At 62.0% G+C, this 55364-nt stretch carries 61 protein-coding genes (2 of these 61 cut by a window edge); 22 read left to right on the top strand and 39 right to left on the bottom strand.

Annotated features, from left to right (window positions below; genetic code table 11):
- Positions 1–413, top strand: the 3' portion of a protein-coding gene (locus tag IC757_RS02850) for a hypothetical protein (protein ID WP_190975893.1). It extends 70 nt beyond the left edge of the window; the window shows 413 of its 483 coding nt (coding positions 71–483); its start codon lies off the left edge, out of view; the stop codon is at positions 411–413.
- 82 nt (positions 414–495) lie between these two features.
- Here IC757_RS02850 and IC757_RS02845 read toward each other — a convergent pair whose 3' ends face one another.
- The 6 genes from IC757_RS02845 to IC757_RS02820 form a co-directional block, all read right to left on the bottom strand.
- Complete coding sequence (locus IC757_RS02845; RefSeq protein WP_190975892.1) at positions 496–1368, bottom strand: universal stress protein; 873 nt, start codon at positions 1366–1368, stop codon at positions 496–498.
- Positions 1369–1370: 2 nt separating this feature from the next.
- The gene (locus IC757_RS02840; RefSeq protein WP_190975891.1) at positions 1371–3791 is read right to left on the bottom strand and encodes a Lon protease family protein; all 2421 of its coding nucleotides are present in this window, start codon (positions 3789–3791) and stop codon (positions 1371–1373) included.
- A 36-nt stretch (positions 3792–3827) separates the two neighbouring features.
- The gene (locus tag IC757_RS02835; protein WP_190975890.1) at positions 3828–5288 is read right to left on the bottom strand and encodes a 1-acyl-sn-glycerol-3-phosphate acyltransferase; all 1461 of its coding nucleotides are present in this window, start codon (positions 5286–5288) and stop codon (positions 3828–3830) included.
- Between the two features lie 293 nt (positions 5289–5581).
- The gene (locus IC757_RS02830) at positions 5582–5989 is read right to left on the bottom strand and encodes a hypothetical protein (RefSeq protein WP_190975889.1); all 408 of its coding nucleotides are present in this window, start codon (positions 5987–5989) and stop codon (positions 5582–5584) included.
- Positions 5990–5992: 3 nt separating this feature from the next.
- Complete coding sequence (locus IC757_RS02825) at positions 5993–6619, bottom strand: DUF2306 domain-containing protein (protein WP_190975888.1); 627 nt, start codon at positions 6617–6619, stop codon at positions 5993–5995.
- A gap of 637 nt (positions 6620–7256) precedes the next feature.
- A complete protein-coding gene (locus tag IC757_RS02820) occupies positions 7257–8108 on the bottom strand; it encodes a hypothetical protein (RefSeq protein ID WP_190975887.1) in 852 nt (283 codons plus the stop codon).
- Between the two features lie 71 nt (positions 8109–8179).
- Here IC757_RS02820 and parE point away from each other — a divergent pair, with 71 nt between their 5' ends.
- The 3 genes from parE to IC757_RS02805 all read left to right on the top strand — a co-directional run bounded on the left by parE (position 8180) and on the right by IC757_RS02805 (position 11931).
- A complete protein-coding gene (gene parE / locus IC757_RS02815) occupies positions 8180–10069 on the top strand; it encodes a DNA topoisomerase IV subunit B (RefSeq protein ID WP_190975886.1) in 1890 nt (629 codons plus the stop codon).
- 234 nt (positions 10070–10303) lie between these two features.
- The gene (locus IC757_RS02810) at positions 10304–11413 is read left to right on the top strand and encodes a helix-turn-helix domain-containing protein (RefSeq protein ID WP_190975885.1); all 1110 of its coding nucleotides are present in this window, start codon (positions 10304–10306) and stop codon (positions 11411–11413) included.
- A gap of 8 nt (positions 11414–11421) precedes the next feature.
- Positions 11422–11931, top strand: coding sequence for a hypothetical protein (locus tag IC757_RS02805; RefSeq protein WP_190975884.1), 510 nt, complete (start codon positions 11422–11424; stop codon positions 11929–11931).
- A gap of 51 nt (positions 11932–11982) precedes the next feature.
- Here the strand turns inward: IC757_RS02805 and IC757_RS16660 are convergent, their stop codons facing one another.
- Positions 11983–12255, bottom strand: coding sequence for a hypothetical protein (locus tag IC757_RS16660; RefSeq protein ID WP_223846228.1), 273 nt, complete (start codon positions 12253–12255; stop codon positions 11983–11985).
- 274 nt (positions 12256–12529) lie between these two features.
- Between IC757_RS16660 and IC757_RS02795 the strand changes: the two genes are divergently transcribed.
- The 7 genes from IC757_RS02795 (at position 12530) to IC757_RS16960 (ending at position 16001) form a co-directional block, all read left to right on the top strand.
- Positions 12530–13837, top strand: coding sequence for an ATP-binding protein (locus IC757_RS02795; RefSeq protein ID WP_190975883.1), 1308 nt, complete (start codon positions 12530–12532; stop codon positions 13835–13837).
- A gap of 58 nt (positions 13838–13895) precedes the next feature.
- The gene (locus tag IC757_RS16830) at positions 13896–14021 is read left to right on the top strand and encodes a hypothetical protein (RefSeq protein WP_263405579.1); all 126 of its coding nucleotides are present in this window, start codon (positions 13896–13898) and stop codon (positions 14019–14021) included.
- Positions 14022–14311: 290 nt separating this feature from the next.
- The gene (locus tag IC757_RS02790; protein WP_223846227.1) at positions 14312–14611 is read left to right on the top strand and encodes a hypothetical protein; all 300 of its coding nucleotides are present in this window, start codon (positions 14312–14314) and stop codon (positions 14609–14611) included.
- A 118-nt stretch (positions 14612–14729) separates the two neighbouring features.
- A complete protein-coding gene (locus IC757_RS02785; protein ID WP_190975882.1) occupies positions 14730–14990 on the top strand; it encodes an AbrB/MazE/SpoVT family DNA-binding domain-containing protein in 261 nt (86 codons plus the stop codon).
- A 9-nt stretch (positions 14991–14999) separates the two neighbouring features.
- Entirely contained in the window at positions 15000–15425 is a 426-nt protein-coding gene (locus tag IC757_RS02780; RefSeq protein ID WP_190975881.1) for a PIN domain-containing protein, read from the top strand.
- Between the two features lie 115 nt (positions 15426–15540).
- Entirely contained in the window at positions 15541–15780 is a 240-nt protein-coding gene (locus IC757_RS02775) for a YgiT-type zinc finger protein (protein WP_190975880.1), read from the top strand.
- A gap of 44 nt (positions 15781–15824) precedes the next feature.
- Positions 15825–16001 carry a hypothetical protein gene (locus tag IC757_RS16960; protein WP_223846226.1) on the top strand — a complete coding sequence of 59 codons (177 nt, stop codon included), beginning with the start codon at positions 15825–15827 and terminating at the stop codon, positions 15999–16001.
- Positions 16002–16555: 554 nt separating this feature from the next.
- Here the strand turns inward: IC757_RS16960 and IC757_RS02765 are convergent.
- Both IC757_RS02765 and IC757_RS02760 read right to left on the bottom strand, forming a co-directional pair.
- Positions 16556–16744, bottom strand: coding sequence for a hypothetical protein (locus tag IC757_RS02765; protein WP_190975878.1), 189 nt, complete (start codon positions 16742–16744; stop codon positions 16556–16558).
- Between the two features lie 14 nt (positions 16745–16758).
- Positions 16759–17736 carry an IS30 family transposase gene (locus IC757_RS02760; protein ID WP_190975877.1) on the bottom strand — a complete coding sequence of 326 codons (978 nt, stop codon included), beginning with the start codon at positions 17734–17736 and terminating at the stop codon, positions 16759–16761.
- Between the two features lie 114 nt (positions 17737–17850).
- Between IC757_RS02760 and IC757_RS02755 the strand changes: the two genes are divergently transcribed.
- Complete coding sequence (locus IC757_RS02755; RefSeq protein ID WP_190975876.1) at positions 17851–18267, top strand: hypothetical protein; 417 nt, start codon at positions 17851–17853, stop codon at positions 18265–18267.
- Between the two features lie 56 nt (positions 18268–18323).
- On the opposite strand, the gene IC757_RS02750 is transcribed toward IC757_RS02755, so the two are convergent.
- Entirely contained in the window at positions 18324–18941 is a 618-nt protein-coding gene (locus IC757_RS02750) for a hypothetical protein (RefSeq protein WP_190975875.1), read from the bottom strand.
- Between the two features lie 384 nt (positions 18942–19325).
- Positions 19326–19739: a PGPGW domain-containing protein gene (locus IC757_RS02745; protein WP_190975874.1), complete on the bottom strand. Its 414-nt coding sequence runs from the start codon at positions 19737–19739 to the stop codon at positions 19326–19328.
- Positions 19740–19860: 121 nt separating this feature from the next.
- Between IC757_RS02745 and IC757_RS02740 the strand changes: the two genes are divergently transcribed.
- Positions 19861–20208, top strand: a complete 348-nt coding sequence (locus tag IC757_RS02740; protein WP_190975873.1) for a hypothetical protein — start codon at positions 19861–19863, stop codon at positions 20206–20208.
- A gap of 18 nt (positions 20209–20226) precedes the next feature.
- On the opposite strand, the gene IC757_RS02735 is transcribed toward IC757_RS02740, so the two are convergent.
- From IC757_RS02735 to IC757_RS02705, 7 genes are all read right to left on the bottom strand, one after another.
- A protein-coding gene (locus IC757_RS02735) for an IS3 family transposase (protein ID WP_411913475.1) occupies positions 20227–21779 on the bottom strand; the annotation gives its coding sequence in 2 pieces (ribosomal slippage) (positions 20227–21305 and positions 21305–21779; 1554 coding nt in all).
- Positions 21780–22043: 264 nt separating this feature from the next.
- Positions 22044–23180 carry a fatty acid desaturase gene (locus tag IC757_RS02730; protein WP_190975872.1) on the bottom strand — a complete coding sequence of 379 codons (1137 nt, stop codon included), beginning with the start codon at positions 23178–23180 and terminating at the stop codon, positions 22044–22046.
- 108 nt (positions 23181–23288) lie between these two features.
- Complete coding sequence (locus IC757_RS02725; RefSeq protein ID WP_190975871.1) at positions 23289–23711, bottom strand: PRC-barrel domain-containing protein; 423 nt, start codon at positions 23709–23711, stop codon at positions 23289–23291.
- Between the two features lie 242 nt (positions 23712–23953).
- Positions 23954–25351 (bottom strand): diguanylate cyclase domain-containing protein, encoded by a 1398-nt coding sequence (locus IC757_RS02720; RefSeq protein ID WP_190975870.1) that lies wholly within the window; start codon positions 25349–25351, stop codon positions 23954–23956.
- A 325-nt stretch (positions 25352–25676) separates the two neighbouring features.
- Entirely contained in the window at positions 25677–25877 is a 201-nt protein-coding gene (locus IC757_RS02715) for a dodecin family protein (protein ID WP_190975869.1), read from the bottom strand.
- Between the two features lie 66 nt (positions 25878–25943).
- A complete protein-coding gene (locus tag IC757_RS02710; RefSeq protein ID WP_190975868.1) occupies positions 25944–26609 on the bottom strand; it encodes a hypothetical protein in 666 nt (221 codons plus the stop codon).
- Positions 26606–27253: a class D sortase gene (locus IC757_RS02705; RefSeq protein ID WP_190975867.1), complete on the bottom strand. Its 648-nt coding sequence runs from the start codon at positions 27251–27253 to the stop codon at positions 26606–26608. The genes IC757_RS02710 and IC757_RS02705 overlap by 4 nt, the downstream gene beginning before the upstream one ends.
- A gap of 394 nt (positions 27254–27647) precedes the next feature.
- Here IC757_RS02705 and IC757_RS02700 point away from each other — a divergent pair, with 394 nt between their 5' ends.
- The 5 genes from IC757_RS02700 to IC757_RS02680 all read left to right on the top strand — a co-directional run bounded on the left by IC757_RS02700 (position 27648) and on the right by IC757_RS02680 (position 33180).
- Positions 27648–28520, top strand: coding sequence for a hypothetical protein (locus IC757_RS02700; RefSeq protein WP_190975866.1), 873 nt, complete (start codon positions 27648–27650; stop codon positions 28518–28520).
- 70 nt (positions 28521–28590) lie between these two features.
- A complete protein-coding gene (gene msrB, locus IC757_RS02695) occupies positions 28591–29166 on the top strand; it encodes a peptide-methionine (R)-S-oxide reductase MsrB (protein WP_190975865.1) in 576 nt (191 codons plus the stop codon).
- 50 nt (positions 29167–29216) lie between these two features.
- A complete protein-coding gene (gene msrA / locus IC757_RS02690) occupies positions 29217–29807 on the top strand; it encodes a peptide-methionine (S)-S-oxide reductase MsrA (RefSeq protein ID WP_223846225.1) in 591 nt (196 codons plus the stop codon).
- Positions 29808–29936: 129 nt separating this feature from the next.
- Complete coding sequence (locus IC757_RS02685) at positions 29937–32675, top strand: M16 family metallopeptidase (protein WP_190975863.1); 2739 nt, start codon at positions 29937–29939, stop codon at positions 32673–32675.
- Between the two features lie 187 nt (positions 32676–32862).
- The gene (locus IC757_RS02680; RefSeq protein WP_190975862.1) at positions 32863–33180 is read left to right on the top strand and encodes a hypothetical protein; all 318 of its coding nucleotides are present in this window, start codon (positions 32863–32865) and stop codon (positions 33178–33180) included.
- A 70-nt stretch (positions 33181–33250) separates the two neighbouring features.
- Here IC757_RS02680 and cysQ read toward each other — a convergent pair whose 3' ends face one another.
- From cysQ to IC757_RS02610, 14 genes are all read right to left on the bottom strand, one after another.
- Positions 33251–34048, bottom strand: coding sequence for a 3'(2'),5'-bisphosphate nucleotidase CysQ (gene cysQ / locus IC757_RS02675; protein WP_190975861.1), 798 nt, complete (start codon positions 34046–34048; stop codon positions 33251–33253).
- Between the two features lie 143 nt (positions 34049–34191).
- Complete coding sequence (gene galU, locus IC757_RS02670) at positions 34192–35064, bottom strand: UTP--glucose-1-phosphate uridylyltransferase GalU (protein ID WP_190975860.1); 873 nt, start codon at positions 35062–35064, stop codon at positions 34192–34194.
- Between the two features lie 179 nt (positions 35065–35243).
- Entirely contained in the window at positions 35244–35891 is a 648-nt protein-coding gene (gene queE / locus IC757_RS02665; protein WP_190975859.1) for a 7-carboxy-7-deazaguanine synthase QueE, read from the bottom strand.
- A gap of 158 nt (positions 35892–36049) precedes the next feature.
- On the bottom strand, positions 36050–36877 hold the full coding sequence (ybgF, locus tag IC757_RS02660; RefSeq protein WP_190975858.1) for a tol-pal system protein YbgF: 828 nt from the start codon (positions 36875–36877) through the stop codon (positions 36050–36052).
- A gap of 8 nt (positions 36878–36885) precedes the next feature.
- A complete protein-coding gene (gene pal / locus IC757_RS02655; protein ID WP_190975857.1) occupies positions 36886–37413 on the bottom strand; it encodes a peptidoglycan-associated lipoprotein Pal in 528 nt (175 codons plus the stop codon).
- A 64-nt stretch (positions 37414–37477) separates the two neighbouring features.
- Complete coding sequence (gene tolB / locus IC757_RS02650) at positions 37478–38788, bottom strand: Tol-Pal system beta propeller repeat protein TolB (RefSeq protein ID WP_190975856.1); 1311 nt, start codon at positions 38786–38788, stop codon at positions 37478–37480.
- Complete coding sequence (gene tolA, locus IC757_RS02645) at positions 38778–39752, bottom strand: cell envelope integrity protein TolA (protein ID WP_190975855.1); 975 nt, start codon at positions 39750–39752, stop codon at positions 38778–38780. The genes tolB and tolA overlap by 11 nt, the downstream gene beginning before the upstream one ends.
- A 26-nt stretch (positions 39753–39778) precedes the next feature.
- Positions 39779–40207, bottom strand: a complete 429-nt coding sequence (tolR, locus tag IC757_RS02640; RefSeq protein ID WP_190975854.1) for a protein TolR — start codon at positions 40205–40207, stop codon at positions 39779–39781.
- The gene (tolQ, locus tag IC757_RS02635) at positions 40204–40899 is read right to left on the bottom strand and encodes a protein TolQ (protein ID WP_190975853.1); all 696 of its coding nucleotides are present in this window, start codon (positions 40897–40899) and stop codon (positions 40204–40206) included. The genes tolR and tolQ overlap by 4 nt, the downstream gene beginning before the upstream one ends.
- 4 nt (positions 40900–40903) lie before the next feature.
- Positions 40904–41314: a tol-pal system-associated acyl-CoA thioesterase gene (gene ybgC, locus IC757_RS02630; protein ID WP_190975852.1), complete on the bottom strand. Its 411-nt coding sequence runs from the start codon at positions 41312–41314 to the stop codon at positions 40904–40906.
- Complete coding sequence (gene ruvB / locus IC757_RS02625) at positions 41311–42354, bottom strand: Holliday junction branch migration DNA helicase RuvB (RefSeq protein WP_190975851.1); 1044 nt, start codon at positions 42352–42354, stop codon at positions 41311–41313. The genes ybgC and ruvB overlap by 4 nt, the downstream gene beginning before the upstream one ends.
- The gene (ruvA, locus tag IC757_RS02620; protein ID WP_190975850.1) at positions 42354–42938 is read right to left on the bottom strand and encodes a Holliday junction branch migration protein RuvA; all 585 of its coding nucleotides are present in this window, start codon (positions 42936–42938) and stop codon (positions 42354–42356) included. Before ruvA ends, ruvB begins: the two co-directional genes overlap by 1 nt.
- A complete protein-coding gene (gene ruvC, locus IC757_RS02615; protein WP_190975849.1) occupies positions 42935–43423 on the bottom strand; it encodes a crossover junction endodeoxyribonuclease RuvC in 489 nt (162 codons plus the stop codon). Before ruvC ends, ruvA begins: the two co-directional genes overlap by 4 nt.
- 69 nt (positions 43424–43492) lie before the next feature.
- Positions 43493–44233: a YebC/PmpR family DNA-binding transcriptional regulator gene (locus IC757_RS02610; protein WP_190975848.1), complete on the bottom strand. Its 741-nt coding sequence runs from the start codon at positions 44231–44233 to the stop codon at positions 43493–43495.
- Positions 44234–44633: 400 nt separating this feature from the next.
- Between IC757_RS02610 and IC757_RS02605 the strand changes: the two genes are divergently transcribed.
- The gene (locus IC757_RS02605) at positions 44634–45683 is read left to right on the top strand and encodes a hypothetical protein (RefSeq protein WP_190975847.1); all 1050 of its coding nucleotides are present in this window, start codon (positions 44634–44636) and stop codon (positions 45681–45683) included.
- 312 nt (positions 45684–45995) lie between these two features.
- Here IC757_RS02605 and IC757_RS02600 read toward each other — a convergent pair whose 3' ends face one another.
- From IC757_RS02600 to IC757_RS02590, 3 genes are read right to left on the bottom strand one after another with little or no spacing between them, the layout of a single operon-like run.
- A complete protein-coding gene (locus IC757_RS02600; RefSeq protein WP_190975846.1) occupies positions 45996–46625 on the bottom strand; it encodes an esterase/lipase family protein in 630 nt (209 codons plus the stop codon).
- 17 nt (positions 46626–46642) lie between these two features.
- Entirely contained in the window at positions 46643–48409 is a 1767-nt protein-coding gene (gene aspS, locus IC757_RS02595) for an aspartate--tRNA ligase (protein ID WP_190975845.1), read from the bottom strand.
- Complete coding sequence (locus IC757_RS02590) at positions 48409–48729, bottom strand: FmdB family zinc ribbon protein (RefSeq protein WP_190975844.1); 321 nt, start codon at positions 48727–48729, stop codon at positions 48409–48411. Before IC757_RS02590 ends, aspS begins: the two co-directional genes overlap by 1 nt.
- A gap of 138 nt (positions 48730–48867) precedes the next feature.
- Between IC757_RS02590 and IC757_RS02585 the strand changes: the two genes are divergently transcribed.
- Both IC757_RS02585 and IC757_RS02580 read left to right on the top strand, forming a co-directional pair.
- Positions 48868–49515 carry a protein kinase family protein gene (locus IC757_RS02585; RefSeq protein WP_190975843.1) on the top strand — a complete coding sequence of 216 codons (648 nt, stop codon included), beginning with the start codon at positions 48868–48870 and terminating at the stop codon, positions 49513–49515.
- Complete coding sequence (locus tag IC757_RS02580; protein ID WP_190975842.1) at positions 49515–50102, top strand: TMEM165/GDT1 family protein; 588 nt, start codon at positions 49515–49517, stop codon at positions 50100–50102. The genes IC757_RS02585 and IC757_RS02580 overlap by 1 nt, the downstream gene beginning before the upstream one ends.
- Here the strand turns inward: IC757_RS02580 and IC757_RS02575 are convergent.
- Complete coding sequence (locus IC757_RS02575; RefSeq protein ID WP_190975841.1) at positions 50084–51091, bottom strand: NAD-dependent epimerase/dehydratase family protein; 1008 nt, start codon at positions 51089–51091, stop codon at positions 50084–50086. The genes IC757_RS02580 and IC757_RS02575 overlap by 19 nt on opposite strands.
- Positions 51092–51482: 391 nt before the next feature.
- On the opposite strand from IC757_RS02575, the gene ettA reads away from it, so the two are divergent.
- Positions 51483–53153, top strand: coding sequence for an energy-dependent translational throttle protein EttA (gene ettA / locus IC757_RS02570; RefSeq protein ID WP_190975840.1), 1671 nt, complete (start codon positions 51483–51485; stop codon positions 53151–53153).
- A 151-nt stretch (positions 53154–53304) separates the two neighbouring features.
- Here the strand turns inward: ettA and IC757_RS02565 are convergent, their stop codons facing one another.
- The 3 genes in view from IC757_RS02565 to IC757_RS02555 are tightly spaced (at most 2 nt apart) and all read right to left on the bottom strand, a layout consistent with a single transcriptional unit that may run on beyond the window.
- On the bottom strand, positions 53305–54219 hold the full coding sequence (locus IC757_RS02565) for an aldo/keto reductase (protein WP_223846328.1): 915 nt from the start codon (positions 54217–54219) through the stop codon (positions 53305–53307).
- A gap of 2 nt (positions 54220–54221) precedes the next feature.
- A complete protein-coding gene (locus IC757_RS02560) occupies positions 54222–55049 on the bottom strand; it encodes an NAD-dependent epimerase/dehydratase family protein (RefSeq protein ID WP_190975838.1) in 828 nt (275 codons plus the stop codon).
- Positions 55046–55364, bottom strand: partial view of a glycosyltransferase family 2 protein gene (locus tag IC757_RS02555; RefSeq protein ID WP_190975837.1) — the final stretch only. The gene runs 545 nt beyond the window's last position; the window shows 319 of its 864 coding nt (coding positions 546–864); its start codon lies off the right edge, out of view; it ends in the stop codon at positions 55046–55048. Before IC757_RS02555 ends, IC757_RS02560 begins: the two co-directional genes overlap by 4 nt.

Here is a 55364-nt window from a genome sequence, read left to right as displayed (position 1 = left end):
GAGTGGCTGCCGTCATTCACGGTGCGCCGACGACCACCTTTGACCTCGACACTCTCGTTCGCCTGGAAAAAACCAACGCCGAGCGCTTGATCCGGGCCTTGTCGAATCTTGAAGCTCGATTTCGCGAACACCACAAGCCCATTTATCCCACCGTTGAACACATCCTCGCTGGCGGTCATCTGCTGCTGATCACGCGGGCCGGACCGCTGGACATCTTGGGGTTTATCGGCGAGAACCAGTGCTACGAGGATCTGGTCGACACCTCCACGGAATTGCAAATGAGCGTGGGCTCGCTAAGAGTGCTGGACCTGGACGAACTGATCGCCGAAAAGAAGCGCATGGGGCGATCCCGGGATCATGCTGCCGTCGAGCTGCTCGAAGCCGTTCGACGCCATCGATCGTCGCAGGGCTAAACTGGCAGGAATCGCCGCCTCAAGACTGAATTCCGCCAGCATCATTCTCGAGAATTGAAGCGTCTGAGAACGTCAACCCATGCTATGGCGCTACGCACACCGGCAGGCGAATGCGTTCGAGCAAGCGGGCAGCTTCCGGGTCGTTCAGCAGCTGGCCACGCCGGCTCAGGATGAGTTCGATGGCACGGGCCTGGCCCAGTGCGTGAATCAGACTGGCGGGATTGGCGGCAGTCAGGACCCGGATGTCATGCGGCACTTCAGCGGGATCAAGCGCGGTATTCGCCTGATGCCTGACACTCTCGATCTGTTTCGGTGCCAGACCCGGCGGCAGCAGCACGCTGATGCCGCATTGATGAAGCGTTGCCCGCTCGTGGGCCACGGCCAATACGGGTTCCAGCGTCGATCCGTTCTCGGCCAGCACGGCAATACGCCCACCCGGCACCGGTCGACTCGCCGTCCAGATCAATACCGCACCGGGCGCGGAGCGCGCCAGCGCCAGCGGCACGGAGCCAAACGTTCGACCCAGCCGTTGGGACCAACCGACACGACCCACGATCAAGAGATCGTCGGGGGCGCTGAACGACAGGATTTCCTCGACGACGCGCCCGCGACGCACAACGAGCTCATGCTCGATACCGCGGGCCCGGGCGATGCGCTCCAGGGCCTGTCGCAGCAGGCGCACACGTCGCCTGATTTCACCCCTCACGCCTTCGGCCGGACGCTGGCGCAGCCCGCCGGATGTCGCACCGATCTCGCCGGCAAAGGCAAACCCGGCGCTGCGAACAAGGTCCCGCTCCTCGACAAACAGCCCCAGCAAAGCGCCCCGGTGATGCCGGGCCAGGCCAGCCGCTGTTTCCAGTGCCCTCATGGACTCGGGTGAATCATCGAGCAGGACAATGATCCGCTGGCCGACGGGCAACGGCCCATCCCGGCGATCGGATGGCCCGGCCGCCATGGTCAGTCGTCCTCGCTGCCGTCGCTGGCTTTTCCATTGGCGTCCCCGTTGCCATCCTTGTTCCGTCTACCGCGCCGCGCCGATTTTGCAAAAGTCTCCAGGCGCTCGCTGACCCGACGATTGAAACTGCCCTCCGGATACTGCCCCCCTGCATCAAGCTCACCGGCCTCCAGCCCAGTCATCAAAACGATGCTGTCATCGACGCTGGCGATCGGATAGACGAAGAACCGCTCCTCGGCAATGGCTTCGCGCACGTCCGCGCGCAGCATCAGGTGCTCGACATTGCTGACCGGGATCAGCACCCCCTGGCCATCGATCCCGCCGGTTTCCAGGCAGGCATCGTAGAAGCCCTCGATCTTTTCATTGACGCCACCGACGGCCTGCACCTCGCCATGCTGGTTGACCGAACCGGTCACGGCCAGCGACTGCTTCAGCGGCACATCGGCAATGGCCGAGAGCAGCGCCAGGGTCTCGGCCACCGAGGCCGAATCGCCGTCCACGCCGCCATAGGACTGTTCGAAAGCCAGGCTGGCCGACAGCGACAACTCGCCCTCGGGTGCATAGCGGCCGGCGATGAAACGCGACAGGATCATCACGCCCTTGCTGTGGATCGGACCCCCCAGCTCCACGGCGCGCTCGATGTCGACCACCTGGCCCTTGCCGGGACGCGCGGTCGCGGTAATGCGCGACGGGCGCCCGAAACGGAATCCACCCAACTGCAGCACCGACAGCCCGTTGACCTGGGCTGTGCGCTCGCCGCGGGTAGCGAGCAATACCGTGCCGCGGCGGATCTGCTCCAGGCTTTTGCGTCGCAGTCTGTCGGCCCGAGACAGGCGCTCGTCGATGGCGTGCTGGATATGCGCCGCCTCGATCACTTCGCTGCCCGCCTCACTGGCCCAGTGTCCGGCCTCCATCAGAATATCGCGCAGCACACGATCGCTGGCGGTGAGCTTGAGCTGGTCGTCGGCCAGCCGGCTTGCATGCTCGATTACGCGGGCCACAGCACCGCGATCCAGTGGCGGCAGCCCGGCCCCGCGGGCCATGGTCGCGAGCAGGCGTGCGTAGAGCATCAGGCTTTCGTCGTCACGCTCAAGTTCATCTTCGAGATCGACTTCGACCTTGAACAGTTCGAGAAAGTCGGGATCGTAGTGAGCCAGCAGGTAGTAGAGCATGCGCTCGCCAACCAGTACCACCTTGATCGACAAGGGAATGCGCTCCGGCTGCAGGCTGGCGGTACTGACCAGGCCATAAAGCCTTTCCAGCGACTCGATCTGCACCGAGCCGGAAAACAGCACCCGCTTGAGGCTTTCCCAGGCCATGGGATGGGTCAGCACGCGGCGCGCGTCGAGCACCAGGTAACCGCCGTTGGCCCGGTGCAGGGCGCCGGCCCGAATCAGCGAGAACTCGGTATGCAGGGCGCCGTTGCGCACCTGGTGCTCGATGCGACCGACCAGGTGATGATGGTTGGGCAGGTCCTCGTAGACCAGCGGCGCACCCTCGAGCTCGGCATTGTCGACCAGCAGGTTGACCCGGTAGCGATCGAGCAATTCATCCGGCGGGCCACCACCGCGCCCGCCACGAAACGCGGCGGCATTCTCGACCACGTCTTCGCGCACGCGATCAAGATGTTCGATGACCGACGGGGCATGCGACCAGCGCTCCTTGAGTTCGCGCATCGGCCCGCCCAGCGCGAACAGCATCATTTCCTCGTTGAGCGAACGCACCCGGGTCGCCAGTTCCTTGCGCAGGCGAGGGATGCGCTGGACGGCCTGCTGCAGCTTCTTTTGCAGCTCGGCCACCTTTTTCTCGATGCGCTCGCGCTGGTCTTCCGGGAGCTTCTCGTATTCCTCCGGCTCCATCACCTCGCCATCGAGCATCGGCGCCAGGGTAAATCCCGACGGTGTACTGATCAGCGCGATGTCGCTTTCGCCAGCCTCACGCCCAATCTCGGCGATCCCCTCCTGCTGGCGCTTCTCGATGTCATCCTGCAACTCCTGCATGCGCGACTGGTATTCCTCGCTTTCGAACACCGCGGGCATGCTGGTGCGCAACTCCTCCACGAACCCGTCCATGTCGCGATGGAAACGCCGCCCGTCACCGGCTTTCAGGTCGATGGCGCGGGGGTTGTCCGGGGATGTGAAGTTGTAGACGTAGCACCAGTCCGGCGGCACCGACTCGGCAGCAGCTCTTTCGCCCAGCACCTGACGAATCAGGGCATGCCGATCAATGCCGCGCGGTCCCAGCACAAACAGGTTGAAACCGGAGTTTTCGATGGCAGCGCCGAACTGCAACGCGCTGACGGCCCGCTGCTGGCCATGGGGCAGGCCCAGCGCATCAAGATGCTCGGTGGTTTCGAAATCCAGCGACTCGACCGGACAGGCACGGTAGACCTGCTCGGGCGTTAACGCCTTGATGTCAGCCATTCAGCTCTCTCCGCTTTATCCACCCCTGTCACTCTATCAGTCACGGCTCGGGCTGGTGTCAGGTCGGTCCCCGGCCAGGGCAAGGAACTGCTCGTGCAGCAGGCGACGCTCCCGCCGAAGCAGATCAATGAGCTCCTGACGATTGAAAAACAGGGTACGCACCAGGATGCGATCACGATAGACCAGCACGTTGCGCCGATAGCGCAGCGCCACAAACCCGGTCGGCGGCAGTGCGGCAAGATAGACCACCGACCAGGCGATGCCGAAATCGGTGTAATGCCACAACCACAGCCCGATGAAAGAATAGGTCGCACCGAAGGTGATCACCCCGAGCCCGAAATAGCTGAAGGCACGCACCGCCTCGTCGCGGTTGAGCTGCGAGAGCGTCTTGGTCAGTAAGTAGGGCGCCATGTTGTGCACTAACCCGAACAACGCCAGCGGCGCCATCAGCAGCGAGTAGAGCGTCATGCGCAGGCGAATCAACCGCTGGCGCACCGGAGTATCGAAAGAATGCTTCAGCGCCTCGCGCAACTCGGTCTGGCGCAGGTGATCCTTGTAGCGATCAAGCCGGTTGTTCAGCGCAACAACACGGTCGGGATCCGACTGCCAGGCCTTGGTGAGAATGTCGTGAATCTGCTGGCGTGAGTGCATGCGTCGCTCGAAGGCCGCGCTGTGCTCCGGGGTGGTACGCCGATACCAGGCCGCTATCTTCCAAAGCCAGCGCTTGTAGAACCGCTGACCTGCCGGATCGACATGTCGTTCACTCTCATCAAGCTCGAATCGCTCACCCAGGGTGTCGCCAAAGACCTGCGAAAGCTCCTCGACCATCTGCCCGATGCGCTCGTCCTCGATATGCATGGTCGAGCGGTTGAGCTCGCGCTTGATGCGCGCGGTCAGCTCGGCAAACGCCTTTTCCGGTTCGCTGCGATGCAGCTCGGCGTAGTCGGCCACCCGAATCGGCAGTCCGAAGCGCAACAGCACGGTATTCATGAGAAAGTCGCGATTCTCGAAATTCACCCCCACCGGCACGATCACCAGGCCGAGCGAATAATCATTCTGCGCCTCGGCACCCAGGGCCATGCGCGCCGTGCCCTTGCGCAAGGGACCGATCCGGGTCGGCGGCGAGTTCTGCCCCTCGGGAAAAACGCCGACGCAGCCGCCGGCCTCGAGCAGTTCAAACACCTTGTCGAAGACCGCCACGTTGCGCACGGCATAATCCTTGACCTCGTGGGGCCGGTAGATCGGCACCGCGCCCAGCCAGCGAAACACGGTCGAAATCACCGGAAACCGGAACAGTCCGCTGCGGGCAAGGTAGTTGATCGGCCTGTGAATCTGCGTGGCCAGCAGAATGGAGTCTAGAATGGAACTGGGGTGATTGGCGGCCACAATCACCGGCCCCTGCCCGGGCACCTGCTCACGGCCGACAGAACGGATATCGACGAAATAGAGCAGGTTGACCAGGCGCAGAAAGCGGATCAGGAGCCAGTAGAGCTTCATGGGCTTTATGTTAGCCCAGGAGAGTGGGGAGGGAGCGGATGGCATCCGACCAATGGCGGCCCAAGCGGGTGAACGGCCTGGGCGATGGATTCGGAGTTGGTGGCCTTTGCGTCGGCACAATTATCTCATTGCTGCATGAAGCCTCGATGCCTTCGACCCCGCTATCGGGGGAACTGATGGCCGGGGAGGAATCGGTGCCTGGTTCCGTCATCCGCTTGGGCCGCCATTGGTCGAATACCACCCGCTTTGGGGTGTAGGAGAAGGTTTTCATCAGCCTGGCCGGTGCCGGCTGATTACGACAGGGAATGTTGGCGATGATAGTCGCGTAGCTGCTCGATTGCTTCAGTGCAGATGGTTGTCAGGACCGGGGGAGTCGGTATCCCGAACAGAAAGCGGCCGCGCAGGACGACATCTCTCATGGGCAGGCCGGAGGGTGCAGACCTGAGGGCAATACTGAAGCGCCAGCGGCCATCGACGGTGGCGTGTCGCGACTCCCTGCCCGCATCGAGGTCTTTGAGAAACTCGCTCAGCTCGTTCGGGCTGAACCTGAACACATATAAGCCCAGATTGCGGGCCGGGAAGTAGGAAAAGTTGTAACCGACCTTCACACGCAGGCGCAATTCGTATGCGTCATCGGTCAACTGCACCAGCGCAAGATCGACGTGCTCATCGCCCGCCTCCACCAGCTTGAACTCAGGCATGCCTCATACTCTCCCACGTTTCGGTGCGGGCCGGCCCAGCAACCACCATTCGACCACCACCAGATTCAGCACCCAGGACATCCAGGCGGCCGTCGCATAGATCTCGGCGAAGGGTATCCCGGCAGCCGCCCCCAGGCCAAGATAGATCCTCAAGGTAACGGCGGCGAAGGTCAGCGCGTAAGAGCGCATCATCCAGGCACGGTGCGCCGCGAAATCCCTTCGCAATGCGGCGCGCAAAGCCAGCGAACCGGTCAGCAGCCAGCCGATCGACAGCACGAGAAAGCCGGAAGTGGCGGCGAAACCGCCGACCGTGTAGAACGCCAGCCACAAACCGCTCAGGCCACTGAACAGAATGGCCAGCAGATAGGTGCGCCCCAGCAAGCGGTGCAGCCGTGGCCAACGTTTTCGCAGGCTGGAAAGAAACTGGAACGGGCCGATGGCCAGCGCGACCAGACCGGTCAGGGCATGGGCCACCAGCAATTGCCGGAGAAAGCCCTCGCGTGCCTGGATGAAACCGATGGTGTCCGGGCTCCACCAGGCCATGGACGAATAGCCGGCCACGCCAATGGCCAGCAGGGTCATGATGACCCAGCCAATGGACATCGGACCAAGCCGGTGGGCGCTTGTCATTTCCGCTTCGATGTCGCGAGCTTGTGGGCTCCGGACTTTATACCCTTTTGGCGCCGAACTGTCTCGTCTGGTTGAGGTTTGGAGGAGTAGCGGGCGGCATCCGACCGATGGCGGCCCGCGCGGGTGATCGGCCTGGGCAGTGAATGTTTACGTGGTGGCCATTGCGTCGGCGAAACTGCCTCGTTGCCACATAGAATCCCGATGACTTCGATGCAACATTCGGGGGCAATGATGGCCCGGGAGGAGTCCGTGCCCGGTTCCGCCACCCGTTCGAACCACCATCGGTCGAATACCACCCGCTTTGATGTGTGAGAGGAAGCTTGAAAGGCTGGTGGCGGCCTTTCCTTGACCCTGTCATCAATCTACTCCCACACGTCAGGTGGGGAGTGGTCTTGCCCGTGGCCGGGTTCGAGGTGATGGAAGCCGGCACGGCATATCCGAACTTCGAGCGCCCCCAAGTCTTGGTAGCCAGCAAGGCCAGCCCAACTTTGAAGAGGGGAAGTTTTGCTGGCACCAGAACGCCACCGAGCCCTAAACCGGTACAACGCGATTCACCTCGGTTCCGGCCACGGGCAAGACCACTCGCCACCCTGCCCCCATCACCCCAATCCACATGGAGCTGTCATGTACGTCTCGATCAACTCCGAAACATTACAGCTACCCAATCCAGCGCTTCCGGATACCGGCCGGTATCGAGGACAAACTCCTGTCCCCTGGCCACCGATTGCAGGCGCACGCCATTGGCATCGCTGTGCCAGCGCGCCAGGCGGTCGTGGCAACTCAAAGGTACATATCCATTCCGGGGCCGGCACCAGGCGGGCAGGCGCCACTGGCTGGGGCCGGTGGCGTTGGCATCGGTCAGGCAGCGTGCCGGGCTGAAGTGTTCGAAGACGCCGGCGCCGGGCTGGCCCGGATTTGGGCCGGCCGGTAGCGTCAGTTCGCTGCGGGCGATGTAGAGCGTATTGGCCGGGTCGGGGTCACGGCGTAAGTGCGGGTGATAATCGGCATATCGTCGAACCGTTTCCGGGCACGCATCCACGGGCACGACCTCGTCGACCTGCAGCCAGCCCCAGATCAGGTGCTGGCGCGGGGCGCCCGGCATGAACTGCAGTCGCCCGCGATGCCATCGGGTCTGCCGGAACAGGCCGAAGAAGACAAACAGATCGCCCGAGCCGATATCCTGGCCGGCCAGATGGCCCTGCGCCGCGCCTGTCTGGCCGAACAGCGCTCGCCAGCCGCCTGCGCGCGGCAAGTCCGATGCCACGAGATCGGGGTCGAGGTGGGCACGGCTGGTTGCGCGGATTCGTCCACGGGTCAGGTTGGACACCAGCTTTCCGATCGGGCGCGTTTCATCGCCGATCTCCCCGTAGCGTATGGTCGACAGGGCATCGGGGATGGGCAGGGAGATCAGCCGGCCGTCGGGCAGGATCGGGCTGGGCACGCCGCCGGCCGAGGAATCAAAACCCTTGCGGCTGAGAATGATCTTCACGGTCGACCCCTGGGGCCGGCCGAATCTGAGATACTCTCGTTCATCCGATTCATTGTCGCGCAGAGAGATTCATGAGCAACCAGTATCAGGCCTCCGATATCGAAGTCCTGCAGGGCCTCGAGCCGGTCAAGCGCCGGCCCGGCATGTATACCGACACCACCCGGCCCAATCACCTGGTCGCCGAAGTGGTCGACAACTCGGTCGACGAGGCGCTGGCCGGTTACGCCAAGCATATCGAAGTGACCCTGCACAAAGACGGCTCGGTCGAGGTGGTCGACGACGGGCGCGGCATGCCCGTGGACCCGCACCCGGAGCACAAGCTGCCCGGCGTCGAGCTGATCCTCACCCGGTTGCATGCCGGCGGCAAGTTCTCGGGCAAGAACTACAAGTTTTCCGGCGGGCTGCACGGGGTGGGTGTTTCCGTGGTCAACGCGTTGTCGAAAAAACTCATCTGCCGCATCAAGCGCAACGGGTCCGAACACCAAACAATCTTTGCCGCCGGCGAAACGGTCGAGCCGCTGAGCGTTGTCGGCGAAGTCGGCAAGCGCAACACCGGCACCTCGGTACATTTCTGGCCCGACGAGTCCTACTTCGACTCCCCCAATATCTCGCGCCCGCGCCTGAAGCACCTGCTCAAGGCCAAGGCCATTCTCTGCCCCGGCCTGAAAGTGACGCTCAACGATCTCAAGAACGACGAGACCGAAACCTGGCAGTTCGCCGACGGACTGACCGACTACCTGACCGAAAACCTGGAAGGACTGGAGCGGGTGCCGAAAAAACCGTTTACCGGCGAGTTCTCCGGCGCCGACCAGGAAGCGGCCTGGGCCCTGAGCTGGGTGCCCGAGGGCGAACTCCTGCAGGAATCCTACGTCAACCTGATTCCCACGCCGGCCGGCGGCACCCATACCAACGGTTTGAGAACGGGCCTGATCGAGGCGCTGAGGGAGTTCTGCGAGATCCGCAACCTGCTGCCGCGTGGCCTCAAGCTTTCGCCCGAAGATGTCTGGGAGCGGCTGAGTTTTCTGTTGTCGGTCAAGCTGGCCGACCCGCAGTTCTCCGGTCAGACCAAGGAACGGCTGAGTTCACGCGCCGCGGCCAGCTTCGTCTCCGGCGTGGTCAAGGACGCCTTCGCGCTGTGGCTGAACAAGCATGTCGAGGACGGCGAGGCGATCGCCAAGCTGGCCATCGACAACGCGCTCAAGCGCCAGAAGGCACGCAAGAAGGTGGCCCGACGCAAGGTCACCGCCGGCCCCGCCCTGCCCGGCAAGCTGGCCGACTGCGCCTCCTCGGACCTGGAGGAAACCGAACTGTTCCTGGTCGAGGGCGACTCGGCCGGTGGCAGCGCCAAGCAGGCCCGCAATCGCGAGTACCAGGCCATCATGCCGCTCCGGGGCAAGATCCTCAACACCTGGGAAACCGACCCGGCCCAGGTGCTACAGTCACAGGAAGTGCATGACTTGGCCATCGCCATCGGCGTCGATCCGGGCTCCGACGACCTGTCGAAACTCAGGTACGGCAAGGTCATCATCCTGGCCGATGCCGACTCCGACGGGCTGCATATCGCCACCCTGCTCTCGGCCCTGTTTCTCAAGCATTTCCGCCCGCTGGTCGAGGCCGGCCGCGTGTTCGTGGCCATGCCGCCGCTGTTCCGGATCGATGTCGGCAAGCAAACCTTCTACGCGCTGGATCGTGAAGAACGCCAGGGCCTGTTCGCCCGCATCGAGGCCGAGAAACTAAAGGGCAAGGTCACCGAAACACGCTTCAAGGGCCTGGGCGAAATGAGCCCGCTGCAGCTTCGCGAATCCACCATCGACCCCGATACCCGCCGCCTGCTGCAAATGACCGTCGACGACCCGGCCGCCACCGACGCCATCATGGACATGCTGCTGGGCCGCAAGCGCGCCGCCGACCGCCGCCAGTGGCTGGAGGAAAAAGGCAACCTGGCCGAAATCGAGGTATAAATTGCCGACATCAGGGTCAACGACGACCGCAGCGCTCCGCCCACGGCACTGAGGAAAATAAGGAAAGCCCTCTTTCCCTATTCCACAAAACCCTAGGAAACAGCTTATTTTCATAGGGTTACAACACCCCAATAGCAGAAACCAAGAATCTCACCTCACGTGGGGCATCCTATGCAATAATCTTGCAACATATCGTAATGCAAGATTTTATTGCCTAAAGCCCGGGGTGTCGCAATGGATGCAAGTCGAATTCGCCGGCGAATCGCCGCCTTCCGCGAGCGCGCCGGCATCAGCCAGGTCGATCTCGCCCGCGCCCTGGGCGTGAAGGACCGGCAGATCATTTCCAATATCGAAACCGGCGAACGCAAGGTGTCGGCTGATGAACTGGTGCGTCTGGCGGATATTTTCGACGTGGAACTGTCGGCCTTTTCCGATCCCTATCGGGTTGTCGATGAGGCCAGCTTTTCGTGGCGTCGCAACGAGGTCCCGGAACAAACCATCCAGGAGTTCGAGAACCAGGCAGTGAACTGGCTGGCGCTCTATCGACACCTGAGCCGCACGGCCGGCGAACCCGTCAATTCCCTGGTTCCCAAACTGGACATTACCGAGAAGAGCAGTTTCGAGGACGCGGCCAGTGAAGGCGAATCGATTGCTGCCCAGTTTGATCTCGGCGCAGTGCCGGCACTCAGCCTTGAGCAAGCACTGGACGAGAAGCTCAATGTGCTGGTGTTGCAGATTGACGCGCCTGATGGCATTTCCGGTGCCGCCTGCCGTCTGGGCGGGCTGAACTTTGTGCTGGTCAACCGCAGTGAGTCACCCGCCCGCCGCGCCTTCAATCTGGCCCATGAACTGTTCCACCTTGCCACTTGGGACCAGATGCCGCCGGCGCACATTGAGAACGTGCGCCTGCGCGCCAATGGCAATCCTCGCCCTGAGCAGCTGGCCAATGCCTTTGCCAGCGGCCTGCTGATGCCGCGCAAGCCGATGGAAGCACTGATCAATCAGCACCCGAAGCCCGAAGCGGCCGAGCACATTGCCTGGATCATGACGCTGGCCAACGCGATGGGCGTCAGCGGGCCGGCCATGAAGTGGCGCCTGGTCGATCTGGGCTACCTGCCCCGCGCACAGGCAAAACGAATCGACGACGAGAAACTTCGCCTGAACCACGGCGCCAATTCGCACGCTCCGCTCCCTTTCAGTCCGCGTTTCGTCGAACGCCTGCGCTGGGGCCTGGAGCACGGGCGCCTCACCGTTCGCCGGGCAGCCGGGCTGATGGGCATGACGATTGATGCGCTGCATGCCCTGTTCACCGAACATGACGTACCAGCGCCATTTGACCTATAGTCGGTGGCATGGCGTTGCAGAGAGGGAATCTCATCCTGGTCGACGCGAATGTGATCATCGAGGCCCACCGGGTCCGACGCTGGAAAGGCATGGCCAATCAGTTTCGCCTGGTCACGGTAGCGGAAGTCTTCAAGGAAACTCAAACCGGCCATCAGAACCGAACAGAAGAGCAGAACATCGACCCCGCTCTGCTCAGGGAACAGCTCAGCCAGATCGCCGAAGTCAGCAAGACAGAGCTGGCCACCATGGATATCTACTTTCCCGATCACGGGCTGGATCCCGGGGAGCATCACTTGGTGGCCTTTGCGCGAACGTTTGAAGAGCCCGCCTGGCTACTGAACAGCCCTGACATAGGCACAATCCGCGTATGCAGCCAGGCAGGCTGGCTGGACCAACTGATCTCTCTCGAGGCCATGGCCACCGCGCTCGGCATGCCTCACGGCACCAAGCTGCGCGGAAACTACACAGAAGCCTGGCTGCGCCGCCAGGTCAATAAGTTCCGGTTCGGCCTGGGATAATTTAATGCCTCGAACCACCCACCGCCTAGCTCACGAGTAAACCGAGCCGCTCTAATGGAGATTGGCCGACAACCAGGAAGGAATGCAATGAATACCACGGGGGCAATTCGTGTCGAGCTTGAATGGCAGGTCGAGGTTCGGGACGAGCGACTGGCGGCGGATCTGAGGCGCGAGTTCGAGCAGCTGAGTAAGCACGCTGGAAGCCGATTCTTCAGGCCAGGGCGTGCCCAAAGGCAGGTAAAGCGTGAGCGCCCGGGCTGTTGTCGGGCGGAATCCGTAGGCCCGGTAAAAGTCGGCGGCTTTTTCGTTCAGTGCGTCGACCATCAGCACGCGTACTCCCAGTTCTGCTCTCAGGCCTAGACAGCGGGCAACGGCGTGAGCCAGTAGCAATTCGCCGTGGCCTCAAAACCGAAGGAGTCATTGCCCACGGATGACTTCCCTGATAAGATAAACAAAGTTTTCTTATTTTCGATTTCCATTGAAAACCATTTCAGATCAAGAGGTTAAAGCACATGTTTTGCGCACCAATCCGTGGTGGCAGGACGATTCCGCTGCTATTTCCCCTATCCAACACGCCCGGCCTCGGCCATACCTGGAAGTGCTCTACCCTCTGGTCGCACAGCTTGCGGTTCGGCGCGCAGTGGTACTGCTTGGCCCGCGCCGAGTTGGCAAGACCTACCTGATCTTCCACCTGGTCGAGCGCCTGATTCAGAATGGTGTAGACCCGCGACGAATTGGTTATCTGGACGTCGAGCACCCAGTTCTGCAGTACCAGTCTCTGGCCGCTCTGGTCGACGCGCTGGATAGCGGTGTTCCAAGTAGCCCGGATCAGCCACGCTTTGTCTTTCTCGACGAAATCCAGTACCTGCGAGACTGGGAACGTCATCTCAAGCCAATTGTTGATGAACGGCCGGATCTGCGCATCCTGGTTTCTGGATCAGCGGCCGCGGCGCTAAAGCGCAGCAGCCAGGAATCCGGCGCCGGCCGCTTCACCGACTTCCTGCTGCCGCCGCTGACCTTTCCTGAGTATCTGCTCCTGTCAGGGCAACATGAGTTGCTGACCGTCAACGAAAATCGCTACGACGTGCCGGATTACGGTCAGCTCAACCAGGCTTTCATCAACTACCTCAACTACGGCGGCTACCCCGAGGTCGCGCTGTCGAAAGAGGTGCGCGCCAATGCGCAGCGCTTCATCAAGTCCGATATCGTCGACAAGGTGCTGCTCAGAGATCTGCCGATTCTTTACGGCATCAGCGACGTGCAGGAGCTTAATGCCCTGTTCACCATGCTGGCCTACAACACCGCCCAGGTCATTTCACCGAGCGAGCTGAGTCAGAAGAGCAATGTCGCCAAACCGACCTTGCTCAAGTACATCGAATACCTGGAAGCCGCGTTTCTCATCCATCGGCTCCAGCGCATCGACCAGTCGGGACGACGATTCAAGCGTCAACGCCAGTTCAAGGCCTATCTCACCAACCCGACCATGCGGGCGGCCCTGTTTGGCGAAATGACCGCAGATCATGACAGCTTTGGCGCTCTGGTCGAAACTGGGCTGCTGGCACAGCTTTTTCACGCCGACCGTGAAATTCGCTACGCCGCCTGGAGCGGCGGCGAGGTTGATCTGGTTCATCTACATAGAAATCTTCAACCCCAGGCGGCACTGGAAGCCAAGTGGAGCAACCGACCGCTGCAAGACGCCCGCCTGACTCGCAACCTGGCCAAGTTCTGTCGCAGCACCGGGCTGAATGCGGCGATTTGCACCACGATAGACCAATGGGGCGAGCGGCAGCAGGATGGTATCCTCATCCGTTTGATCCCGGCAGCGATCATGTGCTATCACCTCGGCGCCATCACGCTCGACAGCGCTGGTATACCGGTGGTTGCGGAAAACCGAGACAAAACCTGAGCCCTGCAGCAGACATTGACCTGGCCCGTTCGCGACTGGCGGAACGGGAGCGTTGAAAATGAGCAAACATATTGGAAGCCGCCTTGATGACTTCCTCGAACAGGACGATCTGCTGGCCGAGAGCGAAGCAGTAGCCACCAAGCGGGTCATCGCCTGGCAGATCGAGGAGTTGATGAATCAATAAGGGTTGAGTAAATCGGAAATGGCCCGCCGAATGGGAACCAGTCGATCCGCGCTCGAGCGCCTGCTCGATCCATCCAACCCGGCTTATTCATGACCCAGACGTAGCGAGACAGTGTCAGGTCCCGCAGCTGTGGGGTTTCGCGACCGAGCGCACCGGAAGCGTAGCCGTCGCTACGGTGAGGATGCGCGACCGAGTGAAACGCCGCAGATGCGGGGCCTGGCGCTGTCGCAGTAGACTGGGTCATGAATAAGCCGGGTCCAATCCTTCTGTTACTTTACTGACGATTGAGCGTGCCGCAATGGCGCTGGGCAAGAAGGTGCGGGTGGAGTTGGCGGCCTGAGTTTGAGACGGAAATAGAATGCGCACGCACAGCCCCCGACGATCTTGGCGGCATCAACAACCCCGACATGCACCGGTTTGAAACCGATCTGGAAACCACGCTAAGGTTGGCCCCGATGGTGCCGACGGACCGGTTGGTGGTTTCGGAGAGTGGGATTCATTCTCGCGAAGACGTCAAAAGACTGCAGGATGGGGGCGTTTTTGAGTGGGGAGACTTTTATGCGAGTTGGGGGAGCCAGGGGAGGATTTGAGTCGGCTAATGGCCAGATGAGGCCACCGGATAGCGACCTCGTACGGTCGACAGAATCGGCATCGCCAGCCGCATAGTTCCGGATTGCCGGCAAGCCGGAATTCCGGCATAATGCCGGTATGGAGACCGTAAAAATCGGCAAAAAAGGCCAGGTGACCATCCCGCGCCGTGTGCTGGAGCAAGCGGGCCTGCCGGCAGAATCGCAGGTGATCATCGAATCGGAGCCCGACGGCAGCATCCGTCTGCGGCCGGCCGTGGTGTATCCGATCGAACTCTACAGCGATGAGCGCATCGCCGATTTCGAACGCGAGAACCGATTGCCGGGGTCATTCCGGGAACGCGTCGGACAAGCCGTGAACCGCCGGGCGAAGAACAAGTAGCCCGACGGCATGCGGGTATTCCTGGATGCCAACATTTTCTTTTCAGCGGCCTGGAAGGAAGGCGCGGACGCCGCGCTATTGTTCGAACTGGCGGCAGCGGAGTTTTGTGAATTGACAACTTCCCGCCTCGCCGTGGAAGAAGCCCGCCGGAATATCGCGCGCAAACGCCCTGGACGACAACCGGCGCTGGAGCGATTCGCGGGCCTGGCTCTGATCGGCAGGGAGCCCGGCGAGTCGCACCTCGCAATGGCGCGAGGGCACGGACTGCCGGACAAAGACATACCGATTCTGGCGGCGGCCATTGCCCAGGGCGCGGACCTGCTGGTTGCCGGTGACCGGCGGGATTTCGGCCACCTGTACGGCTCCAGGAGCGTTGAAGTCGAAGTCATCGATTTGTCCGGAGCAATCGAAAGGCTGCTGGCCGCCTCGGACTAAGCTGGTCGCCTGAATTTGGGAGCACCGGGCAATTGCTTCGATCTCTACATTAAACCGAGATTGAGCCGCGACTGTGTGGTTATCGAGCTGTGCTCCTGCCATGAAAGAGGCATCCATGAACAAGCAATCTGAAGTTTGCCCGGATTGTGAAACCTGTCAACTGCAGCCGGAGGCCTACAGCGACACGATCGAATACCGCGATCGCACGCTGCACCTGGAAGAGCTGGTGTGCCTGGCCTGCGATCACTGCGGCGCCGAAATTTTTCGGCCCGAACACATCCGGGCTAACGATCGCCTCATCGCTGAAGCGAAGCGACGAACTGCTGCTTGCGGAAGACCTCCGCAGGGAATTTGAACGTCTGAGCAAGCGGCGCGCATTCGGGCTGAATTTCGAGCGGCATGTGCCGGAGACGGTGGAGTTCGCTGCCCCAGATTGGGGCGGAGAGGGGCCGGGCGCTGAAGATGCCCGGCGACCTAGTGGGAATCAACAACCACGATATGCACCGGTTTAAAACCGACCTGGAAAGCACGCTAGGGTTGGCGCCGATGGTGCCGAAGGACTGGCTGGTGGTTTAGTAGAGGGGGATTCATACTCGGGAAGACGTCTACGTCAAAGGATTGCAGGATGGAGGCATTGGGGTGTTTTTGATTGGGGAGGCGTTTTTTGCGGCAGGCTGATCCTGGTGAGGCACTAGTGGGCCATGCGGCAAGTTAGGTAACACTCAGAGCCATTGTGCCGTCGCGAATCAAGGCGCGTTTCGCAGGGAATGGCCGTAGCCCTTGCCAAGAAACGCAACGCCGAGTCGCGCCGGCACAGTGGCTCCCGAAGGGCCGCCGCACAAGCGCCGAGGGCAGGGCAGGCGAAGCCGCATGGCGACTTTCGCGCAGCGAATGAAGCCTTGCGAGCGGAGCCGTTGCTCGTGTTGCACTCGCTTGAATTGGCGACGGCCAGTCCTGCACGCGCAACGGCATTCCAGCTTCGCTTCTTCGAGCAAGCTCGAAACCGCAAAGCTTCCATTGCCTGCGCTCGCGCGCCTTGCCCACGACGCTTGTGCGACGGCTGAGTGTTACCTAACTTGCCGCATGGCCCACTAGTGTCCAGCGGGCTTCACTTCGCTTCCGGTTGCTCGTCAACCATCCGGGAAGAGCCGTGATGCCCGCTGTTGCATTTCAGCGGCAAGCGCCCGGCCGTCTTCGCCCTGTTCGTTCAGTTTTTCGATGATATTGCGATAGCTTTCGGCATCCCGGTCCTGGCTCAGCTTGAACACGGTGTCGATGTTCTGTACGTCGATCTCGAAGGCGGTGATCGCCCTCATCATTTTCTGCCTTGGTTTCAACTACGAAGTGCAACGGTTAACTTTTCTCGCTTATTGTAAGCAACTTCGTTTGGCGTCAGATACCCATTGCACTTCCTTGGTCGGTTGTTGATTCGATGCTCGATCATTCGAATCTCGCCACCGGTCAGCGTCTCCAGATTTCGGCTCTTGGGGAGATACTGCCGGATCAGTCCGTTGGTGTTCTCGTTGGTGCCGCGCTGCCACGAAGCATACGGGTCGGCAAAGTACGTCAAACTGTTCAAATCTTCCCCGATCAGGCGATGTTGCGAGAACTCCTTGCCGTTGTCGAATGTAATCGATTGCACAGCCTCGGCCATGGGGCCGAGACGACGCCGAAACGCCTGCCGCATCGCGTTGGCCGACTTGCTCGGCAGCTTGCCGATACGAAGCAATCGCGACTTGCGCTCGACCGCCGTCATGGCGGCGCCGCGATGACCTTTGCCGATGATGGTGTCACCTTCCCAATGGCCCATAGTCTCGCGCGTGGACACGTCCCCCGGGCGGGCCTCAATGCCCACCCGGTCGGGAATGCGGCCTCGCCGATCCCGTCCACTGCCGTAGCGCTTGCGCCGCTTGCGTTGGCACCTCAGATGGCGCCACAGATCGCCACCGACCGCCTTGTCGGCGTAGATGAACTGATAGATCCATTCCGGCGAGATGGCCAGCGTGCCCTCCAGGGCTGCCCGAGCGCTGATCTGCTCCGGGCTCCAGTCAAGGCGAATCAGCCGGCTGACCTCGGTCCATTGGCGCTTGGTGATTCGGTGCCGGCATCGACTGGCAGCCGCGCGCTCGCTGGCGAGTCGATCCGCCTGCCCGGGTCGATAGCCTCTCAGACCCCGATTGCGAGACAACTCCCGCGATATGGTGCCCGGAGAACGGCCCAGAATGCCAGCGATGCAGCGAATCGTGCAGTTGGCTTCAAGCATAGCTCGAATCTGGTAACGTTCTTCCTTGGTGAGGTGCGTGTAGCTCATCGTGCAACTCCAACGTGGTGGTTAGAGTGCCGATGCTAGCGCACCTCACCCCTAACCAATCAGTGGTGTTGCACTTCGCGGTTGAATCCAAGCACAATGAAGACTTTAACGATCATGAAATACCTCGCATTCGCCACGGCAATTCTGGCTATCGCCGGCTGTGCTGCAATGGCGGGTACTGCCGGGATCGCAGACAGTTCGAGAACCGGCACGATCCACGACGTGCAGTTCGAGGAGCGCATGACGCCGACCAATCTGCGCGTACGGCACGGCGATGAGGTTCGCTGGGTCAATCGGCGCAGCACGCCTGTGAAGCTGGAATTCCTCGACGGTGCGCTGGACGATGTGGTTTGTCAGTCCGGGTTTTCCAGTCTGCTCCGGCGGCAGCAGGAGTCGGCCACGATCAAACCCAATGAAAGCGCCAGTCTCTGCTTCGGCAGGGTCGGTACGATCACATACAACGCTCGTATGGACTCCCCGGTAGCCGGTGGTCAGATGATTGAGTCGGGTACGATTCGAGTCAATCAATGAATCCAGGATAGACGACCACCAGCATCGCCGGACCTCTCAGGGCGGCAGGATGTTCACTATCGGCCTTTCACCGGAGCCAATGGCGGAACAATCACAGCTTCGGCATGCTCCTGCAGCTGGAACTTCGGGTAGGGTGGAACTCGACGACAGTAGGGAGAATGCGCACAGACCGGCGCGCCGAAGGCGCGGGCCACCCCATCTGCCCAATGATCATCGGCCCAATTTGGGTCGCCGTAGTAGTGACCGATAGCATGCGCCATCTCATGCGCCATGACGTAGTAGAAGCGCCCGTGCAGCCAGGATTCCGGCCAATGACCCGAGTAGATGCGATCATGATTGATGCTGATGTAGGGCCCTTCCCCTTCCGGGCAGGAGCGATACGGGCAGGTAATTCCCCAGTGGCGTGATTGCCTGGTGCGCAAGCCTTGCCCATTGCACAGCTTGCGCCATTGACCACTTTTCCACCACGGCGCCAGCCAGGCCTGGGCATGATCCGGACCAAACTGGTTGAGCGTGTATTCCCAGATTGCATTGGCTGCCGCCCAGCAGCGCTGGTGGGGCAGGTCGCCGGGAAATTGCTCGGCCGCACGGGACAGGCCCTGTTCCAGGTAAGGGCGAGCCGGGAAATCATAGTCGGCATGGGCTCCAGGAGCTGTCCAGGCCAGGACAAGCATCAGACCGCCAAACCGCGCGCAAAAGCTCCTGATATCTCTTCTCCCGAGATCATCGACGACCTCGCTGGCAAGAAAAACCATCCCGAGCCAAGCACCAGGCTGCATCGTCCGACGTACCGGATACTCTCGTCAAGTCTTTTTTGGGTAACACCCAGGGGAGTACAGGAACGACTCGGTGGAAAAAGTTTCACCCTCGTCCGTCGGGGATGTAACCCCGACCTACATTCCTGTCGGATTATTCGGGACTGCCGCCATTTCAGGTCGGCGTAGCGCAGGGAGCGTCGAAGGGGCGGTTTCGCGCAGCGAAGCAGCCCCTTCAGAGCGACCAGTCGCGCGTATGGCCGACGGTCGACCTTGCTCAGGCATCCTGTCGCCGAAACGATTTTATCTGCGCAGCACCAGTGGCTGCCGGCCCGATCGCTGGCGCAGCCAATTGATCGGTCGATGAACCAGCCTTTTTTCGACCAGCCACTTTTCGAACCGGTACTTGCCGGGAAAATCAAGCAGGAAGAAGCCGACAAGTAGCGTGATCAGACCAGGCCCCGGCAATACCAGCATGGCCAGCCCGACGACAAGCAGCAGCGTGCCCAGCAGGTTCTTGCCAATGTGAATGACAAGTCGAACAGGCGGCGAAAGGTTGATCCAGCTGCGATCAGGGCGCCGTTCATGCGCGAAATAATCCGGACGAATATGCGATACCAGAAACGGCACAAGGAAAAAACTCCCCACCAGCACAGCGAAGGATAGTGCGCTGCCGATCCACAATAGCACCGAGTGATCGTCGATCCACTCAAGCATGCTTCAGGCTCCACTCCAGTCGTTGCTGGTATTGCGCAGGAAACTCATTTTAGCTTCAATCATCCTCTATCTGTTCCGTAACGCACGGACGGCAAAGGGGCGTTCCTTCACAATCGGCCGCATGAATGCGATACTGCCGCCGCCGATACGATCAAGAACCGTCAGCCTTCTGCTTTACGGGTTGGCTGTCTTGATGGTCCTGCTGGCGCCGATACTGGGAATACTGGCGGCGACTGCTGTGGCCTGGCAGGCTCTTTTGGCCGGATCGATCTGGTACATGCCGCTGGGCCTGGTACTGGTGCTGGCGGCAATCGCGATGGCATACAGTCACAACCTGTTCGACCTGGCCGTGCTCGGCCTGGTGATTGTCGCGATGATCGCCTGGTTCACGGCCGACGGCCTGCAACAGGGCCGACTGGTGGAAGCCCTGCTGGCCATGGCGCCCCGGACCCGGTGGTTGTCAAGATAGAAGTCGCCTTTTCCATACTCATGCAGCCTGACTTTCCGGCTGCTTTTCCTTTTCCGGGTTCAACCACACGGCTCCTGCCGGAGACCAGTTGCGGGTATCCCCACTCCAGCGCTGTGGATGCTTGTCCCGCGCCGCTTGATAGACGGCATGGCGTTTGGCCAGGATCTCAATGTCCTGTCCAGTGTGGCGCTGGTGCGGGGTGACGTAGTTGATCCCGCGATGCTTGTGCTGATGGTTGTACCACTCGACAAAGCGCGCGACCCACTCGCGTGCCGCTTCCAGCGAGGCAAAGCCAGTCTTCGGGAAGTCCGGCACATACTTGCAGGTTCGGAACAACGATTCGACGAAGGCATTGTCATCACTGACCCGCGGTCGGCTGAACGAGGCCGTGATACCCAGCTTGCCGAGCATGACCTGGACGGTCTGACCTTTGATCGGGCTGCCGTTATCACCATGGAGGACCAGCGGTTGATCGACGCAGCCTTCCCGCCAGACCGTCTGCTGCACCAGCTCACTGGACAGCACGGCACTCTCGCTATCATGCACTTCCCAGCCTACGATCTTGCGGCTGAACAGATCCATGATCAGGTACAGGAAGAAGAAGCGCCCACGGATATCGGCCGGCAACCAGGTGATGTCCCAACACCAAACGGTGTTGGGCGCATCGGCACAGTGCGTCGCTGGCGGCCGGGCCGCTGCAGGCTTGCGGGCACGACCGCGATGGTGCTGCTGGTCCTCGTCATTCAGTACGCGGTAAAAGCTCGACTCAGAGGCCAGGTAGCGGCCCTCGTCGGCCAACTTCGGCACGATCTGGCCCGGCGGCATGGAAGCGTGCTCGGGCTCGTTGCAGACCGTTACAATCGCTTGCCGTTCTTCAGGCTTGAGCGCGTGAGAAGGCAACGGGCGCACTGCCTCAGGCCGTTTGTCGGCGCGCACGCCGCCATCAGCCGTCCAGCGCTGATAAGTGCGTGCCGTGATGCCCAGCACCTGGCAGGCGGGCCTGAGACGGGCGCCAGCGGTTCTGGCCTCGTCGATCAGCTCAACAGCTTTCTGGCGATCCGGGGTGCTGATCATTCGTCCTCTCCGTCCCCCCAGATCGCCCGGGCTTTTTTTGACAAGGTAAGCAAGGCAGCCGTCTCCGCCAGGGCCTTTTCCTTGCGTGCCAGATCGCGCTCGAGTTCGCGCATCTTCCGGCGTTGTTCCCGGTCAGCCTTCACTTGGCTGGCGGTGCGTTCCTCGGCCCAGTCGTTGGCCTGCTCGCAGGCCCGACGCCAAGCAGCCAGCTGCTCAGGATACAGGCCGCGCTTGCGGCAGTATTCCGAGCGCTCAGACTCGTTCATCGAAGCCGTTTCAATCACGGCCGCGAACTTGTCCCGAGCACTCCAGCCCTGGGCGTCAGATCCGGCATCGGGGTACAGCTCTCCGCGCTCCCGAGCCTGCTTGCGCCACAAGTACACCGTCGGCTCAGAAATGCCTTCCTCAGCGGCGACTTCTCGGACCGTTCGATTATGTGGTGGGCACAATTTGGCCAGCACTGATTTTCTGCGTTCTTCTGAATACTTCACTGTCAGCTCCTGTCCGCCCCCTCTTGGAGACTATTTTAGAGGAGACGACAACTATCCTGACAGAGGGGGGACCGGCCTCATGGCTGGTCTGCTGCTGGTGATGGTTCTGGCACTGGTGCTGATCCATGCAGCGCGCCGGACCAGCCGGTGGTAATAATCGGGCACCGGATCGACTCTGGGCAGATGAACCGGGAAAGTGGTGCACTGGGCCGGCGAAGAAGCGACCTCGATCTGCCCGTCAGGTGCGCTCACGATGCGCACCGCACCGCCTCAATGAGCTGATTCGGAATGCCAATCCTGTTGCAGACTGGCCAGGCGGCGGGCCTGGGCCTTCAGGCGTCGATCGAGTTCCCGAAAGCGCTTTCTGAAGACATGCTTCTGCCAACGCTCGCGCAGTGCCGCGCTACCGGCCTGGAGCCGCTCGGCCTGAACAGACTGCCACTGGCCGACGGTATCCCTGAACTGCTGGTACTCGCGCTCGAGGGCTTCGGCCCAGGTTTGGCCGGCATGGCTTGAGGCCAGCTCGCTTTCGAGTTGGCGAATCTGCATTGCCACTTTTGCCCGCCGGATCCTGAAGTTCGGGGTGCGCTTGAGCTGGCTGGCCAATCCAAGCGATGAACAGGCTGCGATCAGCCACTTGCCCGGGTCGAAATGCCACCAGCGTGTACCGTTGCGGTAATCGGCCTGAAAGGCATGGTGAAAGTTGTGATAGCCCTCGCCCCAGGTCACAAGCGCCAGCCAGCCGTTGTCGCGGGAGGTGTTTTCATCACTGTAGTGGCGCTTGCCCCAGGTATGAGCCAGCGAATTGATGAAGAAGGTACAGTGCTGGCTGAATACCAGCCGGACTGCGCCGGCCAGCAGCACCATGCCGATGACCTCGCCGACCAGCACGCCGAGCAGGACCGGCACACCCAGGTTGAACAGCCAGGTCAGGAGAAAGTAATGGCGGTGTTGCCACTTGAGCAGCGGATCGCGTTCGAGATCGCGAACCTGACTGAAATCAACCGCACTGGAAGGCCAGTGGCGCAGCATCCAGCCAATATGGGCGTGCCAGAAGCCGGTACGGATCGAATGTGGATCACGCTCGATGTCATCAACGAAGCGATGATGAAGACGATGGCGCGCACACCAGACCAGCACCGAGTTCTGCAAGGCGAAAGTGCCGAAGATGACGAAGAACAGTTTCAACGGCCAGGCCGCCTGGTAACTGCGATGCGACCACAGCCGATGGTAGCCGGCGGTAATCGAAAGTCCGCTGAACAGCCAGATCAGCCCGGCGGTCAGCCAGGCCCAGCCGCTGAAGCCCACCAGCACGCCCCACAAGGGAGCGGCCACCAGAGCGAGCAGGTGGACAGCGATGAAGTAGATAACGTTGGCTGTGGCCAGTGGCGGATTGCTTGCGGTCATGATGTCAAACTTCGGACCTTCTTTTAAGGATGCGAAATCATTGCATCACAACGATGGAGGCGACTTCTGTACGGAAGCGAACACAACCAGTCGCGGACCAACTGCCGGCTACAGAGCCGACCTTGATCCATCCTTGAGTCGGCGAAAGTGATAGCGCACCTTGCCGGCCCACTGTTCATCAGCCATATCGGGCCAGTGGTCCTTGTCAAAACCTGGCGCCGCCTTGAGACGGTCGATTCCGACATCGAGCAAGAAACACTTGCGATCGGTATCGAGGTCGAGCGCGCTCCACGGAATGGCAAACAGTCGGTCGCCCATGCCGAGGAAGCCGCCGCAGCTCATCACCGCGTAGCGGATTCTGCCGTTGTCCATGTCAAACATGAAATCCTTGATGTAGCCCAGCTTCTCGCCATAGCGGTTACAAATGTCATCACCGACAAGCGTGGTCGCCGAAAGCAGCAAGGTGCCATATTTGCGGGCTGACCGGGTATCCGAACGAGCTTTGCTTGCCACTTCAGAGGTATCGTTCATGATGTGCCCCGCATGATCTTTGCCTGCGCATCACCCACGCCTTTCTGGGCCTGGCCGACTGTACATTGACAACCGATCGAATCAGTTCGACCGCGGTATCGATCTCTGTCTCGAAGCTGACAAGGCCATTCAAATGCACGACGTTCCATAACACCTCCACGGTGATGTTTGCAATGATCAGGGTGGATCCTGGCACCTTGAAAGTCGGGACAAAGTACCACCGTGTGGAATGATCGCCCCCATTACCCGATTGCGTCTGTACGCTTGAACACATTGTCGATGCGTGACCCAGGAAGCGGTCGCTGCATGCCGGCCTGATAGATACGGTATCCGCTGCCACTGCCAACTTTGGCGTGGTACATGGCTGTATCCGCCCTGTGCATCAGTGATTTCATATTGATGCCATGTTCTGGATAAAGACTGATTCCTACACTCAACTCCAGGCTTTCCGTGGGGGCATGTGCATGGTAAGGCATGGTTGCTGCCGCCAGCATCTTTTCAGCGACTCTCACTGCATCCTCGCGCTGCCTGATCTCGCTAAGCAAAACGACAAACTCATCGCCGCCATGACGGCAGATCAGATCGGTGCTGCGCACGCAGGATGTCAGCCTCCACGACAGGAGCTTCAATAGCTGGTCGCCGACTTTGTGACCCAGGCTGTCATTGACCTGCTTGAAGTTGTCGAGATCGATGAACATCAGCCCGACGCAGTTCTGGTGGCGCCTGGCCAGATGGATCGCCTGATCGAAGTGTTCGGCAAAAGCCGCCCGATTGAGCAGACCGGTCAGAGCATCGTGGCGGGCCAGGTGTGTCACTCGTGCCACGTTCTGCCTGGACATTTTCTGGTCACGAAATATCACGACCGCACCAGCAAGTCGGCCGGCGGTGTCAATGATGGGTGCGGCCGAATCCTCGACGGCCAACTCACTACCGTCGGGCCGCAGGAGCAGGCAATTGGGTGGCATCTGAACGATCCCCAGACCCTCCATGGCCCGATCGGCTGGATTGCATACCGGTAGCCTGCTGCTCGCATCAACCACCCTGAATACCCTATTGATCGGCTGACCGCATGCGGCCTCGCGAGACCAGCCAGTCAGTTCTTCCGCCACGGCATTCAGATAGCTCACCCGGCCTGAGGCATCGGTACTGATGACTGCATCGCCAATGCACTCCAGCGTGACCCGCGCGCGCTCCCGTTCGCTGGAAAGTGCTTCGGTTGCAGCCTGCTCGGCAGCCTTGATGGCAGTGATATCTTCAATGGTGTGGATACGGCATTCAGGCGCCGGATCAGTCTCCAGACGTGCAATGCCATGCCTGGTCCAGGTCTGTTGTCCGGCGCCATCAATCATGCGAACATCGAAGCTCAGTGGGTCCTGCCCAGCACTGGCTTCCTGCCACCGGATAGGAATCGCCGCTCTATCTCTCGCATCGATGGCCTGGCACCAGTTGGTGCCCAATAGTTCCGATGCCGATGCTGCATATAACCTCTGGCAGGCTGGATTGCTATAGGTGATGATGCCGTCCAGGTCGGTGATCATAATGCCTAGTGGCAGGACTTCCAGCAGCGCAATCTCCGCTTCGGTACTCAAAGGGCGCTGGATTTCATCGAACTGATTGGCCGTAGACGGTCTGGACACCATGCCCCCTTCATTCTCCCACTCATCCAGTCTTTCGGAGCAAGGCCGGACTCGGCGACCGTGGGGTTCCTGGCCGGGCATCTGAATAGACACAGTTTTCGCTCACCTGTTCATCCTGGGCTGATTGGTCAGCCTATCAACGCGCTAGTCGCCCGTCGGTGCGCTAGCGCACATATTGCTCGCTTACTGTTCGGTAGCGCACGGATCATCTGTACTAACGGTCTCACTATTGAGCAGACACTCAGCTTCGGCCTGTCAGCGCTTGTGGCAAGGCGCACTTGGAAAAATGGGCGCTGATGCGCCCATTTTCTCGGTATTGCCAGCCCGGTCAGTCGATGACAAAACTGATCCGCATGATCACGCGGTAGTTGGTGATCTTGCCATCGTCAATGGTCAACTTCTGTTCGGCTATCCAGGCGCCTTTTACATTGTGCACCGTACGTTCGGCACGCTTGATGCCGGATTCGATGGCGTCCTGAAAGCTGATTGAAGAGTCACTTGAAATTTCAATTATCTTGGCAATGGTCATGGCTATATCCTGATGATGAATAGGCCGGGCGATCGGCTAGCGACCGCCCGGCAAGGTTCCCATGGTTCAGGCGCTCGGTGTCTTGAAACGCCGGCACATGGTCAGAGTGATCCCACCCAGTAGCGACAGCAGTCCGCCCAGAGCAATGATCGGCAGCGGGCCGGCGGTTGCCGGCAAAGTGGTCGGTCTGGGGGATGTGGTCGGCTGCGCCTGGGCCATTTGAACTGGTGCCTGTGCGGTCGGCTGTGGCTCGACAATCTGAACCACTTCGGCAGGCGGTGCGCCCGGCTCCGTGGCAAAGGCGTACATGCCTTCCGGCGCATAGAAGTTCAGGACCTGGCCGCGGCGCAGGTCTGAAAACCTCGTAGCACGACCATCCAGCAACACGCGCTGGTCAGGACCCGGCCTCAGCTTGACGTCGCCAAGCGAGCGGCCACGATCACTCTTGAAGTTCGATGTAATCGTCCCATCGCGATTGGTTTGCTGAAACACAGCCTCGAAGCGCGCCCACTTTTTGCCATCAACAACGATGGCTTCGTGGCAGCCATTGGCAACCCAGGGGTAGTCACGCATCATGTTCTGATGCCAATCAACCTCCGTACAACTGACCCGGTCCAGCTCCGGCGCCGGCATCGCAGGTGCGGCTTGCTGGGCCAGTGAGCTTCCAGTCCATGCCAGACCCAGCAGCAAAGCTGCCGATGTCATGGCCAATACATTCAATCGGGTGTTCATGGTGTTTCTCCTGATGGTAGAGCGGTGGGAATGGCGCCCATAGTGGACGAAATCCCGGATTGTTCAACGGCAATGGCCTGCACGATATAGCGCTGAGGCGCATTGCCGATGAAATAAAAGGGATAACAGGTCACCAGCGTGACAGTGGGCGTCAAGGTGTCATCAAGAACGGTGACATCGTCCGGATCGACTATGACGATCCTGGATACTCGAAACTCACCTGAACCGGCAAGGCTTTCCAGTTCCAGAATGTCGCCGATTCGGACGCCCTTGAGCGAGCGAAAGTAGCGATCGCGATGGGCGGCGACCGCCATATTGCCGCCACTATTGGGCGTGGCTGTTCCTTCGATCCACCCGGCGCCCCGGCTCAGGTTCAACTCGCTGATATCCGAAAAGACCGGCACTTCCAGCCCTACGCTGGTCATGCGCAATATGGCGATCGGTAGCGCGCTTGTGTCACCAGTACCTTCCGGAACCGTCGGCGACTCGGCGACTGTCCTGTCCTGGCCCGACATGGTCTGATCGCCCGGAGTATGATCATCCTGGCTTTGGTTAACCAGCTCAGCCGCGCGCGCCTGGGCAAACAGCTCGATACCTTGCTTGCGATGATTTTCCAGTCCAGTGCTTGCTGCCAGATAGGTCACGATCAGTGCAATGCCGCCAATCCAGCATCCCAATTCCAGAATCAGGCGTCCCGACGACATGGTCTTCGGCTTGCCGCCATTCGGGAGGCGGGGTGTTCGGGAAAAGGTTGAGACGGAGCGCTTTATTGCGGGCATTCCTGTGCAAATTGCAACAAGCGCCCAGCATGAGGCCGGAATCAGAGACCGTCTGTTCGCAAGCACACGCACGGCCAGTGTGCGGCCTGTCTGGGTGATCAGCCGAGCAACTCGACCAGGAAGGCATGCTACTCACCGGCCCCGAAGGGCGGTCGTAACCGGGTGCATACGGCCAATCCGGCCGACACTCGCGCCTTGTCGGTTAGCCAACAAGCTTCTGAATAATACCGCACGGGCACGACTAGCCATTGTGCAAGCGATGACTGGCCGATACCGGGCAATTGCCGCCGACTACGCCGTGGCCGGCCGACTACTGGGCCGCGAGCTGGCCAAACGCTACGCCGATCACATGGCCGACCCAGACGATGACGACACCCTGCTGGACGCGCATATCACCGTGGCCGCCATCGGCAAGATGGAAACGCTGGGAACGGCGCCGGTGCTCGAACGTCTGGAGCGGGAAGCCGACAAACTGGCGCGGAAATGGTTTGATGAATATCGGGTTGCGATCAAAGACTTGAGCGACGAGCGCCGGGCGGTGTACGCCGACATCAAGGGCATGTCCCCCGATCCGCAAAGGGTCGAACCCCAGCGCCCGCGCATCCGTACCGAAAATACCCGGGACGAGAACGGCAACGCGCTGGCTACACGCCCACTGCATCTGATGGCCGACGAGAACGGCCAATTCCCCGTTGCCAGCCTCAATGATTGGGAAATCAGCGTGCTGGATGCCGAACTGGAGCGTAAGGACTGTCTGGCCTGGTACCGAAACCCCTCCCGCGCCTCCGACGACGCGCTGGCCGTGGCCTGGCGCGACGAGGCGGGCAACTGGCGACGCCTATGCCCGGACTTCCTGTTCTTCCACGGCAACGAAAATGGCGTGAAAGTCTCCATCGTCGACCCGCACGGCCATCATCTGGGCGATTCCTTGGGCAAACTGCGCGGCCTGGCCGCTTTCGCGGCCGAGTATGGCCAGTCGTTTCACCGCATCGAGGCGGTGGCCAGGATCGACGATGGAACCATCCGGGTGTTGGACATGACCGAAGCGCCTGTGCGAGAAGCCGTGGCGGCCGCGAGCGATGCCAAGGCACTCTATGCCAGTCCGGTTGCGAGCCAGTACACGCTCGATTGAAACTGGCCATTACAGACTTTCAGCCCTGTTTTTGACGAACCACCGACGCCTGATCTGATCTAATTCGAGGATGAACGATTTCATTCAGGATCAATCACGACGACGTTTGCTCGGGCAGGCAGCAGCATCTTTGCCATTGTTTTGGCTGGGATCGCTAGCCCTGCCTGCCTTTTGGCTGTCCGCAAGGGCGCGGGCCGGCGAGGACCCGCCGTTCGAGCCGCTTGAGTTGCCGGAATCGCGCTGGCGCGAACTCCTGAGCAAGGAACAGTACCGGGTACTGCGCCGCGACGGTACGGAACCGGCTTTCTCCAGCCCGCTGGATGGCGTGTACCGTGACGGTACCTACGTGTGTGCCGGTTGCTTTCTGCCCCTGTTCTCCAGCGAGCACAAGTACGACTCGGGCACCGGCTGGCCCAGCTTCTGGCAGCCCATCGACGATCAACACATCGGCACCCGGCGCGACTTTCGCATGATCTGGCCGCGCACCGAGTACCACTGCGCACGCTGCGGCGGGCACCAGGGTCACGTCTTCGATGATGGCCCGGAACCCACCGGCCAGCGCTGGTGCAACAACGGCGTGGCCCTGGAATTTGTCCCGGAAGGCGAACCGCTGCCCGAGTTGCGGAAAGGGAGTAACCACAGATGAAGGCAGATCAACGCAGATTCACGAAATGGATCGGTCTGGTGCCGATGCTCATGGTCTCAATTGTGATGGCCGACGCGATCGCCGATAGGGACAGCGAGGAACGTTTGCAGAAAGCAACCTTCGCCGGGGGATGTTTCTGGTGCATGGAACCACCGTATGACCGGCTTGACGGCGTGGTCGAGACGATTTCAGGCTTCAGCGGCGGGCATGTATCGGAGCCCAGCTACGAGGCCGTGGTGCGCGGCGTCACCGGGCATCGCGAGGTCGTGCAGGTGATCTACGATCCAGGCATCATCGACTACGACACCCTGCTACAGGTGTTCTGGCGCAATATCGATCCGCTCGATGACGGCGGACAGTTCTGCGATCGCGGCTCGGCCTATCGCACGGCCATCTTTGCCCATGATGCCGGCCAGTTGGAAGAGGCTCGGGCCTCGCTAGTAGAACTCGAGCAATCAGGCCGCTTCGACGAGCCCATCGTCACACCCGTCATCGAGTTCGAGAACTTCTACGCGGCCGAGGACTACCACCAGGGCTACTACCAGAACAATCCGGTCCGCTACCGCTATTACCGGTGGCGCTGTGGTCGGGATGCGCGGCTGACCGAGCTGTGGGGCGAGGAAGCCGGAGGAAAACCATGACTTCTGACCTACACGCGACCGTCTCTGATCTGAGATGATAGGCCGGATGGGCTTGCGTGAACCTCCAGCCGGGCGGCTCTCGCAACCGAAGACACTTGGCACTTCAGACTGAATACCGGGAGCATACGGATGCATCGACTTTTCAAACACCTGGCTGTCGTGGCCGTGGCTGTATTGCTGCCGCTGGCCGCCAGCGCATCGGGCGAACGCTTCGAGTACGTCACCACTGTCGAGGGGATCAGCGAATACCGCCTCGACAATGGCATGCGTGTCCTCCTGATGCCCGACGCCAGTCGGTCGACCACGACCATCAACGTCACCTATTTCGTCGGCTCCAAGCATGAGGGCTACGGCGAAACCGGCATGGCGCACCTGCTTGAGCACATGCTGTTTTACGGCACACCGGATCATCAGGACATCAAGGCCGAGATCTCCGAGCGTGGCGGCGTGGCCAACGGCACGACCTGGTACGAGCGCACCAACTATTTCCAGACGCTGCCCGCCGGCGAGGAAAACCTCGAATGGGCCATCCGCATGGAGGCCGACCGCATGGTCAATTCGTTGATTGACGAGGACGACCTGGCCTCGGAGATGACTGTGGTTCGCAACGAGTTCGAGATCGGCGAGAACAACCCGTTTCGTATCCTCATGCAGCGCGTGATGGCCGCGGCATACGAGTGGCATGGCTACGGACGCTCGACCATTGGCGCGCGCTCGGATATCGAGAACGTGCCCATCGAACGTCTGCAGGATTTCTACCGCAAGTACTACCAGCCCGACAATGCCATCATCATCCTGTCCGGCAATTTCGAGACAGAGCGCGCCCTGGAACTCATTGGCACGCATTTCGGCGCCATCCCGGCACCCGAGCGCGCTGGCGACATGACGCTCTGGCCCAGCTATACCCGGGAGCCGGTGCAGGATGGCGAACGCACGGTCACGGTGCGTCGTTCCGGCAACGTTCGCCTGCAGATGATGGGGTATCACGTCCCACCCGCATCGCATGAAGACTTTGCCGCCGTCCAGGTGCTCAGCCACCTGCTGGGCGACATGCCATCCGGGCGCCTGTACAAGGCACTGGTGGATTCGGAGCTCGCCAGCCAGGTCGGGGCTTTCTCGTGGACATTGCCCGAACCATCGCTGTTACTGCTGTTTTCGCGCAGCAGCGCCGAGGAGGATCTCGATGAGGTGCAGCAGGCCATGCTCAGCGCCGTGGACGAGCTGGAAGACTCCCCACCCAGCGAGGCGGAAGTCCGCCGCGCCATCAACGCCCTGACACGACAGATCGAAACCACCCTGAATGATTCCGGACGCGTGGGCATCCAGCTCAGTGAATGGGCGGCCACCGGCGACTGGCGCCTGCTGTTCCTGCACCGGGACCGGCTGGAAGAGGTCAGCGTTGACGACGTGATTCGGGTGGCCAGCACCTACCTGCGGCGCGACAATCGCGTCCTGGGCCAGTTCATCCCCGATAGCGACCCGAAACGGGCCGACATTCCGGACGCCCCCGACCTCGAAGCCCTTCTTGCCGACTACACGGGGCGGGAAGACCGCGCTGTCGGCGAAGCCTTCGACCCAACCCCGGAAAATATCGAAAACCGACTGGTCCGATTCGAGCTGGCCAACGGCACCCGGGTCGCACTGCTACCCAAGTCCACCCGCGGCAATCGTGTACAGGGCCGGATCAGCATGCGCATGGGTACGCTCGAAAGTCTCAGCGACCTGGGCAACATCCCCGGCACGACCTCGTCCATGCTCTGGCGCGGCACTGAGAACCGCTCACGCCAGGACATTCGCGACGAACTCGACGAGCTGCAAACCAACCTGAACCTGAGTGGCGACAATGCCGTCACCGCCCGCATCGAAAGTCGCCGCGACAAGCTCGAAGGCGTTCTGGAGCTGCTCGAAGACATGTTCAAACAACCCGTCTTCCCTGAACGGGAGCTGGCCGAAATCACGCGCCAGCGACTGGATGCGCTGGACGAACAGCGCGACGAGCCCGGTGCGGTGGCCAGCCGCCAGTTGAGCCGGCATTTCAATACCCATCCGCCCGAGCACCCCAACTACACGCCGGACTTCGACGAGTCCGAAGATCGCATTCGTGCCGTCTCCCGCGATGACCTGGTCGACTTCCATGCCAGCCATTACGGTTTCGGACCCGGCACCACCATCAGCTTCGTCGGCGATTTCGATGCCGACGAGCTGCGCCAGCTGCTTGAAGACCGGTTCGGCGACTGGACCGCCGCCGTTCCTTTCGAGCGAATCGCTGAAGCGCATGTCGATGTCGAGCCCGGGCAACTTCATGCCCAGCTCGATGACAAGGCCAGTGCAGTGTTCATCGCCCAGATGACCTTCCCGATGAATGACGAGCACCCCGACTACCCTGCCATCCGCCTGGCCGGGCACCTGATGGGAGGTGGCTTCCTCAGCTCCCGCCTGGCGAACCGGGTACGTGACGACGAAGGCCTGAGTTACGCCGTTGGCGGTGGCTTCAACGCCCATTCCATCGATGAGCGGGGTTCGTTCCAGGCCTTCGCCATGTACGCCCCCGAGAATCGGGATCGCCTGGTCGAGGTAATGTTCGAAGAGTTCAACAAGGTCATCGAGGAAGGCTTCGAGGCCGAAGAGTTCGAAGCCGGCCGTCGTGGCTGGTTGCAACAAATGGACATCCGCCGCAGCGACGACGGCAACCTGGCCGGCACGCTGTCAAGCAACCTCTACCTGGACCGTGACATGCACCACGAGGCCGATTTCGAGGACCGGGTGCGGTCACTGACCGTCGAAGATGTGAACGAAGCCGTGCGCCGTCACTTCGACCCATCTCGAATCAGCTACGCAACGGCCGGGGATTTCGAAAGCGACGACTGAACCAGGGCACTGGTAAGGCCCGGAAACAACAGTGCCGGGGCGTGCAGCCAATCTGCACGCCCCGGCCTGCATCAATACCCCCAACCAGGCACGGGGCCAACCCTTGGCGACCGACATATCGTCCCCCGTCCCCCGTCTCCCATCTTCCGTCTTTCGCCCACCACCGGCTTAGGCTACGATCAGCACCATGATCATCGCCACTGCCTTCTGGAAAAGACCGATCGTGATGCTGCTGCTCATCGCACTGGCGATTGGTGGCGGCATCTGGCTGGCGCTGGACCGGCCATTGCCGGCCGGCTGGGGTGAAGAGGAAACCCGGCCCGAAATCCGGTTGCCGGAATTTCTGCGGCAAGACAACGGCCGGCGCAGCGATCAGATCTACTGCGCCGAATCAGTCGAAACCGGGGTCTGCCGCTGCATCCGCGGCGACGGCTCACGCCCCGACATCAGCGAGGAAGAATGCCGCCGCCGGGCAAGAGGATCGATCACAACGGCTGAAGATTGAGGCCGCTTCCCTCTACCTCTCTACCTCTCTACCTCTCTTCCTCTCTCCCTCTCGTCCTCTACCCCCTCCTTCACTTGAACCAACCCGGATCCGATTCGGTACAGACAATGAAGTGCGGATTGATAATCGACTCACGCGCGTTATAGCTCAGCGGCTCGCCGGTCTCGAAGTTCAATACTTGGGCGCCGGCCTGCTCGACAACCGCTTGCGCGGCACAGGTATCCCACTCGCTGGTTGGTCCCAGGCGCGGATAGAGATCGGCAGTGCCATCGGCAACCAGGCACAGTTTGAGAGAGCTGCCCATGACCACCGTTTCCGTTTCGCCCAGCCGGCCGACGAACTCGTCGAACTCGGGCGTGTTGTGGGAACGACTGCCGACCACCTTCAGGGGACGACCTGGCTCCGGGGGATGAGCCGTAAGCTTGATAGGCGTCTTCTTGCCATCCTGGCGCCAGGCCCCTTCATGACGTGCCGCGTAATACCAGCGCTGTAACGCGGGCGCATAAACCACCCCCAACACCGGCTTGTGATCACGCACCAGGGCGATATTGACAGTGAATTCGTCGTTCTGCTTCAGAAACTCGCGAGTTCCATCCAGCGGATCGACGACCCAGCACTCGGACCAGTGCTTGCGCTGGGTCCAGTCGGGCAGATCCGACTCCTCGGCCAGAATCGGAATCCCGGGAGTCAGCTCCTGCAGACGCGCAACGACTATACGATTGGCCGCCAGATCGGCCTCGGTCAGCGGACTGTCGTCAGCCTTGGTCTCGGTGCTCAACTTCTCATCACGACGATAGACCTCCATGATGGCGGCTCCCGCCTCTACCGCGATACCGCGAACATCGGCCAGCGTCTTCTTCAGATTCATGTCCACATCCTTCTTGCCTATTGAATTAATGGGAACACCATACCCTTTCGCCGGGCGGTGCTGCTTGACATGCAGCAAATGCCGCCCTGATGACCAAGACAATTCAGCCATCTTGCGGTCGGAAATTCTTGGAACCCGCGCCCCTATTCGCGCTCCTGCAGCCAACTCTGGAATGAGGCGCCCACATCTGGATGCCGGCAACCCAGCGCGACGGTTGCCTGAAGGAAACCCAGCTTGGAGCCGCAGTCAAAATGCCGGCCTTCAAAGCGGTAGGCATCGACCGCTTGCTCGCGCAACAGCTCGGCAATGGCGTCAGTAATCTGAATCTCGCCACGATGGTCGGGCTCGGTGCGGTCCAGGATGCTGAAGATTCTTGATGAAAGGACGTATCGACCGACGACCGCCAGATCCGAGGGTGCATGCTCGGGAGCGGGCTTCTCGACGATCCCCCGGAGACGGGCGGAACGCCCCGAAAACGGCTCGGTGTCCACCACGCCATAAGCGCTGGTCTGCTCCTTCGGCACAGCCTTGACACTGATTGCTGATGCGCCGGTTTCGGCATGGTGACGGGCAAGTTGCGACATGACCGGGTCCACATCATTGTCGACCAGATCATCGGGCAGGATGATGCCGAAAGCTTCCTCATTGACCAGCGAGCGGGCGCAATGGATGGCATGACCCAGCCCCAGCGCCTCGCGCTGGCGCACGTACAGGCACTCCACGCCATCGGGCAACGTACTCTTGACCTGCGCCAGCAGCTCCTGCTTGCCACGCTTTTCCAGCTCGGTCTCGAGCTCGTAGGCCATGTCGAAATGATCGGCAATGGCAGCCTTGGTCCGCCCGGTGACAAACACCAACTTGCGGGCACCGGCCGCAACGGCCTCCTCGACCGCATACTGGATCAGGGGCTTGTCGACCACCGGCAGCATTTCCTTCGGCACCACCTTGGTGGCCGGCAGGAAACGGGTGCCCAGTCCGGCGACGGGGAAGACAACGGTCTGGATGCTATCGGACATGACGGCGGAACGGTTGGGCTTCAGGGCATGATAGGGGAAGGGGTGGGGAGTGTGAAGTGTGAAGTGTGAAGTGTGATGTCGGCTTGCGGGTGGGTGGGTGGTGGGGGCTGGTTTGGGGGGCTTCGGGGGGGGGAGGAGATTGTGTGTTAGGTGTTAGGTGTTAGGTGCTTTTCTGGGGGTTATCGGCCTGGTTGGTTGCCCCATAGGTACTTGTGGAGTTGGACCTGGAAGCGGATGGGTTGGTCGCACTGGACTACCCACTCGGCCAGTTGCCCGGCTTCCAGCTGTCCCCAGACCGGGGAGAACAAGACTTGCCAGCGGTTGAGATCGCGGTTTTTCACCTGCTCGACCGCCCAGTCGAAATCATTGCGGTCGGCGATTACGAACTTGATCTGATCGTGGGGCTGGAGGTGATCGAGGATGTCCCACAGGTTGCGCTTGACCTCTCCAGAACCCGGCGCCTTGAAGTCGACGATCTTGATAACGCGTTCATCGACCTGGTCTACCGGCACCGCGCCGCTGGTCTCCAGCGAGACGACATAACCGGCATCACACAGCTTCTCGAGCAGCGGAATGCAGCGCTTCTGCGACAGCGGTTCGCCACCGGTCACGCACACATGCCGGCACCCGGACTCGGCCACTGCTGCCAGGATCTCGTCAAACGTCTTCCACTCACCGCCATGAAAGGAATACGGCGTGTCACACCACACACAGCGCAGGGGGCAACCGGTCAAACGCACAAACACCGTCGGCCACCCCGCCAGGTCGGATTCGCCCTGGATGGAAGTGAAGATTTCGGTGAGCTTGAGGCGCTGGTCGGTGGACATGGAAGAAAGCGTTCAGGGTTCAGGATTCAGGGTTCAGGGGTGGCTTCGAGTCGAGCATGATGGCGGCAAAAGGCTGGTGACACCCCTAAACCGTTAATGCCGCGTCGGTATCGACGAAGCCCGCCCTGAAACCTGAACGCTGAACCCTGAAACCTGGTTCAGTAATGCCCTGCCAGCCGCATGTCGCGCAGTCGGCTTTCCGCGAGGCGTGAGAGTGTGGTGCCGGGGTGGTCGCTTCTGACCTGTTCCAGGGCGGCGCGGGCGTCGCTCCATTCGCGCAGTTCGTAGTAGCTGAAACCGATCTTCAGCAGGGCGTCGCCTTCCTTGTTGCTACCCGGATACTGCTCCAGCAGTTGCTTGAAGAACGACAATGCGGTGTCGAAATCACGGGTGACGTAATAGGTTTCGGCCAACCAGTACAAGGCATTGGGCGCGTAAGCCGAATTCGGGTGGCTGGCCAGGAAATCGGAGAATCCTTCGGCGGCGTCAGCGTAGCGGGTTTCCCGCAAGGCCCGGAAGGCCCGGTCGTAAGCGGCCTGTTCGTCTTCGGTGGGCGTTCCCAGATCCCGGGGTCCGGTCGCCTGGGGGGAGGCCAGTGGGCGGACATCCATTTCGGCGTCGATGGGGGCTCGCACTTCCGGCGCGTCAGACACACGGGGGGCATCGTCGGGGTCATGCTCCGGAACCTGTTCGGGAGCCGGCGGGATGGGCTCGACCTCTTCGGCAGCCCCGGCCGTAGCCGCCGGCCTGCGTCCGAGCTGCTGAAGCCGTTCATCCAGATCCAGATACTGATCGCGCTGTCGACGACGCAGGTTCTCGATTTCACGCTGCTGCTCCTCGACCATGCCGCGAAGCTCGCGCACTTCCTCGAGCAGATCCTGCATCTGGTAGACCAGGCGCATGCTGTCTTCGGCCTGCACCAGAATCGGGGTGGTCGACAGCAGGCCGACCACCACCAGGGTTCTGAACAATCCGTTACGCTTCATGACGGTCATCAGCGAGCGGTGTAGACGATCTCCGTGCGACGGTTGCGCTGCCAGCAGTCTTCATTGCTTTCACGACACACCGGGCGCTCTTCGCCGTAGCTTACCACTTCAATCTGGCCTGACGGAACACCGCCGGCGCGCAGCAGTTCGTCAACGGCGTTTCCGCGACGCTCGCCCAGCCCGAGGTTGTACTCGCGCGAACCCCGCTCGTCGGTATGACCCTCGAGGATCACGCGGGCGCTGGAATTGCTGCGCAGGTACTCGGCGTGGGCCTCGACGATTTCACGGAACTCGCTGCGCACGTTGGAGCGGTCGAATTCGAAGTAAATGACACGCTGACTCAACAGGCTATCGGGATTGTCGAGATTGCGGGCGTCAGAAAAATCACGTGGGTCGACCCGATCGGTTTCTGTCGGGGTCGGCTCTGATGGTGCGGGCGGCTCCGGCGGTGCCGGTTCTTCCACGACCTCGCGCGCGCAGGCGGCCAGAATGGCGGCCAGCATCACGAGAGCCGTAATTCGAAGTGCAGTCTTCATGCTACCTCCTGAATGCAGGTATTTGATTTTTGGGGGCAAGTTGAGTTATTTCGAACTATCCGTATTACCGAAGAATCGGTGACCAGGCCGGCTCTCTGACATCACCCTCGCTCAGGACCAGCCGTTGCCGAACCCGACCATCAGCGGAAACTGCCGCAAGCACACCCCTCCCGTTTTCCCGGGTGGCGTACAGCAGCATGCTGCCATTGGGCGCAAAACTCGGCGACTCGTCAAGCCGACCGTCAGATAATACACGCAAATGCTCCGCTTCGCGATCATGGATTGCAATGCGGAAATCGTTATTGCCATCGCTCCAGACCACGGCCATGTTGCGGTCGTCCAGGCCGAAGGTCGGACGGGCGTTGTAGCGGCCCTCGCGGGTCTCGCGGCGGACATCGCTGCCATCGCGCTGCATGGAATAGACCTGTGGCCGACCGGCGCGGTCGGAGGTGAAGAAGATGCGACCGCTTTCCGGCGCCCAGGCGGGCTCGGTGTTGATGGTCCAGTGCTGGGTCAACTGCTCGCGCCGGTCGTTTTCCAGGTCGATCAGCCAGATATCCGGACTGCCGCCGCGCGAGAGGCTGACGGCCAGGTAGCGACCATCGGGCGAGAATGCCGGCGCGCCGTTGATGCCCCGATCGGAACTGACGGTTCGATTCTGGCCGGTGAAGATGTCCTGGACGATGACGTGGGAACGGCCGGTGGCAAAGGAAACGTAGGCCAGTTCGCGCCCGTCGGGCGACCAGGCCGGCGAAAGGATCGGCTGGGTGTTGCGAACCACGGTCTGCGGATTGTGGCCATCGGCATCAGCCACCACCAGCTCGAACAACTCATCATCGCCATCGCGCTCGGTAACCACCACGTAGGCAATCCGGGTGGCGAATGCACCCGGGGTGCCGATGAGCTCCTCATAGACTGCATCGGTCACCCGGTGAGCGCCGAAGCGAAGATCACCGGCGCCCACGGGAAGGGCCTGTGAAAGCAGAATGCGTCCGGTGTGCACATCCAGCAGGTGATACTCGATCTCGTAGCCGACACCATCCTCGGCATCCGTGACCCGGCCGATAACCAGGTGATCGACCCGCAACAGCCGCCAGGTGCCGAATCCCACTTCGGTCGGGCGGGAGGGACGATCGATCATGTCCGCCTCTTCCATGGGATCGAACAGACCCGAACGGTGGAGGTTGCCGCTGATGATCTCGGCCACGCCGGTTGACGGTTCGGGCATCTCGGAATCCCAGGCAAACGGCACCACGGCTATCGGCATGGCACCCTCGACACCATCGACGATCTCGATGCGCAACTGGGCGCTGGCCAGCGCCGGCAGCAGTAGCAGCGCCAGCAACGCCGCCAGCAGCAGCCTTCTACCCGTCATAACGGAAAGTAAATACGATTTCTCTGGCAAAGACATTCTCGTAACCTCTGTATGGCAATTCGCCCACGCGCAATACGGCAGCGGTAATCGAACGGCGCGTGGCGTCGTCGGCATTACACGGTGAGACAATGGTTGCGTCAATAATCTCCCCGCCCGGAATCTGGACCACCCGCACATCGCAGCGCACACCCGGCTGGGCCGTGGGCGGGCGATTCCAGTTGCGACGGACCAATTCCCGAATGGTGGATTCATACTCTTCGCGCAGCGTAGCGCGGCGGGCATCTTCAGCGGCTTGTTCCTCGGCCAGGCGCAGGCGTTCGGCTTCTTCCTGTGCCCGTCGCTCCTCTTCCTCGGCGGCACGGCGCTCGGCGATCTCGGCCATGCGGCGCTCTTCTTCCTCGCGTCGACGCTGGGCTTCCTCGCGCTGCCGCCTGAGTTCCTCAAGTTCGCGTTCGCGCTCCTGCTCGGCACGGCGGCGTTCTTCCTCGACCTGACGCCGCTCCTCTTCGCGGCGCTGGCGTTCTTCCTCGGCACGACGCTCCTCTTCGGCACGGCGCTGACGCTCAGCCTCTTCCTGCTGGCGCCGCTCTTCTTCGCGGCGCTGCTGCTCCAGCTCCTGCTGGCGGCGCTGTTCCTCTTCGCGCTGTTGCTGCTCGAGCTCTTCCTGCCGGCGACGCTCTTCTTCCTCGCGCTGGCGTTGCTGTTCGGCCTGGCGTTCCTGCTCGGCCTGTTCCTCCCGGCGACGCTGTGCCTCTTCTTCCTGACGACGCTGCTCGACAACAGGGCCCATGTCGACCAGGGTCACACGCACCGGCGGTGTTTCCTGTTCGAAAGGCTCCCAGCTCCAGGTGCCGGCCAGAAACAGCAAAACGAAACCGACATGCACGGCCAGCGCCAGGCCCAGCGCCCAGAGCTGGTCCTTGATCGCCTGCTTGCGCTCAGGGCTGATCCATCGGTTCATCATGCGATCGTCCGGGTGTCCGGGGCGGCTCAGTTGTCTTCAAGGTCGCCGATCAGGCCGACCGCGGGTACGCCGGCGCGTTGCAGCAACACCATGGCACCGTATATATGCTGGTAGGCCACATCACGATCACCACTGACGCTGACCTGCACATCGGGGTTGCGCTGGGCAATGGCACCGACAATCTCGACCAGCGTTTCCTCGTCGACCAGTTGTGGCGCATCACCGGTATCCAGGTACAGATCACCCTCGCGGGTGACCGTGACCAGCAGGGGATCACCCTGGTCGCTCAGCGGCTCGGCCTGCCCGGTGGGCAGCTCGACTTCCACGCCCAGGTTCATCAACGGTGCGGTGATCATGAAAATCACCAGCAGGACCAGCATCACGTCGATATACGGCACGACGTTGATTTCCGACATCTGCCGCCGGCGGCGCCGGATGTAGGGCTGATCACTCATGCCGCGCCCCGCTCCTCGAGGCGGCGCGCCTGGCGATGCAGGATGGTTGCGAATTCTTCCTTGAAGTTGTCGTAACGCACTTCCAGACGCTCAACCTGGTTGGAGAACTTGTTGAAGGCGATCACTGCCGGAATGGCGGCAAACAGGCCCATGGCCGTGGCGATCAGCGCCTCGGAGATACCGGGTGCGACCATGGCGATGGTGGCCTGGTGGGCCCCGGCCAGGCCGCGAAACGAGTTCATGATGCCCCAGACCGTACCAAACAGTCCCACGTAGGGGCTGACCGACCCGACCGTGGCAAGAAAGCTCAGGCGGTGCTCAAGGCGGTCCATCTCGCGGGTCAGGGTGACACGCATGGCACGCTGGGCACCCGTGGTCAGGGCATCGGCACCGAGCCGCTTCTCCTCACGCAGGCGTGTGAACTCCCGAAAGCCGGATTCGAAAATGCCCTCGATGCCTTCGCGCCCGGCCCGATCACCGGCGACCTTGTCGTAGAGCTTGATCAGGTCGGCTCCGGACCAGAAGCTTTCCTCGAACTTGCGCGCCCGTGACTCGGCGCGGGCCAGCATCTGACGTTTCTGGAAAATCACCATCCACGAGGCAACGGAGGCCAGCAGAAGCAGAGCCATGACGCCCTGCACCAGCAGACCGGCCTCCATGATCAGGTCCCAGACTTGCAATTCACCGTTCATTGAGTCATTCCGTTATCAGAGTCTTCAAGGCTTGTTGCAGGCGTGCAGGAAAGCGCGCCGGGCGAAAACTGTCGGCAGCCAGGCAGGCCGCGCGCACCGAGGCGCGGGCCAGCAACTGGCCATCATCGCGAAACATGTGCTGGCCGAATATCATCGTGGCGGCACGAAACTGTTCGACGTCAACCGTGACTTCGAGTTCATCCTCCAGCTTCGCCGGCTGGAGAAACTCGATATCCATCCGGCTGACGGCAAACAGCCGGTTGTCGCGCTCGCGCATCTCGACCTGCGGAAAGCCGAGTTCGAGCAACCAGTCCGAGCGGGCACGCTCAAAAAATGCCAGGTAGCGCGCATGATAGACCACGCCGCCGGCATCGGTGTCTTCCCAGTAGACACGGTAGCGAAACACAGCAGTCATTTGTCGGACGAGCCGTTATCCGCAAACAGGTCGCCGACCGCAGCATCGGGCGGATTGAGCCCGAAATGGCGCCAGGCGGTGGCCGTGGCCATGCGCCCGCGCGCGGTGCGCATGAGATAGCCTTCCTGGATCAGGTACGGCTCGATGACGTCCTCGATGGTGCCGCGTTCTTCCGAAAGGGCGGCGGCCAGGCTTTCCACGCCTACCGGCCCGCCGCCGAAATCCTCGACCAGTTTTTTCAGCAGCCGGCGATCCATGCTGTCGAATCCGCGCGCATCGACCTGCATCATTTCCAGCGCGTCGGCGGCCACGGCCTCGGTGATATGGCCGTCGGCACGCACCTGGGCGAAATCGCGCACCCGCCTGAGCAGGCGATTGGCAATGCGCGGCGTGCCGCGCGAGCGCCGGGCGATCTCGGCAGCACCGGCCTTGTCGGTCTCGATATCAAGTATGCTGGCCGAGCGCAGCACGATGCGGGCCAGCTCCTCCACATCGTAGAATTCCAGCCGCTCGACGATGCCAAAGCGGTCTCTCAGCGGCGAGGTCAGCAACCCGGCGCGGGTGGTCGCACCCACCAGGGTAAAGCGGGGCAGGTCGAGCTGAATGGAACGCGCCGCCGGCCCCTCGCCGATGATGATGTCGATGCGGTAGTCTTCCATGGCCGGATAAAGCACTTCCTCGACCACCGGGCTCAGGCGATGTATTTCGTCGACGAACAGCACGTCACCCGGCTCGAGATTGGTCAGCATGGCGGCCAGGTCACCGGCGCGTTCGAGCACCGGGCCGGAGGTCTGGCGCAGGTTGGTGCCCATCTCCGCGGCGATCACGTTGGCCAGGGTGGTCTTGCCCAGCCCCGGCGGGCCGAAAATCAGCACGTGATCGAGCGCCTCGTGCCGGGCGCGGGCCGATTCCAGGTAGATGCCCAGGCGCTCCTTCATCGCCGGCTGACCGATGTACTCGGCCATGCGCGAAGGTCTGAGGCTGGCCTCGATGCGGGCTTCCTCGTTGTCGGTATCGGCGGTGACCAGTCGCTCGTCCATCACCCGGCCATCTTCTTCTTCAACGCAGCGCGAATCAATGCCTCCGGCGAGAGGTTGGGATCGGCCACGGCCTTGACCATCTTCAACGCCTCGGCGGTGGAGTAGCCCAGCGCGGTCAGGGCGGCGCGGGCCTCGCCGGAGGCATCACCGCCGGCACCGGTCGTTGCCGCACCCTCGCCCAGGTCGGACACCTTGCCACGCATTTCCAGGATCAACCGCTCGGCGGTCTTCTTGCCGATGCCCGGCAGGCGCGTCAAGGCCTGGGCGTCGCCGGCCTCGACCATCAGGGCGAAATCTTCGCCACTGACACCTGAAAGAATGGCCAGCGCCAGTCGCGGCCCGATGCCCGAGACCTTGAGCAACTCGCGAAACAGCTTGCGGTCGGCCTCGCTTAAGAAGCCGTAGAGAATCTGGGCATCCTCGCGCACCACCAGGTGGGTGAGTATGGTCAGCGGCTCGCCGTCGGCCGGCAGGCGGTCGAACACGTTGAGCGGGGCCTCGACCTCGTAGCCCACACCCTGAACGTCGATCACCAGCGCCGGCGGCTGGCGTTCGATCAATGTACCGGACAGGCGAACAATCATCGCAAAGTGACTCCCGGAGGCAGACGTGAAGCGGTTTGTGCGGTGTGATGATGACACAGGGCGACGGCCAGGGCATCGGATGCATCCTCGCCGAGATCGACCTTGAGCTTGAGCAGGACCCGCGTCATGTGCTGGATCTGCTCCTTGGCCGCCCCGCCGCGCCCGACAATCGCCTGTTTGATCGCGCGCGGTGCGTATTCATGCACTTCCAGCCCGCAACTGACCGCGGCACAGATCGCCGCGCCACGGGCCTGACCCAGCTTGATCGCCGCCTGCGGGTTGCGACTCATGAACACGGTCTCGACCGCGGCCACGACGGGCTGGTAGCGATCGACCAGCTCCCGCACCCCGTCAAAAATCAGACCCAGCCGCTCGGGCATGGGCCCGCCGCCGAGCTTCAGCGCCTCGGCATGCACCATCCGCCCGTCCTCGATGATGCCGACACCGGTAATCCGCGAGCCGGGATCGAGGCCGAGAATTCTCATCGCCCAGCCAGGCTGCCGTTCGCGTTTCGGGCAAACTCACCTGAACCCTGAACCCTGAACCCTGAACGCTTATTCGTCATAAGCCTCAGCCGGAATATCCGCGTTCGACCACACATCCTGGGTGTCGTCGAGATCCTCGAGCACGTCGAGAAACTTCAGCACCTTGCGCCCGGTCTCGACATCGACCTCGACCAGGTTGTCGGCACGCTGGGTGACCTCGGCCTGCTCGAATTCCAGTCCGGCGGCCTTGAGGCCGTCGCGCACGGCTTCGAACTCCTCGGGCGTGGTGAGCACCTCGATCGAGCCGTCATCGTCGGTGACGATATCCTCGGCACCGGCCTCGAGCGCGGCCTCCATGACCTTGTCCTCGCTGGTGCCCGGCGCATAGGTGATCACGCCGCGCTTTTCGAACTGAAACGCCACCGACCCGTCGGTGCCCAGATTGCCGCCATGCTTGGTAAAGGCGTGGCGAACCTCCGAGACCGTACGATTACGGTTGTCGGTCAGACAATCGACCATCACCGCCACGCCGCCGGGCGCATAGCCCTCGTAGCGCAGCTCTTCGTAGGCCGCGCCCTCGAGCTCGCCGGTGGCTTTCTTGATGGCGCGTTCGATATTGTCCTTGGGCACATTGGCGCCGTTGGCCTTGTCGATGGCCAGGCGCAGGCGCGGATTGGCCTCCGGATCGCCGCCGCCCTCGCGCGCGGCCACCGAAATTTCACGAATCAGGCGCGTGAAGATCTTGCCGCGCTTGGCATCCTGCGCCTTCTTGCGATGCTGGATGTTGGCCCATTTGCTGTGACCGGCCATGGGAGTTGGAACCTCTGAATAGTTTGGCAAACGTGGAATTTTAACCTAACGTCGGAGTTTGACGAAGGGGGTTGCGGGAGGGCTGGTCGGGTAGAGGGAAGACGGAAAATGGGGCGGGGCCACCGAGACGGGACGCCCCCATGTTGTCCCGGAATCGCCGCAGGCGATATCCGGGACCCCGCACGCGGGGAATCTGCACGACTTGAGGACTGGGCTCACCGCCGTACCCGCCGATGTGTGCGAGGCCCCGGAACAAGTCCGGGGCGACGGGTTTGGAGGGTGACGGGGAACGGCACCGACTCCTGAATTCCGCGCCCCCGCCAGCCCGCCGGCGCCCCATTCAGCCGCCACTCAGCCCGGCCCGCTACAATCAGGCCCAGAATCAACCGGGAGTCCGACCATGCGCCGACTGTTACCGCTGTTGCTGGTATTTCTGGCCAGCAAGTCCTTTGCCACCGGCGAGATCAACGTACTGACCGACCTCAATTCGCCGTTTCCACCCGGCTGCATTTCGCTGTGGCTGCCAGAAGGTCCAGTTTCCGACGAGAACGTGATCCACCGCCGCACCATCTGGGCACCGACCATTGACCCGAACACCCCGGATGCGCGGGTGCGGATCACGGTCTGGCGCGTCGGCTGTCACGACCCCGGCCACTCCGTGGTGATGGTGCGCATGCGCCAGCTCAGCGGCGACGGAGACGTGCTGGTGCCCGAAGTCTGGGCCGATGCCGGCATTGTCGAAGTGGCCTGGCACCGCTCGCAGCTGATCGGGAAACCGGCGGTGGGCGATATCGGCGCGACTGGCAACTACGTCAGCCGGCAGGGGCGCACCTGGATGCTGGCCGTCGATCCCGTGTCGGTCGACGATGAAACACAGTTCACCCTGGACGACTACAACGACTGGTTCACCCTGGAATTGAGCTGGCACCCGTTCGATCCCGGCGCCATCGACAGTGTGCTGATCGACGTAGAGCCCTACCTGCCACAACTCGACCCCCCCCAGTTCGAATATCCGCCCCTGCACGGGCGCATGTCCGGCCAGTACACCATCGAGGGCATTCCTTCCAGCGGCCTGGTGCTGCATATCGGGGAACAGTACGATCGTGTCAACCAGGTCGACACCAATTACGCCTTCGCCCTGTTCTTCACCTACCTCGACGGCGAACCGGCCTGGGTGGCCGGCAACACCGGCGGCATGGAGCCGGGCTTCGATTTCGTCGACCTCGAAATGGAATACCTGGTCGGCGGCGAGTTCTTCGGCTTCGGCCCTGATGTGTTCGACGATGCCGACATCGAACGCATTCCGATTGGCTGGATGACCATCGAGGCGCTGGATTGCAACACGCTGCTGCTGGGCTACGATTTCACTGAGTCGGGCCTGGGCACCGGTGTCGTGGAAGCCGACCGGCTGGTTCGAGTGGCGGGGTATGACTGCAATCCGTGGGATTGAGACAGATTCGGACGACGGGGCTACTCCCCCGTCGTCCCGATGCGTTTAGGCCGTCGGCGCGAACGCATCTGTACCCCTGTCGTCCCGGCTCCCGGATCAGGTCCGGGACAGGCTCCGAGCCGGGATCTCGCACGCCTGACATTTGCACGGCATGCGACTATCGTTGACGGCGAGCCAGCCGCACCGTGCGAGGCCCCGGATATCGCCTGCGGCGATTCCGGGGCGACGAAATCCATATGTCCACCGAGGATCTGGCCACCACATTGAACCGATGTGGATACCCCGGCCGTAACAGACCCCGAAGTCGAATACCTAAGCCCGGTCACCCCCGAAACGCCCGCTCTCGAGGAAGCGGGCAACCGCCTCGGCTCCCTGACGCGAGGTCACCAGACCGGTGTGGGTGACGGGCAGGACGAGTTCGTCGGTGGCGCCCTCCAGGCGGCATTCCTCGACCCCGACCACGCCGTCGCTGGGGGTTTCCAGGCTTTTGAACAGCCGCCCCACCCCGACATGGCCGGTGCCCATGACGACGCCGGTTTCACGGTCAGCCGGTGCGGCACGATAGCCGTACTCCAGCGCGTTTTTCGCTCGTCCGACCAGCGGGCGGATCAACGGCAGGTCGGCCGCCTCGCTGGCCACCGCAGAACCCCTGACCGGCGAGCCCAGCAACACCACCCGCCCCGGCGGCAGGCCACCGAATTCGTCGAGCATGCGCAGAATCACCAGCCCGCCGAGACTGTGACCGACGAAATCGACCGGCCCGTCGTCGAAACGACGGGCAAACTCGTACAGGGATCGGGCATTGGCGGCCAGGGGCCGCCGCATCGTGGGATAGGAAAAGCCGTGGCAGTCAAAGCCGGCCCGGACCAGGCGACGTCTGAGCAGGGTCAGCCCGAGCTGACCGTACCAGAGGCCGTGAACCAGGATGACCTTGCGATTCATGCCACCACGCTCACCTCTCAACCGACCGGTTTCAGCTTCAGGCGCAGCTCGTCGAGCTGATCGCCCTCGACCGCCGCCGGCGCACCGGTGAGCAGGCAACCGGCCGTGGTCGTCTTCGGAAAGGCGATCACCTCGCGGATCGAATCCTCACCGGCCATCAGTGCGGCGATGCGGTCGATGCCGAAGGCAATGCCACCATGCGGCGGGCAGCCGTAGCGCAAGGCCTCGAGCAGGAACCCGAAACGGGCCTTGGCTTCCTGCTCTTCAATGCCGAGCACGTCGAACACCGCCTGCTGCAACTCGGGGTTGTGAATACGGATCGAACCGCCGCCGATCTCGGCACCGTTGAGCACCATGTCGTAGGCCCGCGAAAGCGCACCCACCGGATCGGCCTTGAGTGCGCCCGCATCGGCAACGGCCGGGGCGGTGAACGGGTGATGCAGGGCGTAGTAGCGTTGATCTTCCTCGTCGTACTCGAACATCGGAAAGTCGACCACCCACAGCGGCTTCCAGCCCTCGCCGACCAGCTCGAGATCACGCGCGACCTTCAGGCGCAGGGCACCGAGAAAGGTGTTGACGATCTGTCGTGACCCGGCGCCGAAGAAGACGATATCGCCGTCTGCCGCCTCCGTGGCCGACAGAACGCCGGAAACCGCCTGCTCGTCAAGGAACTTGGCGACTGGCGACTGCACGCCTTCCAGTCCGGCAGCAGCATCATTGACCTTCATCCAGGCCAGGCCCTTGGCGCCGTAACGGCCCACGTACTCGGTGTATTCATCGATCTGCTTGCGCGACAGTTGCGCGCCCCCCGGCACCCGGAGCGCGGCCACGCGCGAGGCCGGGTCATTGGCCGGGCCGGAGAAGACCTTGAACTCGACATGTCGCACCTGCTCGCAGATCGTGACCAGTTCCATGTCGATGCGAAGATCCGGCTTGTCTGAGCCGTAACGGGCCATGGCCTCGTCCCAGCTCATGCGTGGGAAGGGATCGGGCAGCTCGACATCGAGCACACGCGCAAACACGTCACGGATCATCCCTTCGGCCACGCCCTGTACGTCAGCCTCCTCGACGAATGACATCTCCAGGTCGAGCTGGGTAAATTCGGGCTGGCGGTCGGCGCGCAGGTCCTCGTCGCGGAAGCAGCGCGCGATCTGGTAGTAGCGATCCAGCCCGCTCATCATCAATAGTTGCTTGAAGATCTGCGGCGACTGCGGCAGGGCGAAGAAGCTGCCCGGATGCACGCGGCTGGGCACCAGGTAATCGCGCGCGCCCTCGGGCGTGGCGCGGGTCAGGATGGGGGTCTCGGTGTCGACAAAGCCCTGGGATTCCAGGCTGGCGCGAATGGCGCTGTTGAGCCGGGCGCGCAGACGCAGGTTCTTCTGCAGCCGCTCGCGCCTCAAGTCGAGGTAGCGGTACTTCAGCCGCACTTCCTCGCCATCTTCGTCGGTCATCAGCAGCGGCAGCGGCGCGCTGGCATTGAGCAATTCGACAGTATCGGCCAGCAGCTCGACTTTGCCGGTGGCCATGTCGGTGTTCCACTGGCTTTTCGGGCGCATGCGCACCTTGCCGGTGATCCGCACGCAATACTCGTTGCGGAGCTTTTCGGCCACGGCGAACATCTCGGCGTTGTCCGGCTCGACCACCACCTGAAGCACGCCGGCGTGGTCGCGCAGACCGATGAAGATCAGCCCGCCAAAATCACGCGCGCGATTGACCCAGCCGCAGACTGCCACGATCTGGTCGGCCAGGGATTCGTTGACTTCTCCGCAAAGCTGTGTCCGCATCAGGCTGCCTTCCCGGTCGATTCGCTCTTGCCGGATGACGACTTCTCGCCGCCGCCGGCGGACGATCCACTGTCACTTTTCGAATCCTTCTTCGTCTCGCTCCCACCGCCGGGATCGCCGGCCAGGTTGCGCTTGCCGTCCTTCTTGAAGTCGGTCTCGTACCAGCCGCCCCCCTTGAGGCGAAAACCGGCCGCCGAGACCAACTTGTTCAACGCCGGCTGCCCGCAGGCCGGGCAATCGACCAGGGGTTCATCGGACATTTTCTGCAGCTTTTCAAGTTCGTGGCCACAGGACTGGCAACGGTATTCGTAGATCGGCATGACTCAATCCCCAGCGGAATGGATGAATGTGCGTATTGTGGGGTTCAATCCCCCGATTTTCGAGCCCTGCGGGCCAGGTTTATCGCGCTTTGATACAACGCCGGTCTGCTGTCCCGGGTGATCCGCTATGATTGCCACATGAGCGCCGCTACCCCTCAGCCGGACGAGCTTGAGGCCCTGTTTGCCGATTTCGAACCCGATCGCTACCGGGTTATTGCCCGAAGCACACAGGGAATTATCGTGCAGGTCGATACGCCGGACAGAGCCTTGGTGGTCAAAGCACCCGTCGGGCACGGACCCAGGCGCTGGTTGTCACTTGCCGGCTTGCGACGCGAGCACCGTGCGTATCAGCGTCTGAGCGGTATCGGCGGTTTCGCTCGCTGTTTCGGGCTTTACCACGGGCACTACCTGGTCCTGGAGCGCCTTCAGGCTGAACCGCTCAAGCAGGCCACACTGTCCGATCCAGCGGAATTCTTCCGGCAACTGCTCGACTTGATCCGGCAGATGCATTCCCGCGGCGTGGCTCACGGCGATCTCAAGAGTCGTCAGAATGTCATGGTCGACGCCCAGGGCCAACCCTTCATTGTCGACCTGGGCACGGCGGTCATTCAACGAGAGGGCTGGCACCCGATCAGTCAGCGGCTTTTTCAATACATGCGCCGAATTGACTACAACAGCTGGATCAAGCTCAAGTACGGCGGATACGAAGCCATCGACCCGGCCGACCGTCACCTGCTCGACCGCTCCCTCATCGAACGAATCAACAGCCGGATACGACGAGGCTGATGGAACCCCTGTTCATCGCCATGGCGATCATCGCCATCGCCGAGCTCGGCGACAAGACCCAGTTGCTGGCCCTGATGCTTTCCAGCCGCTTTCGCCGACCGGTGGCGGTAGCCGCCGGAATGAGTTGTGCGCTGATCGTCATGCACTTGCTGGCAGCCTTTGGCGGCGCCTGGATCGAACACTTCATTCCGGACCGTCTCCTGAAATCGGTGGTTGCCATCGGCTTTCTGCTGATTGCCGCCTGGACAGTCTTGTCACGCGCCCGACCTTCCGACACTGCCAGCGTCAGAGTCGGCGCACACAGCGCTTTTGTGACCTCGCTGATCGCCTTTGTCGTGATGGAAATGGGCGACAAGAGCCAGCTGGCCACCATCGGCCTGGCAATTGCCTTCGAACCGGCCTGGCAAGTGGGCCTGGGAGCGGCCGCCGGCGGCATCGTGGTCAATCTGCCTGTCATCTGGGCCGGGTGGAAACTGGAGCGACGCATTCCACACCGGCTGTTTCACTGGGCCAGTGCGATTCTGTTCAGTATCATCGGGCTGTGGCTGCTGGCGGAGCAGGTGATCCTTTACGGGGCCTCTTCCTGACCCGGCGCTGTTGCTGCTGCGGCAGCCAGACGCTCGAGCCCTTCGGCGATGCTTACCTCGGGCCGATAGCCCAGATCGCGCCTGGCGGCGCTGAGGTCGTACCAGTGGGCAGTGGCCAGATGCTCCACCACAAAGCGCGTCAGCGGCGGATCGCTGCGCTTGCGCAGCAGGCGCCAGATGCCCTCGGCCACCGTCGCCACCGCCATGGCCACGGGCCTGGGTACCGTGCCAATGCGCGGCGTCTCGCCGTAGGCCTCCATCCAGCGCGTAAGAATGTCCCTGACGGGCAAGGGCTCGCCATTGGAAATGAAGTACGCCTTGCCGGCTGCCGTGGCCTCGCCGCAGAGATTGTCCAGCGCCAGCACATGGGCCCGGGCCGCATTGTCGATATAGACGGTATCGATCAGCTTTTCCGGTGCCGGCACCCGCAAGCGCCCGCTGCGATTCTTCTCGATCAGGCGCGGCAGCAACTGGTTGTCACCCGGGCCCCAGATCAGGTGGGGGCGCAGCGCACAGACTTTCAGCCGCTCATCGCTGGCCGCCAGCGCCATGCGCTCTGCAGCCGCCTTGGTGGCCGGATAAGGCGCCAGGAAGTGATCGGGATAGGGCAGCGATTCGTCATCACCCTCGATATCGCCACCGGCATGCACCACACTGGGCGATGAGGTATGCACCAGCACACCAATACCATGCTGACGACAGGCCGCCAGCACATTCCGGGTGCCTTCCACGTTGGCCGCAACAAAATCAGGCGCATAAAGACCGGGTCCGGCCTTGGCGGCGACGTGAATGACCGCATCGACCCCTTCGCTGGCAGCCAGCACGGCCTGAGGATCGCTGATATCACCACGGTGACAGGTCACACCCAGCGCTTCCAGCTCCGGATAGGCCGAGCGGTTGATGACCGAAACCGTATCGCCACGATCCAGCAACTGCCGCACGATCGCCTGGCCAAGAAAACCACCGCCGCCGGTGACGAGGATGTGCATGGGAGAGGTCCGGGTCGAAAGGGATACAAGTTTAAAGTGTGAAGTGTGAAGTGTGAAGTGTGAAGGGGCGGGCTTCGCTGGCCGCTTCGGCGGGTTGCTGGATGGGGTGCTGGCGGTGGGAGGAGGAGATGGGTGTTAGGGTGTTAGGGTGTTAAGTGTTAAGAATCAATGAGATGCCCCTCCCCCCTAACACCTAACACCTAACACCTAACACCTAACACCTAACACTTAACACCCCTCTCCCCCTCCCAAAACCAGCACCCCACCCGGCAACCTGCCCAGACAGCCAGCGAAGCCCGCCCCTTCACACTTCACACTATCCCCACCTGGCAATCCGCCATCTCCGCCCCCACATCCACCCACTGTTACCAACCCAACCGAAGTAGCAACAATGGCCCAGTACGTCTACACCATGCACCGCGTCTCCAAGGTGGTGCCGCCCAATCGGACTCTGATCAAGGATGTCTCGCTGTCGTTTTTCCCCGGCGCCAAGATTGGCGTGCTGGGTCTCAACGGGGCGGGCAAGTCGACGGTGCTGCGCATCATGGCCGGCGTCGACAAGGAGTTTGACGGCGAGGCCCGGCCGCAGCCAGGCATCCGCATCGGCTACCTGCCGCAGGAACCGGAACTGCCCGAGGGCCAGACCGTGCGCGAGACGGTCATGGACGGCGTCGGTGAACTGCGGGACATGCTCAAGCGCTTCGACGAAATCTCGGATCGCTTCGCCGAGCCAATGAGCGACGAGGAGATGACCGAACTGCTGGCCGAGCAGGCCGAGTTGCAGGACAAGATCGATGCCGCCGGCGGCTGGGAGATCGACCGCACGCTGGAAGTGGCCGCCGAAGCCCTGCGCCTGCCGGACTGGGATGCGAAGGTCGACGTGCTCTCCGGCGGCGAGCGCCGCCGCGTCGCGCTGTGTCGCCTGCTGCTGTCAAAGCCTGACATGCTGTTGCTCGACGAGCCCACCAACCACCTCGATGCCGAGTCGGTGGCCTGGCTGGAACGCTTCCTGGACGAATTCCCCGGGACCGTCATGGCGGTGACTCATGACCGCTACTTCCTCGACAATGTCGCCGGCTGGATCCTGGAAATGGATCGGGGCCATGGTATTCCGTTTGAAGGCAACTACACCTCCTGGCTGGAGCAGAAGGAAGCCCGCCTGGCCGTGGAAGAGAAACAGGAGCAGGCCCGCCAGAAGGAAATCCGGCACGAACTGGAATGGGTGCGCTCGAACCAGAAAGGCCGCCAGGCCAAGTCCAAGGCCCGCCTGAAGCAGTTCGAGGAACTCAACTCCAAGGAAGTCCAGAAGCGCAACGAAACCCAGCAGATCTACATTCCGCCCGGCCCGCGCCTGGGCGACAAGGTGATCGAGGCCAATGGTCTGTACAAGGGCTTCGAGGACAAGCTGCTGATCGAGGATTTGAGCTTCAAGGTGCCGCCGGGGGCCATCGTCGGCATCATTGGCGCCAACGGCGCCGGCAAGACCACCCTGTTTCGCATGATCGCCGGCCAGGAACAGCCCGACCGCGGCACGCTGGAGGTCGGCGAGACCGTCGAGCTGGGCTACGTCGACCAGAAGCGCGACAGCCTCTCCGACGACCGGCAGGTGTGGGAAGAAATTTCCGACGGCGCCGACGAGATCCATGTCGGCAACTACCGCATCCCGGCCCGTGCCTACGCCAGCCGCTTCAACTTCAAGGGCTCGGAGCAGCAGAAACGTATCGGCCAGCTCTCCGGCGGCGAACGCAACCGCGTCCACCTGGCCAAGGTGCTTCGCTCAGGTGCCAACGTGCTGATGCTCGACGAACCCACCAACGATCTCGACGTCGAAACCCTGCGCGCCCTGGAAGAAGGCCTGCTCGCCTTCCCCGGCTGCGTGCTGGTGACCTCGCATGATCGCTGGTTCCTCGACCGCATCGCCACCCACGTGCTGGCCTTCGAAGGCGATTCCCATGTCGAATGGTTCGAGGGCAACTTCACCGACTACGAGAAGGACCTCAAGCGCCGGCGCGGTGATCAGGCCGGGCCGCGGCGGATCAAGTACAAGCGGTTGAAGGATTGAGGGGAAGTGTTAGGTGTTAGGTGTTAGGTGTTAGGTGTTAGGTGTGAAGTGTGAAGTGTGAAGTGTGAAGTGTGAAGTGTGAAGGGCGGGCTTCGATGGTCGCCTTGGAAGGTTGCTGGATGGGGTGCTGGCTGTGGGGAGGTGATGGGTGTTAGGTGTTAGGGGTTAGGTTTTGGCGGACTTGTTCTGGTAGGGGGTGGTTGGCGGTTTTTGCCAGTTCTTGGACGTGTTTGGGGCGGGTGGTGCCGAAGATGGCGGCGGTGATGCCGGGTTGTTCGAGGGTCCAGGCCATGGCGAGTTGGGCGGGGGTCCAGCCGGGGTGGGTCAGGGCCCGGCCTATGCGGCGGGCGCGCAGGAAGGCGCCGGGACCGTTGTAGAGGGCGCGAGCCAGGTACCAGAGACCGGCACGCCGGGTCAGCCAGTTCCCCAGCGGTGGACGAAAACTCATGCGGGCCAGGGGGCCGGCGGCGAGCACGCCCTGGCCGGCCTCGGCCGCTCTTTGGGCAAGCACCGTGTTGGCCGGCTCGACCACGGACAGGAACGGCATGACCACGTCGAATGGCGCTTGTCCGATCGCGTGCTCGATGACCGGGCTGAACCCGTTGATGCCCAGCCTCTCCACCTTGCCAGCAGTACGAAGCTTCTCAAGGGTGGAACACAACTCATCGCTCAGGTCACTGACCTCGGGGCCGTGCAATTGCAGCAGCCCGACCCGCTCCAGCTTGAGGCGTCTGAGACTGTCTTCGAGCTGATCGACGACCGATCGCGGTCGAAAGTCCTTGGTCAACCGGCCCCGGTTGTCACGCACGGTGCCGGCCTTGGTGGCGATGACAAGGTTGTCGACCTCGACATCCAGTTCGCGCAGGAAACGCCCCAGGCGCCGTTCGGCAAGACCGTTGCCATAGGATGCGCCGGTATCGTAGATCGTGATTCCGGCTTCCAGGGCGCTGGCCAGCACGGCCCGGGCCTCCGGCTCCGGGAAGTGCGGGTGAGCCCAGTAGCTGGCACAGCCCAGGCCCAGCACCGAAACTTCCGGCCCGCTCCGGCCCAGTTGTCGACAGGGCATGCTCACGGGCGAAATCCTTGTGGCTGCCAACCCAGCCGACGGCGGGCGGGGGAATCGTCGGGCAGAAGGTCATGCCCGTACAGGCCGGCAAGATCCACACGTAATGCGGGACTCAGGTCGAGCGTGTCAAGACTGCGACGCGCCCACCATGCCGGGACGGGCAACCGGCGAATCGGCACGCCAAAGCGGCTGGCCACGCGCTCCAGCATGGCGGCAATCGACAGGGTTTCATCACCCGCCAGGCTCCAGCTACCGGCACTGTCATCACCGAGTTGAAGGCAACGCAGAATAAGGCTGGCCAGGTCGTCGGCGTGTACCGGTTGACGCAAACCGCCCTGCCCGAGCCAGAGCACGCTGCGTTGCGACAATGACCAGGCGGTGGGGGCAAAGCTGCCGTCATCGCCGCCGCTGTAGACCAGGCTGGGCTTGAGCAGCGTCAGCGTGATGTCGCGTTCGCGACACGCCGCCCTCAACCTGTCTTCGATCTGCGGCAATTCACGATCGGATTCGGTCAGCTTCCGGCCGCGCACCAGTGCCAACTGCTCACCGAGCGCCGGTGACACGGCCAGCACCCGCCCCGTGCCGATGCCCCGTTCCACCTGGGCCAGGGCGTGGCGCAACGCACCCAGGCTGACCAGGGTGCCGGCCCGCACGTCGGCCGGGCCGCGTTCAAGGTCCTGTTCGAACCAGGTGACGTGCGGCCAGGAGTGTTGCGGCCCATGGCTGGAAACTGCAAGCACGCGGACCCCCTGCCCCACCGTCCGATCCATCAGGGCGCCGGCAACCGCACCGGAGGCACCCGTGACCAGAATCACCGGGTCACCGTTCATCGTTTCAACAGCTCCAGCGGCAGGCGCAGCATGGCGTGGGCGACGATGGCCGTTTTCCAAAGCCATCGACTCCAAAGCGACCAGTCATCCGCGCAGTGCTTGTTGAGATAGCGCCAGAGACTGCGATGCTTGGCCAGCATCACGCCCACGGCGCGCTGACGCGACGACACCCCGCCGGCATGCGAGACGATCACGCCCGGGTCCAGTCGAATACTCCATCCGGCCTCACGAAAACGGGCCATCAGGTCCAGGTCCTCGAAATGCATGTGAAAGGCCGGGTCGAAACCGCCGACTTCCTGCAGGGCCCGGGTGCGA

The organism is Wenzhouxiangella sp. AB-CW3 (assembly GCF_014725735.1).
Classification (GTDB): Bacteria; Pseudomonadota; Gammaproteobacteria; order Xanthomonadales; family Wenzhouxiangellaceae; genus Wenzhouxiangella.
This window is presented reverse-complemented; position numbering and strand designations above follow the sequence as displayed.

Bases quoted from the DNA above. Each gene is read 5' to 3' on its own strand.
- ybgC (WP_190975852.1), bottom strand. From the start codon at position 41,314: ATGACTGCTGTGTTTCGCTACCGTGTCTACTGGGAAGACACCGATGCC.
- galU (WP_190975860.1), bottom strand. From the start codon at position 35,064: ATGTCCGATAGCATCCAGACCGTTGTCTTCCCCGTCGCCGGACTGGGC.
- IC757_RS02685 (WP_190975863.1), top strand. From the start codon at position 29,937: ATGCATCGACTTTTCAAACACCTGGCTGTCGTGGCCGTGGCTGTATTG.
- ruvB (WP_190975851.1), bottom strand. From the start codon at position 42,354: ATGGACGAGCGACTGGTCACCGCCGATACCGACAACGAGGAAGCCCGC.
- ruvA (WP_190975850.1), bottom strand. From the start codon at position 42,938: ATGATTGTTCGCCTGTCCGGTACATTGATCGAACGCCAGCCGCCGGCG.
- IC757_RS02775 (WP_190975880.1), top strand. From the start codon at position 15,541: ATGAACAAGCAATCTGAAGTTTGCCCGGATTGTGAAACCTGTCAACTG.
- IC757_RS02600 (WP_190975846.1), bottom strand. From the start codon at position 46,625: ATGAATCGCAAGGTCATCCTGGTTCACGGCCTCTGGTACGGTCAGCTC.
- ruvC (WP_190975849.1), bottom strand. From the start codon at position 43,423: ATGAGAATTCTCGGCCTCGATCCCGGCTCGCGGATTACCGGTGTCGGC.
- aspS (WP_190975845.1), bottom strand. From the start codon at position 48,409: ATGCGGACACAGCTTTGCGGAGAAGTCAACGAATCCCTGGCCGACCAG.
- ettA (WP_190975840.1), top strand. From the start codon at position 51,483: ATGGCCCAGTACGTCTACACCATGCACCGCGTCTCCAAGGTGGTGCCG.
- IC757_RS02755 (WP_190975876.1), top strand. From the start codon at position 17,851: ATGAAATACCTCGCATTCGCCACGGCAATTCTGGCTATCGCCGGCTGT.
- IC757_RS02750 (WP_190975875.1), bottom strand. From the start codon at position 18,941: ATGCTTGTCCTGGCCTGGACAGCTCCTGGAGCCCATGCCGACTATGAT.
- tolA (WP_190975855.1), bottom strand. From the start codon at position 39,752: ATGATGAACCGATGGATCAGCCCTGAGCGCAAGCAGGCGATCAAGGAC.
- IC757_RS02745 (WP_190975874.1), bottom strand. From the start codon at position 19,739: ATGCTTGAGTGGATCGACGATCACTCGGTGCTATTGTGGATCGGCAGC.
- IC757_RS02805 (WP_190975884.1), top strand. From the start codon at position 11,422: ATGGCGTTGCAGAGAGGGAATCTCATCCTGGTCGACGCGAATGTGATC.
- msrA (WP_223846225.1), top strand. From the start codon at position 29,217: ATGGTCTCAATTGTGATGGCCGACGCGATCGCCGATAGGGACAGCGAG.
- IC757_RS02580 (WP_190975842.1), top strand. From the start codon at position 49,515: ATGGAACCCCTGTTCATCGCCATGGCGATCATCGCCATCGCCGAGCTC.
- IC757_RS02725 (WP_190975871.1), bottom strand. From the start codon at position 23,711: ATGAACGATACCTCTGAAGTGGCAAGCAAAGCTCGTTCGGATACCCGG.
- IC757_RS02835 (WP_190975890.1), bottom strand. From the start codon at position 5,288: ATGAAGCTCTACTGGCTCCTGATCCGCTTTCTGCGCCTGGTCAACCTG.
- IC757_RS02825 (WP_190975888.1), bottom strand. From the start codon at position 6,619: ATGACAAGCGCCCACCGGCTTGGTCCGATGTCCATTGGCTGGGTCATC.
- IC757_RS02560 (WP_190975838.1), bottom strand. From the start codon at position 55,049: ATGAACGGTGACCCGGTGATTCTGGTCACGGGTGCCTCCGGTGCGGTT.
- IC757_RS16660 (WP_223846228.1), bottom strand. From the start codon at position 12,255: ATGGTCGACGCACTGAACGAAAAAGCCGCCGACTTTTACCGGGCCTAC.
- IC757_RS02810 (WP_190975885.1), top strand. From the start codon at position 10,304: ATGGATGCAAGTCGAATTCGCCGGCGAATCGCCGCCTTCCGCGAGCGC.
- IC757_RS02845 (WP_190975892.1), bottom strand. From the start codon at position 1,368: ATGGCGGCCGGGCCATCCGATCGCCGGGATGGGCCGTTGCCCGTCGGC.
- IC757_RS02605 (WP_190975847.1), top strand. From the start codon at position 44,634: ATGCGCCGACTGTTACCGCTGTTGCTGGTATTTCTGGCCAGCAAGTCC.
- msrB (WP_190975865.1), top strand. From the start codon at position 28,591: ATGAACGATTTCATTCAGGATCAATCACGACGACGTTTGCTCGGGCAG.
- cysQ (WP_190975861.1), bottom strand. From the start codon at position 34,048: ATGAATCTGAAGAAGACGCTGGCCGATGTTCGCGGTATCGCGGTAGAG.
- tolQ (WP_190975853.1), bottom strand. From the start codon at position 40,899: ATGAACGGTGAATTGCAAGTCTGGGACCTGATCATGGAGGCCGGTCTG.
- IC757_RS02720 (WP_190975870.1), bottom strand. From the start codon at position 25,351: ATGGTGTCCAGACCGTCTACGGCCAATCAGTTCGATGAAATCCAGCGC.
- IC757_RS16830 (WP_263405579.1), top strand. From the start codon at position 13,896: ATGAGCAAACATATTGGAAGCCGCCTTGATGACTTCCTCGAACAGGAC.
- IC757_RS02565 (WP_223846328.1), bottom strand. From the start codon at position 54,219: ATGCCCTGTCGACAACTGGGCCGGAGCGGGCCGGAAGTTTCGGTGCTG.
- IC757_RS02730 (WP_190975872.1), bottom strand. From the start codon at position 23,180: ATGACCGCAAGCAATCCGCCACTGGCCACAGCCAACGTTATCTACTTC.
- IC757_RS16960 (WP_223846226.1), top strand. From the start codon at position 15,825: ATGTGCCGGAGACGGTGGAGTTCGCTGCCCCAGATTGGGGCGGAGAGG.
- tolB (WP_190975856.1), bottom strand. From the start codon at position 38,788: ATGACGGGTAGAAGGCTGCTGCTGGCGGCGTTGCTGGCGCTGCTACTG.
- IC757_RS02715 (WP_190975869.1), bottom strand. From the start codon at position 25,877: ATGACCATTGCCAAGATAATTGAAATTTCAAGTGACTCTTCAATCAGC.
- IC757_RS02830 (WP_190975889.1), bottom strand. From the start codon at position 5,989: ATGCCTGAGTTCAAGCTGGTGGAGGCGGGCGATGAGCACGTCGATCTT.
- ybgF (WP_190975858.1), bottom strand. From the start codon at position 36,877: ATGAAGCGTAACGGATTGTTCAGAACCCTGGTGGTGGTCGGCCTGCTG.
- queE (WP_190975859.1), bottom strand. From the start codon at position 35,891: ATGTCCACCGACCAGCGCCTCAAGCTCACCGAAATCTTCACTTCCATC.
- parE (WP_190975886.1), top strand. From the start codon at position 8,180: ATGAGCAACCAGTATCAGGCCTCCGATATCGAAGTCCTGCAGGGCCTC.
- IC757_RS02740 (WP_190975873.1), top strand. From the start codon at position 19,861: ATGAATGCGATACTGCCGCCGCCGATACGATCAAGAACCGTCAGCCTT.
- IC757_RS02765 (WP_190975878.1), bottom strand. From the start codon at position 16,744: ATGATGAGGGCGATCACCGCCTTCGAGATCGACGTACAGAACATCGAC.
- IC757_RS02575 (WP_190975841.1), bottom strand. From the start codon at position 51,091: ATGCACATCCTCGTCACCGGCGGCGGTGGTTTTCTTGGCCAGGCGATC.
- IC757_RS02610 (WP_190975848.1), bottom strand. From the start codon at position 44,233: ATGGCCGGTCACAGCAAATGGGCCAACATCCAGCATCGCAAGAAGGCG.
- IC757_RS02760 (WP_190975877.1), bottom strand. From the start codon at position 17,736: ATGAGCTACACGCACCTCACCAAGGAAGAACGTTACCAGATTCGAGCT.
- IC757_RS02710 (WP_190975868.1), bottom strand. From the start codon at position 26,609: ATGAACACCCGATTGAATGTATTGGCCATGACATCGGCAGCTTTGCTG.
- IC757_RS02680 (WP_190975862.1), top strand. From the start codon at position 32,863: ATGATCATCGCCACTGCCTTCTGGAAAAGACCGATCGTGATGCTGCTG.
- IC757_RS02840 (WP_190975891.1), bottom strand. From the start codon at position 3,791: ATGGCTGACATCAAGGCGTTAACGCCCGAGCAGGTCTACCGTGCCTGT.
- IC757_RS02700 (WP_190975866.1), top strand. From the start codon at position 27,648: ATGACTGGCCGATACCGGGCAATTGCCGCCGACTACGCCGTGGCCGGC.
- IC757_RS02585 (WP_190975843.1), top strand. From the start codon at position 48,868: ATGAGCGCCGCTACCCCTCAGCCGGACGAGCTTGAGGCCCTGTTTGCC.
- pal (WP_190975857.1), bottom strand. From the start codon at position 37,413: ATGAAGACTGCACTTCGAATTACGGCTCTCGTGATGCTGGCCGCCATT.
- IC757_RS02785 (WP_190975882.1), top strand. From the start codon at position 14,730: ATGGAGACCGTAAAAATCGGCAAAAAAGGCCAGGTGACCATCCCGCGC.
- tolR (WP_190975854.1), bottom strand. From the start codon at position 40,207: ATGAGTGATCAGCCCTACATCCGGCGCCGCCGGCGGCAGATGTCGGAA.
- IC757_RS02780 (WP_190975881.1), top strand. From the start codon at position 15,000: ATGCGGGTATTCCTGGATGCCAACATTTTCTTTTCAGCGGCCTGGAAG.
- IC757_RS02590 (WP_190975844.1), bottom strand. From the start codon at position 48,729: ATGCCGATCTACGAATACCGTTGCCAGTCCTGTGGCCACGAACTTGAA.